Raw genomic sequence first — 57671 nt, 5'->3', positions numbered from 1 at the left:
CATTTTTCACTCATAGGTCCCGATGATAAGAAGGTTCCTGAGTTTGTACAGCAATACCCGTTCAACACAACTGACCAATTTGCCCATCTGGTCATTTAACTCCAAAAATCAAGGATTATCTTAATCAGACAATCCTTTAAAGATGTAAAATTCAAAGAGCCGGGCAATTTCTTCCTTATTAAGCTGCTTATGTTTTTTCTCCCAGTCAAAAACTAATGCAATGTAAAGCTTCATCATGATAAATGCTGTGATTTCCGGATCGCATTGTTTAATCTCGCCTTTTTGGACAGCCGTAATGACCTTCTCTTTAATGAAATTCAAAATGGCCGATTCTAGTCGTTCCATCACTTCAATCACTGCTGGTGTCCCAATATCCCGAGCTTCCTGGGAAAGCTTGATCGATAGCTGATGCTCTTTGCGGAACTCAAGCAGCCTGTATAATGAACGGTGGACATTTTCATAAAAGGAATCATCAGGACTGACAGATTCATCAGCAACTCTTTTCATTTCCTTGATCAGCCTGTTGATGATTTCATCAAATAACTCTTCTTTATTCCGGAAAAATGTATAAATTGTTCCTTTTCCGACATTCGCAAGCTTGGCAACCTGATCGATGGTAGTAGCCTTATAGCCATAAAGTGAAAATGAGTTTGTTGCTGCTTCAATGATCTGCTGTCTGCGATCTACCGCCATGACTTCACTCCTTTCATAAAAGTGACCAAATGAGAAAATCGGTCAATAAGTTCATTTGTACTTTAACATAGGTTTTGTAACTTTACAAGTTATAAATCTGAGTAAAAGAAAAAACCCTATAAAAGGGTTTTAAGATTTTAAATTCAGATAGCTCATGATTTTTTCTACAGCTGCTTCACCCTGGTCAATGCAATCCGGGAGGCCAATTCCTTCATAGGAACTTCCGCCAACGAACACTCCTGGGAGCTCATCCGCAAGATCCATCTTCAATTTTGCAACTCTTTCCTTGTGTCCGACAGTATATTGAGGCATTGCTTCCTTCCAGCGCGATACAACCGCAAATTCTGGCTTGGCCTCGATATCCATTGTTTTATTCAAATCTTCCAGTGCAATGTTAATAATCTCGTCATCCGGCAGGTCGACCACCGCTTCGTCCCCTGGCCGCCCAACGTACAGGCGGAGCAAAGCCTTCCCTTTCGGAGTTGTATGCGGCCATTTTTTATGAGTCCAGGTACATGCCGTGATTGAATAATCACTGTTTCTGGAAACAACAAATCCGGTCCCATCGATATCCTGTTTAACCGCACTCTCCGGAAAAGCCATTGCTACCGTTGCTACAGATGTGGAAGGGATATCACGGAACGGGTCAAAGATATGTTCGTGTTCTGTGAACATATGCAGGGCGGCTTCATGTGGAGCGGATACAAGGATGCTGTCTGCTTCCAGTGTCTCTCCGCTGCTCAGCCGCAATAGGTAGGCCTCAGCCTGTTTGCTGACTTTATCAACTCTGACCCCCTTGAGTACGGAGCCAGGCTCAAGCTTTGCTTCAATAGCATCCACAAAAGACTGCAGACCAGTCGTAACTGTCAGGAACATCCCTTTTTTCTTTTCCGGTCCGCTGCCAGCCGGCTTCTTTTTAGGCGCCGGGGTAGTTTTCTTCGTGCCCAGAATCAGGCTGCCATACTTCTGTTCAACTTGATAGAATTGCGGGAAGGTGGACTGCAGACTCATATTATCAATATCCCCAGCATAAATTCCCGAAAGCAATGGCTCGATCAGGTTCTCAACCACTTCATCCCCCAGCCTTCTTCGGAAAAATTCACCCAGTGACTGGTCCCCCTTCACCTTCGATGGCGGCATGAAAAAGTCTCCAGCTGCCCTGAACTTTCCTGGCCAAGAAAATAATCCGGTCGTAACGAATGGACCGATTTGGGTCGGGATTCCCATCACTGAGCCGCCAGGCATCGGATGAAGCTTTTCTTTAACAAGGACATAGGATTTTCCGGTGCTGTTGTTGACAAGCTTATCGCCCAATCCTACCTCGCGTGCAAGGCGGCCTGCGCTCTCCTTTCTTTCAAGGAAGGAATCCGGGCCTCTTTCAATGACAAAACCATCTTTCACATATGTCTGCATCTTCCCGCCGACACGATGGGATGCTTCAACAAGCTTTACTTCGAGTGGAAGATTGCTTTCCCTGGCATGTTTCTGCAGATAATAAGCTGCTGCCAGGCCGGTGATCCCACCGCCGACGATGACTGCCTTTTTTATTTTTGTCACGGTAAATCGCCTTCTTTTTATAGTTTTAACGTGAAATGGACAGCTTCTTTATAATTACGTCTGCCATTGCATCAATAAATTCCGGCTCAGCATTCGGCATTGGAGGCCTGTAATAGCTGGCTCCTACTTCATCCGTGACTTTCTTGCATTCGTAATCATTGTCATACAAGACTTCCAAATGATCTGAAACGAAACCGGCAGGAACATAGACAAATGCTTTATAGCCCTTTGCCTCGAAAAGGTCGCGGGTCAGATCCTGAACATCAGGACCAAGCCATGGCTCTGGGGTGTTTCCGGCACTTTGCCAGCCCACTTCATAATTCTTGATATTCGCCTTTTGGGCAATGAGCTTTGCCGTTTCCTTTAGCTGTTCTGGATATGGATCGCCCAGCTGGAGGATCTTTTCTGGAAGACTGTGTGCCGATACTATCAGTACAGCGTTTTCCTGCTCGTCAGCAGGCATATCAGCGAATGTTTTTTCGACTCTGTCTGTCCAATACTTGATGAACTTCGGCTCATCGTACCAGCTCTCAACGGACACGATTTCAGGACCGCCGAGCTTGGCTGCCTCCTCCTTCGCTCTCCCATTGTATGATTTCACGCTGAAAGTGGAGAAATGAGGCGCCAAAACAATGCTGACAGCTTCTTCGAGCCCATCGTCATGCATTTGTTGAACAGCGTCCTCGATAAATGGTTCGATATGCTTAAGACCAAGATACATCTTAAATTCAATCTCATCCTGAACGCTGTTTAAATGCTGTTCGAGCTTCTCGCCTTGTTCGAGTGTAATCTTTGCCAGAGGGGAGATACCGCCAATCGCTTCATAACGCTGCCTCAAATCCTCCAGCATTTCCGGGGATGGCGTCCTGCCGTGGCGGATATGTGTATAATAACGTTCAATATCTTCTTCTTTATAGGGTGTTCCGTATGCCATTACGAGGAGACCCATCTTTTTCTTTGCCATGATTGCACCTCTTTTTTCCTGTCTCTAAGCTTTTATTCTGCCAAAAGCGAGCCTATTTTACCAATTATAATGCTCTGGATCGGAAGGTCTCTTTTGCAGCCTTATTTGCCAAGCTTAGATGCAGAATATTCATGAATGAAAGCAGTCAATTTTTTCAGCGTTTCCGGGTTTACTGAAGGGAATACACCATGCCCAAGGTTGAAAATATACCCTGGCTGTGCCATTCCTTGATCAAGGATGGCTTTTGCCTTTTCTTCAATCACATCCCAAGGTGCAAGCAGAATTGCCGGGTCAAGATTGCCCATGACAGTTTTCTGGATTCCAAGCTCACGTGCTTCACTGATTTGTAGGCGCCAATCCAGTCCGACAACATCAAGCGGCAGGTCATTCCATTCCAATGCAAGATGGCTCGCCCCGACACCGAACATAATTAATGGTACATTTTCATTTTTCAGTTCAGAAAAGATCCTGTTCATGACTGGTTTAATGAAAGTACGGTAATCTTGTACATTAAGCGCCCCAACCCATGAATCAAAGATTTGGATCGCTTTTACCCCAGCTTTGATCTGGGATTTCACATATGTAATAACCATGTCGCCCAGCTTGTCCATTAGCGCAAACCACGCTTTCGGCTCCGCATACATGAACGCTTTTGTCTTGTTATAGTTCTTTGATGGGCCGCCTTCAATCATATAGCTTGCCAGTGTGAATGGCGCACCGGAAAATCCGATCAATGGCACTGACAGCTGTTCCTCGGTAAGGAGCTTGATTGTATCGAGCACATACGGAATATCCTGCTCTGGATTGATTTCACCAAGCTTCTCGACATCCGCAAGCGATCTTACCGGATTATCAATCACAGGCCCTATACCTGACTTAATCTCTACATCCACACCCAAAGCTGGAAGCGGTGTCATGATATCCTTATACAGGATAGCAGCGTCCACATCATATTGTTCAACAGGCAGCCTTGTTACATATGCGCAAAGCTCCGGCTGATGTGTAATTTCAAATAATGAATATTTTTCCTTGATTTCTCTATATTCAGGCTGAGACCTGCCAGCCTGTCTCATATACCAGACGGGAACATAATCTGTACGCTCTCCTCTGGCTGCTTTCAGGAATGTATCGTTGATCGTTTTGCTCATTAGGGGAAATCCACCTTTCAGTAGTTACTGTATTACATTGTAATATAAATGTTTTAAAATAAAAAACACCTATTTTGTGCTATATACACTATATCCTTTTTAAGGACCAATTTCATAGAAGACGCTCGAAAATGTCATAAATTTGACGAATTTTACACATGGAGCTAGTGAAAACATTAAAAACACATCAGGATTAGGTTTACCATGCCTTAATTAGTATAATTAAATGATGGGAAGGTATTATTTAATGAGGTGAAAAAGATGAAGGTATATTTAACATCCGGTACGCCAGATTATTTAATGAAAATGAAAGCGAAGCACCCAGGGGAAAATCTTGTGCTCATGAACAATCTGGATTCGGCCATCCTTGCCCATGAAACAAACGGGGAGAGCCTGTTCAATGAACCAAGAAGATATGAAGTTATTGATTCTGCAGGCACGCTGGGCCAGGAAGGCTTTGCAGTCCTGAACAATATTCCTGTCACAGATGAAGGACGGCCGCTGTTTGAAGACCGTTTCTTAAACCGTCCGCGCCTGATTGAAAATGAACCTGGCTTCCAGGCAATCCGTGTATTGCGCCCTCTCTCTTCAAACACTTATATCATCCTGACCGTTTGGAAAAATGAAGGGGCTTTCGAAAATTGGCAAAAATCAAAGGCATATGAACATGCCCATAAAAACCGCGGAACTGAAGCAGGCATAGACAGCGCGAAGCCTAATATTTTTGAAAGTGCTTCATATGTATCCAAGTATTATATTAGTGAATAACTGAATTAGAAGCTTCGAAACCGCAGGCAGCTTAAAAAGTGTTCGTTAAATACGGAGGCAAAAAAACACAAGATGCTGGACATGGCATTCTTGTGTTTTTTATATTCAGAATGAATTTATTATAAGATGGGCTTTTACTTCACCAGCCCGTTCCTGTTTGCATAAACCGCAGCCTGTGTCCTGTCTGCCAAGCCTAGTTTGCCAAGGATATTGGAAACATGAGTCTTTACTGTCTTGACTCCAATATATAATTCTTCGCTGATTTGCTGGTTGGTCATTCCGTCGCCAATGCACTTCAGCACATCCAGTTCACGCTCGGTCAAGTCATTGTGCGGTTTCCTTTCGGGCATCCTCAATCTGTTCATCATCTTGTTCGCAACCTTTGGTTCGATCACTGCTTCGCCTCTTGCTGCCTTTTCTATCGCCTGGATAATTTCAGCTGCGGCCGCGGTTTTCAGCATATAGCTGAATGCTCCAGCCTCTATAGCAGGAAAAATCTGTTCATCGTCGTAGAAGCTTGTAATGATGATAATCTTGCATTCAGGATAGAAACCCATGATTTCTTTTGTAGCTTCAATCCCTGTACCGTTTTCCATTAATAAGTCCATTAACACTACCTCCGGCTGCGTTTCCCGGACAAGTGCAACAGCCTTTTTGCCGCTATCTGCTTCACCAACAATTTCTATGCCTGGTTCAGTGGCCAAGTAAGACAGGATTCCCTTTCTCACCATTTCATGGTCATCGACAACCGCAACCTTAATTTTCCCCACTATCCTTCCCTCCTCATCGCCGGTATCCGAATTTCAATATATGTCCCTTCATTTTTCTTCGATCGTATATTATATGTACCGCCTATTTGCTCACAGCGTTCCCGCATCGTCTTTAAACCATATGAAGTGATTCTTTCCTTATGAATGTCAAAGCCCTTGCCATCATCCCCGATGAACAGCCGGATATAGTGATCATCATCCGTCAGGACAAGCTTAACCTTTGTCGCATCAGCATGGCGGATAATATTTGAAAGAGCTTCCTGTACGATTCTGAAGATATGCTCCTCTGCCGCTTTAGAGATGTCCTCAATTTCATCAATGCTTGCTTCAAAATGGAGATTTGTTTTTTGCTTCAGCTCCTGAACAAGCTTGATGATTCCCTCGCACAGGCTTTCGCCGCTCAATTGGACTGGACGCAAATGAAGAAGCAATGCCCTCATTTCCCCCTGAGCCTTGACGGCAATTTCAGAGATTTGCTCCAGCTGCTTCCTTGCCTTCTCCGGATCTTGTTCGAATACTTTCAAGGAGGCCGACGACATCATGCTTAATGCAAATAATTGCTGGCTGACGACATCATGCAGGTCTCTGGCCAGACGCTGTCTTTCCTCAATAATCGCTGCCGTCCTTGCGGTTTGTGAAAGCTCTGTTTTTTCCTCAGCGAGCTTCTGCAGGGAATGGACTTGTTCCTGAATATATTGTGACAGCTGATTCAGTTCTTCTGAAATCAACCCTACCTCATCCTTTTCATAGGTCCTGAGGTTTTCGCTGAATTTCCCTCTCCTCAATGCTGCTACGAAAAGCAAGATATCACCAAGCCTGCCCTTGATCAGCTGACTGCCTCTTAACCCAAAATATAAGCCGGCCGCAGACAGGACAATAAAACAATACAGGACAAACCAAAAGGCAAATATTGCAGTAAGGCTGCTATCCGGTTCTATATACAGGTAGATTTGCAGTCCAATAAAAACAAATGCTGAAGAAATGAACGCCATCATTAAGAATGTCTGGACAAACCAACTCCGGATACTGGAAATCTCCTTCATGCTCCTTCCCCCTAAACCCTGTCAATCCGAATGGAACCGACCTTCAGTTCAACTGTAATATTTAGTTTCCTGTTGGCCTCATCATAATCCTCTGTCATATATGTGATATTGTGGCGGATATGATCCGGAGCGTAATCAAACACTTTCACTTCCCCCACACTTACCGCAGCGTATATTTTAACCGGAACATCCTCCGGGATAATCATCCTGACCTCTCCGATCAAGCCCCTGACCTTTACCGGTGTTTCTTTATCGGGGATAAAGCCCTTGCTGAAATCAATGAAATAATCCCCGATCATATTGTATAGATCCATGGGCTCGACTGCCCAGTTCTGTGTTTTGAAATCGACATCTCCTATGGAAAGTCCTCTAATCCTCCTCAAGGAGCCTGATTCTTTTATCTCTGCAGGAAAATCCGTTTTAAAGCTTACGTTCATTTTTTTATTTTTGAAAATCATACCGACGCCAAAATAGACCAATAGAATCGGCCATAGTTTCCAGCCATCCTTGAAATGGAAGGTTAATATTCCTGATCTGTCCATGATCAACAACGAAGAAAAGATCAGGATGAAGATACTCCACCAAAAATGCTGTTTTTTCTTCAGCAAGGTGTTAACCAGCTCTCCAATACCATAAACCAATAACCCATATGGATAAAAAACGACAAATAGCTCTTTTATTTCCCAGGAAATGACACCGATATTAATCAACAACAAAATAATCCCTAAAGCTGACAAAAGAATCGCAACCACAATTTGGTTTATTGAAAGATCGCGCAACCGCTCCCCCTACTTTCTTCCTATCCTAAACTCTTATTCTTTTTTAAAAGTAAAAATCCCTTCTTATCTTCAATTTTAAAAAAACTTGCCCATTCTCTACCCCCACCTCAGGTCACTTTTTTTCTCCGTCTGGAGACTGAAAGAATATTTCCGCATGCCTCTCACAACTTTTCGCAATAAACATATTCTGTATTACTCATATAGGGAATTTGCCTAGTCAGCAGATTAACAGTCACAGAACTAATAACCTCTAGGGGGAAGGTGAAGTTTTTGGTTATAGAGTTAACAGCACTTCATTGGATATATGTTTCATTCATTGTTCTGATCATCGGCTTCATGATCAAGAAAAGGGATACTTCCTTAATCTCCATAGCCGGCATATTCTTGCTCGCTATTGTTGCAACAGGCTCCCTCAGCGGATCCGTCAGCGGCATTTTCAACAGTTTCATCTATGCGATTACCGAACTGCTTCCAACGATTCTGGTAATTTCCATCATTGTGGCGATGAGCAGGACATTGACGGTAACCGGAATTAACGATGCGATGATTTCACCGTTTGCCAGGCTGATTCGTACACCCGCTTTGGCCTACTGGACAATCGGGATTCTGATGATGGTCATTTCCTGGTTTTTCTGGCCATCGCCTGCTGTCGCCTTAATGGGAGCTGTGCTGCTTCCGGTTGCTGTCAGGGTGGGACTGCCCGCTTTAGGAGTGGCAGTAGCGATGAATCTTTTCGGCCATGGCATTGCGCTTTCAGGGGATTTCATTATCCAGGCTGCTCCTAAGCTGACTGCTGACGCAGCCGGAATACCGGTCGGTTCTGTCGTCCAGGCGAGCATCCCGCTTGTAATCGTAATGGGCGCTGTCACTACCATAACTGCTTTCTATCTATTAAAAAGAGATATGAAGAATGGCAAACTTAAAAGCGGGGAAGTTGCCGAAATTACTCCGGTCAAGACTGGTGAGCAAGCACTTTTATCTGACGGTGCGAAAAAGTTCTTTGCCATACTGATTCCGATTCTATTCGCTTTGGATGTTGGAGCAATGTCGATCCTTAATTTGCAGGGCGGGGACGCCACCGCGCTTGTAGGCGGCACCTCGGTTTTCATTCTTATGCTGATATCCCTCGCAGCCCATAAAAGCAAGGGCCTCGAGAAAACAACAAGCTATTTAATTGAAGGTTTTCAGTTCGGCTTCAAGGTCTTTGGACCAGTCATCCCTATTGCTGCTTTCTTCTATCTTGGTGATTCAGGCTTTACCAAAATCATCGGCGAGCATTTGCCTGAAACCTCTCAAGGAATCGTAAATGATCTCGGTGTTGCGCTCGCGTCCGTCGTGCCGCTGAATGCAGAAGTCGGTGCGGTCACTCTGACTGCAGTTGGAGCGATCACAGGCCTTGATGGATCAGGTTTCTCTGGAATTTCACTGGCAGGTTCAGTTGCAACAATTTTTTCAACCGCAATCGGTGCAGGGGCGGCAACCCTTACAGCACTTGGGCAAATCGCAGCCATTTGGGTTGGCGGCGGTACGCTTGTCCCATGGGCCTTGATTCCTGCGGCAGCAATCTGTAATGTTGATCCATTTGAACTGGCGAGAAGGAACCTTGTCCCGGTGACAGTCGGGCTTGTTGTCACCACAATTGTAGCCATGTTCCTGATTTAATGTTGAATCTCTTAAAATACTGGAGCCAAACCGGCTCTGTTTATATATGAAGCTTCCCTTTTCGGAAGCTTCTTTTTGCTGATTAAGAGTTTGTTATTATCATATGATGATATAAATGTTATAATTGTTTAAATTATCAAATTTTTTAAGGAGTTGAATTCTTTGCAGGATCAGCTATTTAGCAAAATTGAGAATCTGTATGCCGAAATGGTAGAAATTCGGCGTTTCTTGCACCAGCATCCAGAATTGTCTTTTCAAGAAGTAAACACGGCGAGTTACATCAAGGCTTATTATGAGAAGCTGGGAGTTGAAGTCCGGGGCAATGTTGGCGGCAATGGGGTTGTTGCAAAAATCCATGGCTCCAAGCCTGGAAAAACGGTGGCACTCAGAGCCGATTTCGACGCACTGCCAATCCAGGATGAAAAGGATGTCCCTTACAAATCCCTTGTCCCTGGTGTGATGCATGCTTGTGGCCACGACGGCCATACTGCCTCGCTGCTTGTGCTGGCAAAGGTTCTTTACGAGGCTCGCGAAAGCCTTCAGGGCACGTATGTCATGATTCATCAGCATGCCGAGGAATATGCTCCAGGCGGTGCAATTTCGATGATAGAGGACGGCTGCCTTGAAGGAGTGGATGTCATCTTCGGCACCCACTTATGGGCAACTGAAGACACAGGCACGATTCAATACCGCATCGGTCCGATCATGGCTGCAGCCGACAGATTTGAAATAGCGATCCAAGGCAAAGGCGGACACGGTGCCCAGCCTCATAAAACAAAGGACGCCATCGTGGCAGGGGCACAGCTAATAACGAATCTGCAGCATATTGTGAGCAGACGTGTGAATCCGGTCGATTCTGCTGTAGTATCAATAGGTTCATTTGTAGCTGATAATGCTTTTAACGTAATTGCAGACAAAGCCAAGCTGGTCGGTACAGTCCGGACATTTAATGAAAACACGAGGGATTTCATTGAATCAGAAATAGAAAAAATCACGAACGGTACATGCCTGGCACTGGATTGTTCCTATGAATATATTTTTGACAGAGGCTATCCGGCCGTCGTAAACCATGCGGCAGAAACAGAGTTCCTCATTGACTGTGCTACACGTGTACCTGAAGTGAAGAAAATCGAGGAAACAGAACCGCAAATGGGCGGCGAAGACTTTGCCTATTACCTGAAGCATGTAAAAGGGAGCTTCTTCTTTACTGGTGCGAAACCAGGTGCAGGAGACCCTTACCCACACCACCACCCTAAATTCGACTTCGATGAAAAAGCCATGGTGATTGCTGCTAAAACCCTTTGCTCAGCGGCCATCCATTATCAGACTAGGGAGAATGCCAGCAAGAAGGAACAAGAAACATTGGCATAATCAGAAAAACGTAAGCGCCTCGTGGGCTAGGCGCTAGAACTGGACAATAACGAAACACACCCCCTGAATTAATAAATAGGGGGTGTGTTTAATATCCTCAGCCTGTATGCGTTCATAGCTGTCTCGCCTAATTGGTCGAGAAGGTTGTAATTGGCATACGCTCCTACTACTGCACCAATTCCAGGCATTAGCTGCAGCATTTTTACAAAATCGATATAATCCCTGTATTCCTGCTGGAACTCCTGCCAATCCAGCTCGAGCAATGCTCCCTTTCTCTCCTCCCATTTCTCAATGATCTCAAGCGTTTCCTGCCTTTTTTCATCACTTGAAAAGGCAAGCTGGAAGACATATAAAATAAAGAGACGTTCTTCGTAGCTGGAAGGATCATACCCATATACGGAGGCAGCATCAAACAGGAACTTCATTTTTATCGAAAGCAGCAGCGGAAAATCTGCCAGCCCCAGCAAAAAGCCTCCAGCTCCTGTGCCAGCTCCCTCGACAGCTGCAGTTTTCCTGTAATTCGCCAGCTTCTCCTGGAGCAGCTTATCCTTTTCCAAAAGCGTCTTTCCTGCCCCCTGCTGTTTTTTCGTTGTCAAATTGGATCCTGCCAGGGTGGCCTTAACCATATTCTTAATGCTCTCCGTCAAAATTGCATGTACTTTTTCGGGTATTAATTGGTTCACCTTCGACTGGGCTTTCTTTGAGGCCCGCGCTAAAAGGCCAGACCGCTTGGTAATCTTCCTTTTCCATTCAAGTATTTCATCATAAACCTTCAGTTCGTATTGCATCACTGTTTTCACCTCTTGGATTAGTATTACGCGTTAATAACCATTAGGTTTCAAAAAAAATCCTTTCCATAAAAGCACGGGGCTAGTATGAAAAGGATTTTATTCTAATCTTTAAGCTTTGTCTTACTGTAGACATAAACAAAGAACAATGTGAAGATGATCCCGGCTCCCAATAAAGCTGTACCAAACAGCAGATCCCCCTTCAGCAGGACAATTCCCGCAAAAACAATGGATTGCAGCAGCAGGATTACCATTAGCAACCCGGAAAAGGATTTTTCCCTCTCTTTATTAGGAACAGGGTAAAGATTGATCCAGAGCTTGTTCTGATGATGATTCCATAACGGAAGGAGCTGAAAACCGGTCAAATAAATGAACAGGACAGCAATCAGGATTTGTCCGGGTCCATATGTCAAGAAATAAAGAGCTGCTCCGCCAATAAGCGTCAGCCTGATGAATAACCCGAAATAATCTCCTGCCCTGGCAAAGGTTCGCAGATAAAGATGGCTAAAGGTTTTATCCTGGCGATAAGGAATGCCGCTGAAAAGCCAATCCAGCCATTTCCGCCTTTTGGTACGGTCCCTGAGCTTCGGGACATCGGTAAAAAGGTTCGCTACACGATAAAAAGCATTCATCCGTTTCTCTTCGTCCTCGATCAGCTGCTCCCACTTTAACCCCTTATTGTCCGTCTGCTTCTGATAATAAACAAAGAGCAGCACCAGCAGGATTGCAGGTATTATAGTAAAAATAAGCTTTGCTCCCGAGAATAGGAAGTACAGCAAAACACCATTGATGAAAAAACGGATAAGGCTGTCCATCATTTTAACGCTTGCTTCTATAAAATACTGGACACGCCAGCGTACCAGCAGATTAATCCATTTTATGAATATGAGGGCAGCCAGCAGCAAGAAAAAGGACTGGAAACTCGCTCCATGGACTTTCACATGCATTGGCATCAGCACAGCCAGAATCAGCAGCAATACATATGACTGCAGGGTAAGGCTAAAGGTAATCGACTTTTTAAAATAATCCTTCAGGCGTGTCTCAAGCGGGAGGAGAAATATTTTATCTGCCTCCGTCAAAAATGTCTGTACTGGACTATAGGCCAGAAAGGCAGCCAGTATCAGCGCCATGATCCAGGCAGCTGGAAAATCCGGCTCAAGCGTCTTGATCCACTCTTGGTAATAAAAAGCTGCAGAACCTGCTAAAAACAGCAGGACAATTACAAGGTGGCCATTGAAAATATATTTTAAATACCTGCCCGTTTCCTTGGTGAAGGAACTGAACCTTTCCTTCCATAAAGTCTGCGGATTAAACATAGTCTTCTTCCTTCGTCAGCTGGATATACAAATCGTCCAGTGTCGCTCCAGGCATCGAGAACTGCTCCCGCAGCTCTTCAAGTGTTCCCATTGCCCTGACTTCACCATTATGGAGAATGACAAACCGATCGCAATATCGTTCAGCAGTGGCAAGGATATGTGTGGACATCAGGATGCCTGCCCCGCTCTCCTTCATTTTGTTCATCAGGTCCAGAAGCGATTGAATGCCCAGTGGATCAAGTCCGACAAAAGGTTCGTCTACAATATATAAAGAGGGCTGCACAAGGAAGGCGCACATGATCATCACTTTTTGCTTCATACCCTTTGAGAAATGGGCAGGAAACCATTTTAGCCTCTTGCTCATGCGGAATTCTTTCAACAAAGCCTCGATTCGCTGCTTGTACTCTTTTTCCTCAAGTCCGTATGCCATTGCAGTCATTCTGAGGTGCTCCTCAAGGGTCAGCTCATCATACAGGATCGGTGTTTCAGGCACGAATGTAAATTGCCGCCTGTATTCTTCCCTGTCTTCGATGAACGTCTTTCCATTGATTTTGATACTCCCTTGATGGGGCTCCATCAGCCCAATAACATGCTTGATTGTCGTGCTTTTGCCGGCACCATTAAGACCGATCAAACCGACGATTTCATTTGGTTTCACAGTAAAGCTGACATTTTTTAAAACCGGATTGCGTGTGTAGCCGCCGGTTACCTGGTTAATTTCCAATAATGACATCGCAAACGCCCTTCCAATACGTATTTCCTTACCGTTATTTTAACAAATCAAAATCATTTAGGAAAACCTGCAAACTTTTTGTGCATATTCTCTTCTGACCGGGGCATCATAATCTTTGAAGGGGCAACAAGCAATAATTCGAAATGAGGTGTCTGTAAAAGACGTATTATTCGATTTATAAAACACACTGATTTCAACGTTCAAACAAGGGGATGGTTGCATTGCGCTACGTAAATGTTAACCCAGCCGTTCAGTAACATCACTCCACATTTTGAAATGAGGTGTGTGTCGCAGATCACTTCTCCGCTTTATAAGTTGTGAAACTCATTAAAGCAGACAGGGGATGGTCCGATTGAACCAGGTATCGTATAACCCATCATTTATCTAAATTCAAATTGAATTTAAAATGAGGTGTTTATCAAAGGTATGCCTGCTGAAAGAACGTAAATGAACAGTAGTCAAGTTCCCCTTCAGGGACAGGATTCCAAGCGGATCCTGTCCTTCTTATTTCTTTATGTTTATTGGGAAAATATGATAAAATACCAGAAAAAGCGGAGTGCTGTATCACTTTGCTAATTTTACATAATGTTTATGATGGAAAGGGTGGATGAAAATGAGCGATTGTATTTTTTGCAAAATCATCAATGGAGATATTCCTTCAGCCAAAGTGTATGAGGATGAAAGTGTGCTGGCGTTCCTTGATATCAGCCAGGTAACAAAGGGGCATACGCTTGTCATCCCTAAAGAGCATAAGGAAAACGTGTTTGAATTAACCGATGAAATTGCAGCAAAGGTCTTCTCTGCCGTTCCAAAAATCGCAAACGCCATTAAAGCCGCTTACGATCCAATTGGCTTGAATGTATTGCAAAACAATGGTGAAGCAGCTGGACAATCTGTCTTCCATTTCCATATGCACCTGATCCCCCGCTACGGAAAAGGCGATGGTTTCGGCGCTGTCTGGAAGACACACCAGGAAGAATATACATCGGATGATTATAAGAAAATCGCTGCTGAAATTAACAGCAAAATCTAACCTCTGCTTATGCAGGGGTTTTTTATTGGTTCTTGCTGGATTCCTACTTGCGAATGGTTCTAATGGGGCCGCTCATGACAATTCAAACTCAATTTTCTCTTGCGGATGGTTCTAATGAGGCTGCTAATGACAATTCAAACTAAATTTTCTCTTGTGAATGGTTCTAATGGGTGCTCATGACCATTCAAACCGGTTTTTCTCTTCCTATTGGTTCTAATGAGTTCTTTCATAACAATTCATCTCCATTTACGAATTGTTATGGCACCTTTTAAAACCGATTTTTTCACATAAACAATGATAAGAATCACCCAAACAATGAACCCAGGCTTTCCTTATTTAATTTTTCTGAAAACAATAGAAAATCTCCTTCTTTTCTGTTAGCATGATAAATAACTTTAACTCTTTAGTGCAGTACCGTATTTTCTAATGGAGGGATTTGTGATGGAACGAGCATTCAACTTTAATGCAGGGCCTGCAGCGCTGCCTGAGAGCGTGCTGGCAAGGGCGCAAAAAGAGATGATGAATTATCAGGGCAGCGGAATGGCAGTTATGGAATTGAGCCACCGCAGTAAAGAATACGAGGAAATAAATGAACGGACTAAAGTTTTGCTGAGCAAGCTTCTGGGAATTCCAGATGATTATGAAATTCTCTTTTTACAAGGCGGAGCAAGTTTGCAATTTTCGATGATTCCGATGAATCTTCTTGAAAACGGCAAGACTGCTGGCTACGCTGTCACAGGCACCTGGTCTGAAAAAGCTCTTGAGGAAGCCAGGAAAATCGGTAATGCCATAGAAGTTGCTTCATCAAAATCAGCAAACTACAAGTCTATCCCAAAGTTGGAAGACATCAAAATCTCAGAAGATGCGGCCTATCTTCACATTACCACCAATAACACAATTTTCGGGACTCAATGGCATTCGATCCCTGAAGATCTTCCGGTCCCGCTGGTCGCCGATATGTCTAGTGATATATTAAGCAGGCCACTTAATATTGCTTCCTACGGGCTGATCTATGCAGGGGCTCAAAAAAACCTTGGCCCTTCCGGGGTCACAGTCGTCATCCTTAAAAAGGAATTACTGAAACGATCCGGGAAAAACCTGCCCTCCATGCTGAATTATCAAGTGCAGGCTGCTTCCAAATCACTGTATAACACACCGCCTACCCTGTCTGTCTATTTCCTGATGCTGGTGCTCGAATGGGTGGATTCCCTGGGTGGGGTGGAAGAGCTTGAAAGGATGAATCAGCAAAAAGCTGCTTTATTGTACGAAGCAATAGACATGAGCAGCGGCTTTTATAAGGGTCATGCTGAAAAAGACAGCAGGTCCAATATGAATGTTACTTTTACTCTGGAAAATGATGACCTAACAGCTTCCTTTCTTCAAGAAGCTGAGGAAGCTGGCTTTATTGGGCTGGCAGGGCACAGATCAGTTGGCGGCTGCCGGGCATCAATTTACAATGCTGTCCCTTTAGAACATGTAGAGAAATTGGCAGAATTCATGGGAAGTTTTAAACGAAGAAATAGCGGATATTAATTCTTTACTGCCGTTAAATATGTGTTATAATTGTACCAAGCTTTTCGCTGCAGGCATTGAGAGCACTGCAGGAGGAGTACTAGTTAGCTAGAATAGCAGAGGAGAGATGAGAAATGAATACGAAGAATCTTGTAGCCTTGTCACTATTAGTGGGAATGGGGGCAGTTCTGCACGCAGTTGTGCCTGGTTTTTTCCTTGGAATGAAGCCAGATATGATGCTGACCATGATGTTCCTGGGAATCATTTTATTCCCTGACAAGAAGAGTGTTTTTTTAGTTAGTGCTGTAACTGGGATTATTTCAGGTTTGACAACGACTTTTCCTGGCGGACTTGTTCCTAATATCATTGATAAACCTGTAACAGCGTTTGTCTTTTTCGGAATCCTGTTGATAATGAAACGTTATCAATCTTCCATTTATGCGGTAGCCGCCCTGACAGCAGTCGGTACGATTGTATCCGGAGCTGTTTTCCTTGGATCGGCTTTATACCTTGTCGGCCTGCCTGGACCTTTCGTTGCATTATTCACAGCGGTCGTCCTTCCTGCAGCAGCATTTAATACCGTATTTATGGCGATTCTTTATCCAGTGGCAACAGCAATTTTCAAGAGAGCCAAACTTGCAGAAGTTAATTAAACATCATTCAGCCCCTGCTCCTACAAGGACAGGGGCTTTACTTTTACCTTTTTATTGCTCACACTTTCAAGGCCGGCTATTGAAACGAATAAAAGATGACCCCTATCACCAGCAAAATCGCTCCCCCGCCGGCAAGTGATCCTGCTCTTTTGCGGAGAAGCGCCTTCGGCGGATACATTCCCGGTTTTTTCAATGCAAGGAGATTATGGACTGCCCCGGCAAAAAAGACAATGCTGATCAGAAAAACAATGCTAGTAAAAATCCCCACTCCCCTCCCCTCCTTCTTGAACACAACTCCTTAGTTATCTTTATGCCTGTTAATTTAAGGCTATGAGGCATAAACGGTTTAATTGCTGCAGATTAGGAAATTAAATAAAGATAGGAAGTAAAAAAGGATTTTATCCCGCTTTACCGAAGATAAACAGAAAGAATGATGAGGTGGTCACGGAATGAAGGCGAAATCTTTATTAATGGGATTTGTGGTTGGCGGAGTTGCGGCAGGCTTAGCTACTCTCTTTACTGCCCCGTATCCAGGTTACCAGACGAGAGGGATCCTTAAAGCAAATAAAAATGAATTCATTGGTTCCATCAAAGACGTTAAGGATGCCGCCATGGAGATGAAGGATTCAGTAGCGTTCGCATCTAAGGAAGGGAAAGCAGTCATCCAGTCGTTTGTTACAGATGTAAAGACAGCGATTTTTGAATGGAAGCTTCATACTGAAGCAAATAAAAAGGAGCTTCAGCAAGATATCAAGGAGTTGGAGGAATCGATTAAGGAGCTCGAAACAGAGCTTGCTTCAGCCAAAGCGAAAGATGAATAAGTGAGCAGTCACGAAAAGAGGCTCACTCCATGAATCCTTCCCATTCAGTTATTTTTTTTGAGCGGGAAGGATTTTCCTTTTTCTTGAAGAAAGATATATTATGCTAATGGCATCTTTCTTATGCCAGTAAACCAGAAATATAAAATCAACCCGACTTTAGATGGAATTTAACAAATTCAAAAAATTTTGTAAATTTATATCTTTATTAATTTTTGTTTTATTGGCATAATGAAAATAGAAACAATAAAGTAGGTGAATTTGAGAATGGGAGATAAAAACTATTCAATGAAAGAAGCAATGATGTTTAGCCAGAGAATAGCCCAATTAAGCAAAGCGCTTTGGAAGTCGGTTGAAAAGGACTGGCAGCAATGGATCAAGCCATTCGATTTAAATATTAATGAGCACCATATCTTATGGATTGCCTATCATTTAAATGGAGCTTCGATTTCCGATGTTGCCAAATTTGGAGTTATGCATGTTTCCACCGCTTTTAACTTTTCCAAAAAGCTGGAGGAACGAGGGTACTTGCAATTTTCCAAAAAGGAAAGTGACAAAAGGAATACATACATCCAGCTCACTGAGCAGGGTGAACGTGTATTGCTTTCGTTGATGGAAAACTATGAACCTGATAAAAATGCAGTGTTTTCCGGTGCCATGCCTTTGAAAGAGCTATATGGGAAGTTCCCTGATATCATCGAAATCATGGCAATCGTCCGTAATATATATGGAGATGACTTTATGGAGATTTTTGAAAAGTCCTTCTCGAATATAGACAATAAATTTACTGACGAAGATGGCACACTAAAGAAGATCGACCCTGCCGAAAAGGAGTATGCTTGATTATCCAATGTACACCATGAACTCCGTTATAAGAGGAAGGAAAAAACCTCAATGAGTTATCCATCCTGATTACTTCCTCTTTCTGCATTTTTTGCTGTCAAGCATTGCTAATATGATCGTAAAGCGGATGAAAAAATGGGTAACACTCCGCTTTTTGTTCTTCCTCTTGATTGCTCAATTAATCACACTCTTCTGACATACCCACTTATGATGGCAGACTTTTTCCTTTTTCATGACTATAAATCTGTCTTTTGGGATTAAATGGCGAATAGGCGCCTGACAAAAAACTATCTTTTTCTAAAATTTTTTGTTATTGTATTTAAGATAAAAAGATTGCTAGGGGAGGGATTCTTCGATGATCTCCATTTTATTCGTGTTTGTACTTTTTGCTGTTTTTATTCTTTTTTATATAAATAAGCTGACCGATTCCCTCTGTATCCAGAAGGAGATTCCAGAAGACAAACATGCTAAAATATTCAGGACGATCAACATCTTGATTACCATCTTGTTAATTTCGTCTTTCATCGAAATCTTGTATGCGTAACTACATAAATAAAGCGGTGAGACAGTCCTCACCGCTTTTTATTATAGATTAAACGACCTGATGCAGCCGTTGTGTATTCTTACCATTTTTGGCCCAGCCGCCCCAAATTGGGCTTACAGCCAAGATGCACCGATGATAATCAAAAGAATGAACAATACAACGACTAATGCAAAGCCGCTGCCAAAACCGCAGTGTCCTCCAGACATAGGGAATCCTCCTTCCTCTTACCTTTTTCTTTTTTTCCCTGGCTTTAGGAATACAGGGGGCCAATCCCCCCGTATTTAATTATTGATTACAGCCAAGCTGCACCCACAATGATTAACAGAATGAATAACACGACAATTAGCGCAAATCCGCTGCCGTACCCTGCACCCATATTAACACCTCCTTCCAAAGTGGCTAACCTATCTTATTCAATCAAGTTCATTTACGCATAGGCAGTTATCCTGCTTTTTCCCAATTTATTGTTCAGCAGAAGGAAGCTCCTACGATAATCAGTAAAATGAACAAGACAACGATTAATGCAAATCCTGAATGGTATTGGCCCATTTTCCATTACCTCCTTTTTTCTCTTCCCTACATACTATGCACAAGAGCGGAGATGGTCTGGATGTTTGCCCATCTTTGCGGACACGGAAAAAACCATGAGATAATTTTTGTAGAAAATTGAAATTATGTTATAGTAGACTTTGTGGATTGAAATTAGCCAACAATATTTACTGTTTAGGAGATGTTCACCATGAAAAAATTGATACTTTCCATTTCGGTTGCTGCCGGAGTGATTGGACTAAGCGCATGCAGCGGAGATAATGATAGCTCTTCAGAAGTAATCGTTGAATCAAAGGCCGGCAATATTACAAAGGAAGAACTTTATGAATCAATGAAGGATAAATACGGAGAACAGGCACTTCAAGAACTTCTTTATCAAAAAGTCCTTTCAAAAAATTACAAGGTAACAGATGCAGAAGTTGATAAAAAAGTAACGGAGCTCAAAGATGAATTAGGTGACAATTTTGAGTTAGTTCTTCAGCAGAACCAGCTTAAGGATGAAAACGAACTTAAGAAAATCCTGAAAGACCAGATGCTAATGGAAAAGGCTGCACTTAAGGATGTAAAGGTTTCTGAGGATGAAGTGAAGAAGCGTTACGAAGAGTACAAGCCTGAAATCAAGGCAAGCCACATTCTTGTAGAAGATGAAAAGACTGCACAGGAAGTCAAAAAGAAGCTTGATACAGGCGCGAAATTTGAAGATTTAGCTAAGGAATATTCAAAAGATCCTGGTTCTGCAGTACAGGGCGGAGACCTAGGTTTCTTTGGACCTGGTAAAATGGTTCCTGAATTCGAAGAAGCTGCTTATGCACTTGAAGTAAATGAAATCAGTGAGCCAGTCAAGTCACAGCACGGTTTCCACATCATCAAGGTAACAGAGAAGAAGAAAAAAGAATCTTATGAAAAAATGAAAGACGAATTGGAGTACGAGCTTAAGCTTGCACAGCTTGATGCTACTAAAATCCAGGAAGTCATGAAGCGTGAATTGAAAGCTGCTGATGTTGAAGTCAAAGACAAAGAACTTAAAGGCGCAGCTGAATTCCCTGAGACACAAACACAACAATAATTAAATCAGCGGTCTTCCGCTGATCAGCAAAAAACACTGGCCCGCATGATCGGGACCAGTGTTTTTTTAGGCTTCTAACGATTTTTGACGTTGTTCTTTTTCCTGCTCAAGCCTCTGCATATAAAGTTCGCCCTCACGTTCAATGGTTTCCAGTTCTTGTTCCCTTTCTTCTTTCCCTGTCTTCACTGCCATGATTGCACTGAATACGATACCTGCTGCGACCGCTATTACCCAAATTGGAATTGACATGATTTCGTAACCCTCCATTTAACTGGTTGTCCAAAATGCGACTTATATTGTATTCATATGAGCGGGATTAAGAAATATGCCAGCTAAAATAAAAATCAGGTCATTTTTTACTTCCATGCTGAGTTTAGCAGCAATTTTTTTTGCTGATGCCCTAATGGATGCGGCTTCTGGAAAATTAGTGTTACTGGTTAGACTAGAATCGTATACAGTTAAATGAGGCTTTACGGTTGTTATAGACGTGAATGTAGATATATCAACGGTTACCGGTGATATATTTGATTCTACTGTAGATATATTCGACGTTACTGGAGATAAACCGCCAGTTACAAGTATTAATCCATTTTTGGCAGGGAAACTGTTTACAAATATCTCCTAACTGAAACCAGATTGCCCCCATATGGTATTAAACTGCTGCCAACTGGAATTAATTCGGCTCCAACTGGCATTAAAATGCCCGCAACTGGCATTAACTTGCGTTCAACTGGCATTAAATCAAGGCTCTTTTCTCAAACTATGTTGCTATTGACTACAAAATAAGATTGAATTACTCAATTTTCTACCCAAACTTATCGCTTATGTTGAGAAAAGAGCTGGCTAACTTAGTACCGAAATACAAAATGGCTTTTATCGCGTTAAAATCGGCTTTTGGATTTTAACAACAATCTTTACGAAAACAGCCTAAATCAAAAATCCTCCAGAATTAAATCCACCACTCCACTATTCCAAAGCATAGAAAAAACAAGCCACCCAAAAAGGATGGCTTGTTGTGTATGTTTACTTATGGAACACCGGCTTGTAGAAAGAACGGTTATCAAGAGCAAAGATCCTTTCAGAGAACTCACCGGGTTTTACCCTCGCAAGCGCACGGTCAAGCATGTTCATCTTTGCGTCAAGATTATCTATATAATGCAGGATTTCTGCTTCCTTGATCATCGGCGGTTTGGGGCTGCCCCATTCTGCTTTTCCATGGTGGCTCAGGACCATATGCTGCAGGATGACGACTTCCTCTCCGCTAATGCCAAGTTCATCTGCTGCCTTGCCAATTTCATTGACCATTATGGATATATGTCCGAGAAGATTGCCTTCAACTGTATAAGCAGTTGAAATTGGGCCGGATAGCTCAATGACCTTGCCCAAATCGTGCAGGATGACTCCCGCATAAAGCAAATCCTTATCCAGGCTTGGGTACAGGGAGGCGATCGACTTCGCCAGGTCCAGCATCGAGACGACATGGTAAGCAAGTCCCGATACAAACTCATGATGGTTTTTGGTCGCTGCCGGGTACTCCATGAATGCCTGGTGATGCTTTTTCAGTAAGTGCCTTGTAATTCTCTGGATATTTGGATTTTTCATATCAAAAATATATTGTGTCAGCTTGCTTGACATTTCATCCTGGCTGACTGGGGCTGTTTCAAGAAAATCAGAAAGTTTAACAGAATCTGTACCTGTGGCAGGCCGGATTTGTCTGATTTTCAATTGATTTCGGCCCCGGTAATTATGGATGTCACCCAATACTTTAACGATATTTTCGGCACCGTAAATAGACTCATCACCTTCAGAAACATCCCAGAGCTTAGCCTCGATCTCCCCGCTCTGGTCCTGGAGAATCAGGGTCAAAAAAGGCTTGCCATTGCTGGCAATTCCTTTGGACGAGTGCTTGATCAGCAAAAATAATTCAACCTGATCCCCTGTCTCATGATTCAATATTCCTTTATTCATAATTAACCGACCTCTCCTCTCTGCAACAGTATATCATACAGAGTTATAGTCTCTAATACTCAAAACCTGCCACTTCTAAACTATATTAGTGCTTTTTTCTTCGAGATTAACTACTTCTTCCTTATTGAAAAACTCAAGAAGATGGCGATGGCATGTAAAGAACAAAATTTGGTTGCTTCCCATTTCCCTGAGCAATTGGATGATCCTTTCAGTTCTCAAATGATCGAAATTAACAAAACTGTCATCAATTATGATCGGGAACGGATAACGGTCGTAATGCACAAATGCAAGGGCAAGCCTGATCGCAGCATAGACTTGCTCTGCAGTCGCCTGGCTCAGCTCATTTGCCTCAAAAAGAACATGATCATTACGTTCAATCCAAAAGCCGCTTTCAGATTGATGAGGAATGATTCGTACATATCTTCCATCAGTCAACACAGACAAAATTTGTTCAGCCTTAGCGAGCATTTTTGGCATCCGTTCTTCTTTGTAGCGATTAATCGTCCTCGAAAGGAGGTCTTTGGCAATCGCATACTTCGCCCACTCCCTCGCATCTTCTTCAAATTCATGCTTCAGCTGCCTGTAACGATGAAGCAGTTCACTGTAAATGCCGCCTTCCTCCAGCATCAGCATACTATGTTTGACACTCGCCAGACGGTCGAATTGTGCGGTCAGCTCCTGCCTTGTCCGCTCTGCCTCCAACTTGTTTTCATTTAGCTTTCCTTCAAGGTCATGCTCTGCAAGAATGCGTTCCCTGTCCTCTGTGCCCAATCCGGAAACCTCCAGCTGAGAACGTATATCCCTTAGTCTTGAGGACCATATATTCATCTGTTCATGATTCCTGGCACGCAAGCGGAAGCCATCCTCATCCTTACATTCAGCCTGGGACAATAATTCTCCCCTTTCTTCAAAGAGTATTTGCTGCTCCTTCAATAGCGCAGCACCTTCCTCTTCTATTTCTTGAAGCTTCAGGGCTATTTCCGCTGATTTTGTTTTAAAATCAATCTCATCTCTAACCTTTTTTTTCAACAGGGCAGCCGCCTCGGCCGGAGGGAAGTTCCTGTGATCGAGAAAGCGTTCCGAAAGGTCGCTAATCCGGCCCACAAGCTCTTCGATCGTTCTGCTTACAGCCAAAAGCTTTTCATGCGCTCTTTTCCGTTCACGGAAGTACTGTTTGAGCTTCTCAATTATTTGATAAGCATCATAAATCCTAATATTGCTTTCTTTCTTAACCAAGCCCAGCTCACCCATCAGGGCTGCCTTCTTTTCTTTCAGCTCGGCCTCTTCCGATTCCCATTGTTCAAATTGTTTTAGTACCTTTTCATATCTTACTTGCTGCTGCTCGATTTGAACCAGCAATTCTCTGAGCTGAAGCTGAGCGTCCTCATCCCTGGAAAGGGTGCTCTTAATAGTAAATAGGCTTCCTTCAGGCTGTTTATCCAGCTTCTCCTTTAATTTGAGTTCTCTCTCCAGAAGGGCGGCCAGGATTTCATCCTTTGAATCAATATTCTTTACAGCAGCTGATTTAAAGTGGATGGCCAGCAGAAAGAAGATACCAATAAAGCCTGCACCCGCCAAAAGCCACTGGCTGTTAGCAACACCGAAAAATACAACGATGAGAAAAATGCTTCCGAGCAGCAGAAGCTGGTAAATATCTCTTTTTCTTTGATTCGATTTCCTGATTTCTTCGTTTTTGATTCTATCCTTGTGTACAAGGATCTGGTCCATCACCTGATTAAGCTCTGATTGAAGCTGCTGCTTATTTTCCAGAACGGAAAGTTCTTCAGATAATTGATTCCGCCGTTCCTGAGGAAGTATCCCTTTCCTTGTTTCTGCAGCTTTTGCCTCCAGCCCAGCAAGTGCAGATTTTTCTTCATCGAAGCTATCCTCAAGCTCCTGCCTTTTTTCGTTCAAGCGCTGCTCCCGATGCTGAAGGTTCTCAGCTTCTTCCTTCATAAACACACTTGTGTCCAATTTTTGGACTGAGAGCTCGTCAAAGTCCGCATGCAGCTGATCATTCAGCTGGCTGATTTCCTCCGTCAGCTCCTCAACTTTCAGTTCTAAAAGCCTTTGTTCCTGTTTCAGCTGGTCAAATAAAGGAAGTTTGCCTATTAGGGAGTCTATTTCTGTTTCTTTCTCCAGCAGATGTTCATCAGGCTTTGTCTGCTCAGCTTCCTTTGTTAGAGACATTCTTTTGTCCTGCAGCCAGGAAAGCCGTGCCTGGATGGGTTTAAGCTGCTCTCCAATTTTTTCGTAGCGGTGCATGCCATCCTCTGGGAAGGCTGATTCGCCTAATCCATCCAGTTTTTTTATGATGGAAGCTTCTTCGATTACCAGCTGTTCATTCCGGATGAATTCCTTCAGCCTTGCACCTTCCTGATCCAGCTGGCTGATGTTTGCCTTAAGCTGTACAATGTTTTCTTCGATAGATTCTTTTTCATGCAAAAGCTCTGTATACCGTTCATTCTGTTCTTCTGCATTTCTGAGTGATGTGTGGACTTCCTTCAATTCCTTTAGCTTTTCATTCAGTATCGGCTTTTTTCCGCTCGGTTTAAAACGAAGCTCCATTTCCTTTACCAGGGCTGTTTCAGCAGTAAAAAGCTTGTCTGTCCCCAATGTGCCTGCCGAGAATAAATACCTTCCCAGCTCCTCACCTTTCATCGACTGGATGTTTTGCAGCCCATGGACATTAAATGAAAATATTGCCTGGTAAATGCCTTTGTCCATGCCTTGAAGGAGCTCTTTCAGCAATTCTTCCCCGCCGATTTTCCCCTCATCCATCGATACGGTCACATCACCTGCCGATTTTCCTTTTACTCTTTCTATTACCGCTGTGCCTCTTCCGGGAAAAAACGCCTTTATTTTCCCGCCATATTTGGAATGGTTCTTAGGTTCATAGCGGAGCTCGGAGCTTTGTTTGGCAGGGAAGCCGAAAAGGATGCTGTGAATAAATGACATAATCGTAGACTTTCCAGCTTCATTTTCACCGTAGAAGACTTGAAGCTGATTGATCGAGGTAATCTGAAAGTTTTCCAGCTTTCCGTATCCATAAATATGTAATTCAACTATATTCATATCGCCACCCCCTTCCTTAGCTTTTTAGCAGCAGTTGCAGAAGTATTTTTTCTGCATCCCGTACAAGCTGCTCCTTGTCATTCTCATCCAGATTAGTTAGATGCCTTCTTGCCTGGCTATGAAGGAAGAGCGGCTCGATGGCCTCATTCAGCTCATCATATTGCTCAACCGCATCAAAAAGCTCCTCGTAAAAGTCGCTCTTCCTGATCAGCTCGGCCCGATTGACAGCCATAGTTTCTTTATAATCCAGCCTGTAAGTCCAGACAAACGAATCCTGCTCCTTTTCTCCCTCCTGAAGGAGTTCCAGAAGCTCGCCATTATCCACTTTTTCCTTCACTTCCATCAAGCCTGAGTCCAGATTTTCAATTCGTATGCCAAGAAGAATCCCCTTGCCTTCCCTTCTTTTTTCATCCAACGCCCTGAGGGTTAGATGGTATACATCATGAAAGCTCGCCGCCTGCGATCCATCAATCGTGATTCCTTCCCAGATGACATCGGCTGTTTCAATATAAGCAATTTCAGACCTTCTGTCTGTAAGAGTGACAATGTATGCTCCTTTGCTCCCCTGCTCTTTTCGATTTCGGCCCTGCGGATTTCCGGGGTATACAATATGAGGCTGTTCCGCAAGGACTGCTCTTTTGTGGATATGTCCTAAAGCCCAATAATCAAAGCCCTTATCCAACAAATCAGACAGCCTGAAAGGAGCGTATCTGCCGTGTTCACTAGAACCCTCATGATGGCCATGGAGCAGTCCGATATGAAAATCAGCTCCGGGAATTTTTTCATAACGATCGATCCATCTTTCCATCACATGCCGCTCTGGATAACTGAAGCCATAGAGATGAACCAGGGTCCCATCCTGTTTCCTGAACTCGGCCTTTTCAAGCTCATCTTTAAAAAAGAAAACATTTTCGGGAAATTCCATTGAAATCGATTTGCCGCCAAGATGGTCATGGTTCCCGTGAATGGCATACACCTTGATCCCTTTTTGCGCCAGCCTGTCCATTTCATTTCTCAGGATTGCCTGGGCCCGTATGCTTCGATCTTCGCCGTCATACAAGTCACCGGCAATCACAACGAAATCTACTCCATGGCTGATAGCTGAGTCCGTCAAATTTTTTAATGCCTTAAAAGTGCTTTCCTGAAGCCGATGGAAAATTGGTTTCGGCAAGTGCCTCAATCCAACCATTGGACTATCAAGATGAAGATCGGCCATATGTAAAAACTTCACCTGTTTCATGTCATATTCCTTTCCAGCCTAATAATTTGTAAATCATTCTTCCATCTATTTTATCATTCATGAAATGCGAATGCACGTTCTTATTATTGTCAAAAAAAATCTGTTTCAGACTGCAAACAAAAAGCTGCAGGATTTATGGTCCCCTGCAGCAAGCATTTATTTTTCACCCTAAATAATGAGTTTGCAAGGCTTCCTCTTGTAGAGCATCTTTGTTCAATTGGACCCTGTACCCCTTTGCTTCCGGCCTCGAACTAACTGCCTGATAGAGCTCTTCGTTAATGAAATGCAAAGCTGCACCGTCATCCGCTGCATAGCCGCCCGGGAGTATTTGAGAGGATACAAGCCTTTGGAATACGGGCCTTCGTTCAGCCTCGCCGTCGTAATGAGGACAGTTGCTGCCTTTTAAGAAGCCTAAACTATTTAATGGCTTCAGTTCACCTCCAAAAGAATCGGAAACACCAGCCTCGAACCAGCAGATGGAACCTGCACTGATTCCCGCCATGATCCTGCCTTGCTGCCAGGCCCTTTTCAGGATCCCATCCAGCCCCCATTCCTTCCAAAGGGCAAGCAGATTCTTTGTATTTCCTCCCCCAACATAAATAATATCCTTATCAAATACATAGTCTTCCAGGTCACTTGAGGGCGGTGCGAAGAGCGATAAATGGGAAGGAGTGCATTTATGTCCATTAAAGGACTTGTAAAACCTCGAAATATAATCCTCTGAATCTCCGCTTGCAGTCGGAATAAAACATACTTTCGGATTTTGCTTCTTCGATTGTTCCAAAATATATAAATCTAGCAGTGGATTCTCTGGCTCCATTGAAAACCCGCCTCCGCCAAGGGCAATAATCTGGCGCATCATGTTCTCACTCCTTTTGGTTTATAACATGTAGATTCATCATTGTTATATCCTGTACCTGCTTGGGTGCAAATTTCTTTAACAGCACGAGCTTTAAATCCTTCATTCATGCAAAATCTGCCTGTTTAATAGTTTCCTGGTTTCTTCGGTATAAACAACCTTAATTGTTTTGCATATTTAAAAAAATTATGCAAAAATAATAGTAATCATCTGAATTTTTTTACAAAGGGGTATTTGTTATGGAAACGTACAAGCTGACAGCCTTTGAACCAAATGGAGAAAAATTGATTGACGAAGCGTTCCAGGCAGGAAACGATGACGAAGCAAAGGAAATCGGCGCAAGGATGCTTGAAGAGAAAAACCTGAGTGACAAGACTCATCGCTGTACATCCCCAAGAGGGAAATTGATCTTGTTCCATCCTTAAAAGCTACAAGAAAAAGCAAAGAGGCCAACTCTTTGCTTTTTCTTATTACTGCAGGAGCCTGTATTTATTTTCCCCTGAATACCGGTTTCCTTTTTTCCAGAAAGGCCTTTATCCCTTCTTGATGATCCTCGGTTTGGCGCATTTTATATTGACCGTACTTTTCAAGTTCAAGAATTTTCAATAGAGCCGGCCTGTTTCTCTCGGCAAGAATCTTTTTCGTTCTGATCATGGCTTGAATCGGTTTGCCCAGCCATTCCTGTACCTTCGCATCTACTGCACCGCGAAAGTCCCCTTCAGGTACTTCATCTATCAATCTCAGACTTAGAGCCTCATCAGCGGAAAGCGTCTTTCCTTCCCAGATGACCTGTTTCGCCTTCGTTTCTCCGAGACGGCCCTCCATAAAAAAGTGGCCTCCGCCATCAGGAATCAATCCGATGCCAATGAAATTCATGGCAATCTTGCTTGAAGGTTCAGCTATTATGTAATCTGTTGCTAGTGCAAGGCTGAAACCAAGGCCTGCAGCAGCTCCTGTGACTGCACTGATTGTCACTTTCGGCATGCTGTAAAGAGTAACAATCATCTCATGAATATAGTCCATCACATGGTAGAAATCGTTTTCATTTGTGTTCGAAAGCATTGTCTTAATATCCCCGCCGGCTGAAAAGGCGCGGCCTGCCCCTCTTAAAACCACAAGATCAACGTCATCCGAATTGCAAATTTCCTTCAAACTAGCAGTAACCCCTTTGATCATTTCAACATCAAGCGCATTCAATGCCTCTGGCCTGTTAAGCTCCAGGACAGCGACCCGGCCATCAATTGACAGCCTGACAGTTTCTGTTGAAGACTCAATCGTCATTTGCATCCCCTCCTTATTGTATTGCTACCTTCATTATATATGGGTAAAGCTATATTTAAAAACTTTTTTCTAACTATTTTGATTTTTTCGTTTTACTTTTATTATTGGGGGGAGCCGTGCTTTTTACGGAATGGCTTTGTTAAACAAGGTTGTTGATTTCCGTTCCAGGCGCTTCGCTTTCCGCGGGGCTGGCGCTGAGCCTCCTCGTCGCTTTGCTCCTGCGGGGTCTCATCTGTCCAGCTTCGCCCGCAGGACTTTGAATAGGCTTCTTCGAGTTTGCCCACGCACGATGGAAATGCGTTAGCATTTTCGGAGGAGTCTTCGCGCCTTCCACTACAATCAACAGGTTTATAACAAAGTTGGGTTTGGAAAAATCCTTCATAAAAAGTCATGCATCTGTTTTTTTAGACCGAAAAAAAAAGCCCCCGACACAATATCGGGAGCAAATGATAGTATTTACAACACTGCTTTGTTGAACAAAGAGTCAAGGATTTCAATTTTTTTGTCTGCATATTCTTCAAAGCTATCGTTATACGATTTTGGATCCTTAGGATTGGAGAATTGGGTGATTACCCCAGTCTGCGGATCGATGAACTTGCTGGATGCGCCGCAGCCAAGGCCGATGATGGTCTGCTGCTCTTCCATGATGATGATATTGTACAGGCTTTCCTGTTCAGGCAGGGCATAGCCGACATTTTCAAGGTTGCCAAGGATATTCTTCTGGCGGTATAGATAGTAAGGCGCGTAATTGTGCTCTTTTGTCCAGGATTCAGCCATTCCCATCATCTTTTCAATTTCACTGCGGTCTGCTACTTTATACTTCTCTTTATTTTTCGTCATTTCGGATGCGCGCTTGAACGACAGTGTGTGGACCGTCAAGGATTCCGGCATCAGCTTTTCCGATTCAGCCAGTGTATGAGCAAATTCCTTCGTTCCTTCACCTGGGAGGCCGATGATCAGGTCCATGTTGATATTATTCATTCCCATCTCGCGGGCTAGGTGGAATTTGTCAATCGTCTCTTCCACTGTATGATGGCGCCCGATTGCCTTCAGTGTTTCCTGGATATATGACTGTGGATTAATGCTGATCCGGTCGATATTCCACTTTTTAAGAACTTCAAGCTTTTCCGGGGTAATCGTGTCCGGACGCCCCGCTTCCACAGTCACTTCCCTAATATTCTCGACATCCGGGAAGGAAGCCTGGACCTCTTCATACAGCATATCCATTTCTTCTGCCGTAATGGAAGTTGGGGTGCCGCCACCATAATAAACAGTCGTAATTTTGATGTCATTTTTCTTCAGCCAGTCACCGATTTTGCGAATTTCATAATGCAGGCCGCCTAAGAATGAATCAACCGATCCTTGCCTGCCATTTATTGCATAGGCCGGGAATGTACAATAAGCGCACTTTGTCGGGCAAAATGGAATTCCGATATAAATGCTGACCCCATTCTTTAAATCATACAAGTCCGGCAGCACGGACAGCTGGCGGTCGACAATCTCCTGCATAAGATCGATTTTTTCAGCAGTGATCAAGTATTCCTCTTTCAGCTGGCTATGGGCTGCCACTTTTGAAGTTCCTTCGCGGAGCTTCTTGTGTAGAAGCTTTGTCGGTCTCACTCCGGTAAGGATTCCCCACTTTTGCACCATTCCGGTCCATTCCTGGAGTACGGTCAGGTAAGCGCGCGATACCACATTTTTCAGCAGCTTGAACACTTCCTTCTCGCTAAGTCCTGCAGGGATTTCTTTCACCGTTTCAGCTGAAAACTCTTTCCCCTCGTTTGTTGTTAAAGACGCTTTAACATTGAAAAAACTTCCTGATTCAACCACAAAACAGATCACTGCATCTGCCTGTGCCGCTTCTCCGCCAATAACAACATCCGATTCCTCAAAGAATAAATTGGCGATGAGCTCCAGCGGGCGCTGGAACCTTTCGTCATCAATGCCTTTTATATGAAGTTTCATGAATTATCACCTTCTCATTTAAACATGCTTTACTTAGTGTAATAGAAGGTCGATTAAAAGGTCAAGACAGTGCAAAAGCTACCAGTTATTCTTCTCAGGTGCAAAAACGAAAAAGCATGCTAGGTAAAACCCGGCATGCTTCCAATCTTACATTTTAATATTCATCTTGCGCAGGAATTCGATTGGCTGCTGCTTGCGGAAGTGTTCCTTCACCATATAGCTGACTCCATGCTGGTTATTGGAGCGGGTGACCCAGTCTGCCGCCTTTTTCAACTCGACAGGCGCATTGCCCATTGCGACCCCAAGGCCGCATGCTTCAATCATTTCCATGTCATCCTCACTATCGCCAATTGCGACCATTTCCTTCAGCGGGATTCCCAGATGTTCTCCAAGCTGGATAAGCCCGCTTAGCTTTGAGACCCCTTCCGGCATTACATCGAGCCTGTAATCGTTCAGCTTCGATAGGGACACTTCGGAGAACATGCCCTTGATTGCCTGCTGGGCATCCGCCAGGTCCTCTTCATATTCAAAGTAAACTTCTATTTTTGGAGGTGCGATCGGGTCGGTCACCAATGCTTCACTGATGGAATCCGTAAATTGCTGTGAGTAAAAAATCGGATCACCCGAGGTGAACACAGTTTTGGCGAGCAGGTTATGGTTTAGCTTGTATTTGTTAGCCAGCGAGAATTTTTCATGGACGATGCGGATCTGGCAAGGAAAGCTTTCAAGGAACCGGACTAGCTGAAAGGTGACGTCCTCTGGAATCCGCTTTTCCAGCAGCGGTTCACTGCGGAGATCACTATTGATATACGATCCCAAATGTGTGACTAGAAGAGAATTTATTTTCAGCGCTTTAGCAACCTTTTTGGCAGATGGAAAACTCCTGGAAGTTACTAGAGTTACATATACCCCTTTTTGCTGAACATACTCGATTGCGTCTCTTGTTGTTTTATGAAGCCTGCCGTTTGATTGGAGTATCGTTCCATCTACATTTAGCGCGAGAAGACGGTATAACATGTTTATGCCCCCATTTCTTCGGTGTTTTTGTCCTTATTTAACTTGTATGATAGAAACCGGAAGAATAGAACAGGGGCAAGCTTTACCATGTCCAAAATAAAAAATCCCGGCAAAAATGCCGGGATTAAAAATTATTGTTGATTTGGATTGCCATAAAGATCTTCTAAAGGCTTCATGATGATTTGATTAAGCTCAGCAATCACCATGCTCATCCTTTGCTCCGCTTCCATCAAGCGCGAAATCGTAGGATGCTGCTGGACTAGTGCAACAGTTTTTTGAGCCTGTTCCACTTCCTCCTGGGTAATTTGCTGGCCCATCATCTGCTTTTCCTGCAGCTGCATCTGGATATTGCGGAAGTTCTCAAACATTCTTTTTGCAGATTCATCACTGTTTACTTCATCATAAAGTTTTTTTAGGTTTGTGTATTCATCACTGTTCCTGATCGCTTTTTCAAGTTCATAGGCTGGATCATAAAGATTGGTTGCCATTTAAATCACTCCTTCTACGTTAAACGCTCCACTACACTATAACAAACTATGCACCCAAATGCGAATCGTTCGAATGGGGCAGCTCCGCTCTGCAGGATTCAATATCACCAATATCTACTCCTATTCATAATATGCACTATGTGTGTTTGCCTATTTTAAAAGGAGGCTGTTTTTCACCTCAATGTACCGATAGAAAAAGAGCCTCATAGAAAATGAGGAGAATTTATGAAGCCAGCAAAATCGCACGGCCCCACATGCAGCCCTGTCATTGCTTTGCTGACTGAGATAAAAGAAGACAACGGACCAGATTTCGGCAAAGTCCATTCCTTCTGTGAAGAGCTCCATCAGGGGATTTCTGAGCTTGGCGGAACCTTCTATGTTTTTTCCTTAAGCGGCTTTTCTGAAGAAGGTGTTGAGGGCTATTACTTTGATGAAGAGGAATGGAAAAAAGCATCCCTGCCTCACCCAAATGTAGTCTACAATCGGATTTCCTTGAGGAGGACCGAATTCAGCAAGGGTTTTAAGGGATTTTTAAATAAATTGGATTGTTTAGGAATAAAAATATTTAATCACCGCTTTCTATCCAAATGGGAAATCCATGAATTTTTAATGAAGGAAGAGCATTTACACCCCTATATACCTGAAACAGAACTCTTTTCTGAACAATCGCTTGTGAAAATGCTCGATAATCATGAGGAGCTTTATATTAAGCCGGTGCACGGCAGCCAGGGAAGGCATATTGTCAGGCTGGTCCGGTCTGTAGAGCATTTGCATGTGTCCTATTCATCCGGGCCGGCTAAAGATGTTCCTTCTTTCAAAAGCATCCATGAACTGACACGTTATCTGTCTCCGCTAATCGCAAAAAAGCACCATATTATCCAGCAGGGAATTCAGCTGTCAGAGCTGAATGGAAGGAAACTGGACTTCCGTGTGCTTTGCCATAAAAATGACCAGGATTTTTGGAAGGTGACCTCGATTGTAGCCAGGGTTTCAGCAGAGCAGTACTTCGTTTCGAATATTGCCCGCGGCGGAGAAATCATGAAGCCGGGTTACATCCTTTCGATGATTTTTGGCAAGGAGCAAGCCAGGCAGCAGCTGGCGTTAATGAAGGAATTGGCACTTGAGACAGCAGAGGCGATCAGCCAGCATGCCGAAGGACTCACGGCCGAACTTGGGATAGACATCGGCATCGACATTAAAGGAAATCTATGGCTGATTGAAGCAAATTCCAAGCCTTCAAAAAACTTTGAAGAACGTGGCGCAAAAATACGTCCTTCGACGAAAGCAATCATTGAACATTGTTATGGCCTGTCCACGCTGTAATGCAAAAGGAGAAATGCAAATATGATTTCATTTGGAATGATGTCACTGAATTATTTGGCTGAGGATTCATATTTTACAGGGATAGCCCGGCATGCAGATCCTGTGGAAGTCACCTGCTTCAGGTTCTCGCCGGCAAAAATCCATCCAATCACCCAGCTGGTCACGGGAGAGAGATTTGACCATGGACTTGATCGCTGGGTTAAAGATGAATTTCCACTGCCTGAATTTTTATATGATCGGTGTTTTTACGGTGATGACCTTGTTTCCAAACAGTCGATGAGTATCGTTAAATGGCTGAAAAACAGGCCGGACGTTACCTTCATTGGGAGCGGGCTCCCAAATAAATGGGCCATTTACGAAGCATTGGCGGCTTCCAGCCTTTCCCCCTATATTCCAAAAACGCTTCAGGCTGCATCGGGAAAGCTGGTCATGAACGAATTGCGCAAAATGGGTAAATCCATTCTCAAGCCAGCATTCGGAGCAGGAGGAGCAGGAATTTTCAGTCTCGAACACGCTGGACCGGAAATTGTTCTTTCCGCTGATTCCGGGGCCGCCATGAACAGAAAAGCCTTTTCCTCGAAAAAGGAAGCCGAAGACTGGCTGGACCAGCTTTGCAAGAAAAAAGCATACTTGCTTCAGCCATACCTGCAGCTGACAGATGCTGATGAGCGTCCCTTTGATATCCGTGTCCTCCTGCAAAAGGATCTGACAGGAGCCTGGAAAATCCGGGGCAAAGGCATCCGCCGCGGGAAGGCTGGCGGGATCCTGTCAAACTTAACAGCAGGCGGGGAAATCCTTTCATATGAGGAATATGCAGATGGCCTAAACGATAAAACAAGGAAATTCCTGCACCATGAGCTCGAGGAAATTTTATCAAAACTCCCAGTCCTTTTGGAGGATTCGTTTCCTAAGCTGTTTGAGCTTGGTGTCGATATAGGTGTTGCCCGCGATCAGTCCCTTTGGGTGCTTGATACTAACTCCAAGCCAGGGAGAAAGGTTATAACCCGCACGGATCCTGAATTAAAGGAAATCCTTTATCGGGCACCAGTGGAATATGCACTTTATCTTCATAAAAATATGTCAGAAAGAGAGGAACTGCATTCATGAGAAAACGATACCCCATCGAAATCATCCATCATTCCAAGCAGATTGTCTTAATCCCTGAAGACCTTCCCAATGGAAAAAACATCAATAAAATAGCATTTGGGAACAAGGTCCTCGATGTTACGTGCGCTCCCCACCCAAGAGGCAGGGATGTAATTGTCTTGAGCAATGATGTTCAAAATGAATTATCGATGCCGGACCTGGCCATTCCTCTCCATGCTTTTATTGACCAGCAAACATTGTTCATCGGGCCATTAATCGGAATTTTGACATCAGGTTTTACATCCTATCCGCTAAGGCCAATTGGAGACCGCTCGATGTTTTTTTCAAAACTGTTATCGGTAAATAAATTGGTCGGGGCCCTTCCATTTGTCTTTGGCGAAGAACATATCGACTGGGATCAAGGCCTGATCAATGGATACTTTTTCGTTGATGATGGCTGGAAGAGAATGAAAGTTCCATTCCCTAACGTTGTGTATGATCGTCTCCCGAATCGCAGGACGGAAAGGAAATCTGAACTGCGGAGCCTGAAGGCAAGAATGCAGACAGATTATTTGATCCCCTGGTATAACCCGGGGTTTTTCAGCAAGCTTGATGTCTTTGAACGGCTGCAGCAGGATGACCGCGCATCCGAATATCTGCCTGAAACCCACCAATTTTCCTCTTTTTCGGTCATTGAGCGGATGCTCTCAAGCTATGGCAATGTGTATGTCAAGCCAGCAAACGGCAGTCTTGGTATCGGGATTCACCAAATTCTCTTTGATAAGCATACCGGTGATTATTATTGCCGTTACCGTGATCAAGAAGGCACCAATAAGCTGACCAAGTTCGACAGCCTGGAAAAACTGATGAGGAAGGTTTTCCATAAACGGAACCTGGCACATATGATCGTCCAGCAGGGCATAAGCCTGATTAGATCAGATAAACGACTGATCGATTTCCGGGTACACACGAATAAAGATGAATACGGCGAGTGGCAGGTGGCAGCCATCGCAGCAAAAATTGCCGGACAGGGAAGCGTGACTACGCATGTAAATAATGGCGGTGTAGTAAAATCACTTGATGAAATTTTCGACAACAAAGAGGAACGGTTGCTGTACGAAGAAAAGCTTTCCGAAGCCGCTCTCCTGCTCAGTTCGATTTTAGAAAAAAACATGGAGGGTATCATCGGGGAAATCGGTTTTGACCTTGGTATAGATAAAGCCGGGAAGGTATGGCTGTTCGAGGCAAATTCCAAGCCGGGACGGTCAATTTTCAAACATCCTAAGCTGAAGAACTTCGATTTGCTTACTCGAAAGCTATCGCTTTCGTTTGGCATTTTCCTGGCGGAAAAAGCGATTACTGCACCTGAGGATATTTTCAAATGATCCTCCGCTACGATTCTGTTTCGAAAGTATGGACACATGAGGCCAGAGCTGAAGACAATATCAGCTTTGGCTTTAATAACATCAGCCTTTCCGCTGCCTCCCCCACCGCTTCTCTTCCGGAAAACTGCCACCGTTTTCCGCTGTGCAATAAAAACGGCCATGCTGGCCCCATTATTGGCATCATGACCTCGATGAGCAAGCAGCTTTCATTAACAGGAAACGGTCCGCTTTTTAGGTCATTGCAGACAGAAGTCTTAAAGCGAAATGGCTTGATTGTCATTTTCCCGCCAGAAACACTCCTGAAGGATTCAATTACTGGCGTAACCTTCCTGCCTGACGAGAAGAGGTGGATCCAGATCAAAACGCCGCTTCCTCACCTTGTATTCAATCGTGTTCCTTTCCGCAAGGCTGAGCAGCTTCCGGCGTTCAAAGATGCTGCTGATTACCTGGCCGCGCTGGGGATTCCATTTTTCAACCCATCCTTCATTAATAAAAATCAATTATATTCCTTATTTTCCCGGCACCCCATACTGAGGGAGCTGATGCCGGAAAGCATTAAAGTAAAATCAATGATTCAGCTTGCCGCGTTCCTTGAGAGCCATCGGGGAATTTATCTTAAACCCGCTTCTTCTTCGAAGGGAATTGGCATATTCCGCCTGAGGGAGAGCAATGGCAAAATCGAATATCTCAGCCATTCACATTATCACCTTTATCCTGGCATGAAGGATTTCTGGAAGGTAAAGGCCCGCCAGCTGCTTAAGCATGAATATATTGCCCAGAAAGAGATCAGGGCCGCCGCGGCTGACGGCAAGAGATTTGATTTCAGGGTCCATGCCCACGATGGTCCTGATGGTTATGAAGTGACCGGAATCGGCATACGCCAGTCCCAGAAGCAGGATTTGACCACCCACCTGCCTAATGGAGGAATCATGCTGCCATACGTGAAATTCAGGAACGACAGGCATGACCGTTTCTTTGCCGAAACCGTTAAGGAAATCGGTGACCTGCTGTCAAAGGAGCTTGGATATTTTGGCGAATTCTCACTAGATGCCGGCATTTCCGAAAGCGGAGAATACGTCATATACGAAGTAAATTCAAAGCCAATGAGCTTCGACGAGCCCCAAATAGAAGAAAAGCGCATCACCGCCCTCGCCGACCTCTTCTTCCGAAAATCAGGATTTTAACACATTAACGCATCGGGGGTCTGACCCCCACCGCTTCACCGCATCACCGCGCCGGGGGTCAGACCCCCGGCGCGGTGATGCGGCAGTGCGGTCTATCATGCTGTCTAGCTGGTGGTATATAATAGAGATAAACAGAATATTTAACAGGGGGATTTTCTTTTGATTACTCATTTCCAGTACAAGCCTTTGTTCGAAAATAGGGATATGCCAGGGTGGCATATATCGTTCTACCATCAGAAGCAGAAATTTACTGCGATTTACCATCAGAATGGTTCGATTGAATGGACTTCGATTCAGCCAGCGGAGGACATAGAGGAGAACATTAAAGCCCAGATTCACGAGCTCATGCTTTTTCATGTGTATGATAAATAACATGTTTTGTTAATGTATTTTTTCTTACCCTATCCGGAATTCTAAGCGTAAAGCCTTGGAAGGAGGATTTTCATGAAGGACAAACGTGATCATGATAAGCAATTCGCCGAGGACCTTCAAAACAAAGGCCGGGATAAGGCATATGTTGATGTGGACCGGATGATTAATGAAGGCATGGCAGGCGGTCATGTATTCAGGCTTGATAGTACGCCGAATATCGAGGAAAGCCGGGACCTGTATCCTGAAGATCCACCGAATGAATAAAGGATAATAAACCGATAGCAAGTACAAAAAAAAGACACCGCATCCTTCAGGATGCCGGTGTCTTATCTGCTTTTAACGATCATGTTTACTGCTTCTTTTATCGCTTCATCAGCATTTTTGCCTTCATTGGCTGCCTCTGTAATGCAGGATTCAAGATTCTTCGCTACGATAAAACCTATTGCACGGTCTACTGCCGAGCGTACAGCTGATAGCTGAGTAACAACGTCCTTGCAATGGTTTTCTTCTTCCATCATCCGGATCACACCGCGAACCTGGCCTTCCAATCGTTTTAAACGATTTTTCATTTCTGCTGTGTATTCCATAAATGAACACCTCTTCCTCTTACGGTACCCCGTATTGTATCTATTATACCAGCATATTTCCCTTTTTTCTACCACCGGCAAACTATCGCCATTTAACATTTAAAAGCTTCACCTGTTATAATAAAAGAAATGTCAGCTTTTATCAATTTAAATCTGAGGATACTTATATGATTAATAAAATACTATCCCATTTCCCTAATTCTGTCACGCAGGATTATTATCCAAATGAATCAGCATCTGCCTATTATTGGTTTAAAGAAAATGAAGAGGACAGATTGTGGATCGGCATTCCCAGAAACGAGCTTGCCGACAGCCAGCTGGAGCTCTTAAAGGTCCTTTTCCATTCCTTTGAAGATGGAGAACTCTCCAGGACAACTGGTGCTGCCCTTTCCTGGCATGATTTCCTCTTCAAAAATGGCAGCATTCCTTTAGGATACAGTGACTCTGTTCGATTAATCCAGTTCCAAATTCATGCAAAAGGCACCGATCTTGAAGAAATCTCAGAGGCAATCCATGGATTCTTCCCTGACCATACCATTGTTTGGCAGAATTCTGCATATGGGCTGCTGGTTGAAGAGAAAAAAGAGGTTCTGCAGAATGCGGAGGAATTGGAATCAATCTCCTCTACCTTTGAAAGTGATTTCTTTGTAAAACTATCCTTCTATATCGGAAAATTTCAAAGCCTGACAACCAGGCTCCCTGAGTTCTTTCAATGGGAAAAAAATATATTCATGCAGTCATTCAATCTCTCTACAAAGAATAACGTCTATACCTTTGAGAAAACCTTCCCTTTTTTGCTGGCTTCTAATATGCCGGACTGCTTAAAAGGGGTTTTGGAGGCATCGGTGCTCGAGGCGTTTTCAGAAGATAAGGAATTGATGTCGACAATAAAAGTTTTCCTCGAAAGCAATTCAAATGCTTCTATGGCTGCAAAAAAACTGTATGTACACAGAAATACACTGCAGTATCGCATGGATAAATTCATGGAAAAGACAGGGGTCCAGTTAAAAGATTTCGATACAGCCGTAATGGTCTATTTAGCCTGCTTGTATGAAGAGATGCGCTAGGTTTTGAACAAGTTGCATAAAAGGGCTTACATTATTTTGTGCACCCTGCCGATGTTTTACAGCAGGCTATCCGCTAAACTGTAAATGTAGACAAACATACAGGGAGGCTTTCATAATGGCCGAGTTAAAATTAGACAATATTTATAAAATTTATGATAACAAAGTTACTGCTGTAGAAGATTTCAACCTTCATATCCAGGATAAAGAATTCATCGTTTTCGTCGGTCCTTCAGGCTGCGGTAAATCTACGACTCTTCGTATGATCGCAGGACTTGAAGAAATTTCAAAAGGCGACTTTTACATCGATGGTAAGCGCGTGAACGATGTCCCTCCAAAAGACCGTGACATCGCGATGGTCTTCCAGAACTATGCGTTATACCCGCATATGACTGTATATGATAACATGGCATTCGGCTTGAAGCTTCGCAAATTCGCTAAGGATGAAATTGACCGCCGCGTTAAAGAAGCTGCGAAGATCCTTGGTCTTGAACCATATCTGGACAGAAAGCCAAAGGCACTTTCTGGCGGTCAGCGCCAGCGTGTTGCATTAGGGCGTGCAATCGTCCGTGATGCTAAGGTATTCTTGATGGACGAACCTTTATCAAACCTTGATGCAAAGCTTCGTGTACAGATGCGTGCTGAAATCGCCAAGCTTCACCGCCGCCTGAACACAACAACAATTTATGTGACACACGACCAGACTGAAGCGATGACAATGGCAACACGACTTGTCGTCATGAAGGATGGCGTCATCCAGCAGGTTGGTGCTCCTAAAGAGGTTTACGAAAATCCAGAAAACGTCTTCGTTGGCGGTTTCATCGGATCTCCATCCATGAACTTCTTTACTGGAAAGCTTGAAGAAGGCAAATTCACAATCAATAATTCTTCCATCGCTATTCCGGAAGGAAAAATGAAAGTTCTTCGCTCTAAAGGATATGTCGGCAAGAACATCATCCTTGGCGTAAGACCGGAAGATCTGCACGATGAGCCAGTTTTCATCGATGCTTCTCAAGGATCGACTGTAAAAGCAACTGTTGAAGTATCCGAGCTTACTGGTGCTGAAACAATGATCTACTCACAGTTCGAAGGCCAGGAATTCGTTGCACGAGTTGATTCTCGTACTGATGTGACTCCAGGACAAGTGATTGAACTTGCATTTGACATGAACAAAGTTCACTTCTTCGACGCTGATAATGAAGTCAGAATCCGACCTTAATCTTCATTATAAAAAATTGAAGCCATCCCATCTTACTAAGTGGGGTGGCTTTTCCAATCCTTATTCTTTTATCAGAAAGACTTTCCCGCTCCCGCACCCTGGGCATTTGAAAAAATGCGGGCATTCCTCTTCCTGAAAATCCTTTGGGTACCCATCCTCCAGCTTCATCTGATCAATTGGCATATATGGGCTGTAATCATCATAATAGTCTGCTTCCCGTCCCTTATTCTCCATGCCGCCGCCACATTCGGGACATGCTGGCGAAAATGAGCGAAATCCATTGCAAAGCGGGCACATTCCCATATTGTTCATTCCTTTCTGCCTATTGCTAATGATAGTTTATGCCGTTTTGACTCTACATAAACAGTAAGGAAAACTGCAGATTAGCTCCGCTTCTTTTTTGGTATTAATTACCTGCTTTTTACGCTGAATAAACTTTCTCAAACAAAACATACTAGTTATTAATAAAGCAGCAACAAACACAGCGCAGCAAAAACAAGCAAGCAAAAAACATTGGGTTAAGCCTTAGAAGGCAGCTAATACGCGCGCCGGTGCAATCCCGGCTAGCCCAGCCAAATCCTCAACATGGGTTACCCCAGGCGGCATGGCAAAGGCCATGAATGGTTCGATTCCATATTAACCCAAAATACAACTTTGAAAAACACAAAGGAGGAAATATTAATGGCTAGCAGTAACAACTCTAATCAATTATTAGTTCCTGGTGTTCAACAAGCTCTTGATCAAATGAAGTACGAAATCGCAACAGAATTTGGCGTACAGCTTGGCGGCGAAACTACTTCTCGTGCTAACGGTTCAGTTGGTGGAGAAATCACTAAGCGCCTTGTACAAATGGCTGAGCAACAACTTGGCGGTTTCCAACGCTAAATTGCAGTAAACAATAAAATAGAATGGCTTAGGCCCCCTGCATAAGGGGGCCTTTTAATTTTACATGTTAGTTTCAGGCGCTTAGCTTTCCGCTGCAGCGGCTTAAAAAAGGCTAAAACATTTTTATTTATTGTACCTGCTGCTTGCTAGATCATTTTTTCCGGACGCACCCACTCATCATACTGCTCTGCTGTCAAAAATCCGCTCCTGATGGCCGCTTCCTTCAAAGTGGAATTTTCATTGAAGGCTGTTTTGGCGATTTGTGCTGCTTTTTCATACCCGATATGCGGATTCAAAGCTGTCACCAGCATGAGGGACCGTTCTACATGTCCGGATATTATTTCAAGATTCGCTTCTATGCCGGCTGCACAATTATCATTGAACGATCTCATGCCATCTGCCAGAAGCCTCGCACTCTGGAGGAAATTATAAATAATGACTGGCTTGAATACATTCAATTCAAAATTGCCCTGGCTTGCAGCAAATCCTATGGCGGCATCATTGCCGAATACCTGTGTCGCCACCATCGTCAAAGCCTCACTTTGTGTAGGGTTGACCTTTCCAGGCATGATTGAGCTTCCGGGTTCGTTTGCTGGAATCGACAGCTCACCAATACCGCTTCGTGGACCGCTTGCCAGCCAGCGGACATCGTTGGCTATCTTCATCAAATCAGCTGCTAAGGCTTTTAATGCGCCATGCAGGAAGACAATTTCATCATGGGAAGTCAGTGACTGGAATTTGTTAGGCGCTGAGTGGAAGGCTTCGCCTGTCTGCTCTGAAATCTGTTTGGCCACTTGGACGCCAAACTCCTTGGATGCATTGATCCCCGTTCCAACAGCTGTCCCGCCAATCGCTAAATCCCGGACATATTTCAGGCCGTCGGTAATCATCCGTTCATTTTTCTCAAGCATCGCGCGCCAGCCGCTGATCTCCTGTCCCAATGTCAATGGAGTCGCGTCCTGAAGATGAGTACGGCCAATTTTAATCACATCATTGAATTTTTGTTCTTTTTCCTTCAAAGTATTTTTGAACTGCTGCAGTGCCGGGATAACTTCAGCGGATACTTGTTTTACAGCAGCGATATGCATGGCGGTTGGAAAGGTATCATTTGAGCTCTGTGACATGTTCACATCATCGTTCGGATGGATTTTTTCCTGAGAGCCTTGATCAGAAAGCAATTCATTTGCTCTTCTGGCCACTACTTCATTCACATTCATATTCGATTGAGTTCCGCTACCTGTCTGCCAGACGGCCAGCGGGAAATGATCGTCAAACCGACCATCAAGGATTTCTTGACATGCAGCCTCGATAACTTTTGCCTTTGCTTCAGGGAGCTTCCCTTCATGGAAGTTCACTCTGGCAGCAGCTTTTTTGACCTCTGCAAATGCATAGATGACCTCAAGCGGCATTTTTTCGGTACCGATCTTGAAATTCTGTTTGCTTCGCTGGGTTTGTGCTCCCCAGTACTTATCCGACGGAACCTTGATTTCACCAATGGTATCTTTTTCAATTCGATAATCTGACAAAATAATCCCTCCTCAACCTCATTATTATACTAATCAAAACTTTTGAAACATTTCCGTTTCCAGGATACCGTTTTTCCCTGTCTTTTCCCAGAAAAGTGCATAAAAAAAAGCGGATGCAGCGAGTGGCTGCTTCCGCCTTTCAGTTTGTGTTAATTGATTGAATGCTATGCCTTATGATAGATAGCGTAACCTATATAATAGCCCAGGATCATTATGCTAGCGATGCTTAAAGTGACAGTCAACTCAGCCATGTGATAACCTCCTCAACAGGATTGATCTTTTCCTTTAACTTACCACATTGCATTTGGGCTATAATGGCTGAATTCGCAACTTTCTGTGACGAAAATAGCAGTGAGAAAACTCATAGTGTTTGCCAACTTCTATCAGGTTACCCGGCCTTCACCTTGTTCCCAAGCTGAAGCTGGTACATTTGATAATACTTTCCTTTTAGCTCCATAAGCTGGTCGTGATTTCCTTTTTCGACGATTCGGCCTCTGTCCAGGACCAGGATCTGGTCGGCATTGCGGATTGTCGACAGCCTGTGGGCAATGATAAAGGTAGTCCTTCCTTCTTTCAGGACATCCATTGCCTCCTGGATGATCGTCTCTGTTTCGGTGTCGATGCTGGACGTCGCTTCATCGAGAATGAGGATCGCTGGATCAAATGCCAGGGCCCTTGCAAAAGAAATGAGCTGACGCTGGCCGCTTGATAAGGTGCTGCCCTTTTCGATCACAGGCTCATCAAATCCTTTTTCAAGATGCTTCAGCACTCGATCTGCCCCCACACTGGCAAGTGCCTTCTCGACTGTTTCCCTGGTAATGCCCGGATGGTCGAGACTGACATTGGATGCAATCGTGCCAGTAAATAAGAACGGATCCTGAAGAACGATGCCCATATGCTTTCGCAATGTCTGTCTCGGAATCTCGGCAATATCCATGCCATCGATGATGATTTTGCCTTCCTGAGGATCATAGAAACGGAACAGCAGATTCATGATCGAGCTTTTTCCGGAGCCGGTATGGCCAACGAGTGCAACTGTCTCTCCTTGTTTCGCTTCAAAGCAGAGGTCCTTCAGGACATACTCCCCCTCTTTATAGCCGAAAGACACATGGTCAAATACAACATTCCCTTTATAGCGGGGGATTTCCTTCTCGCTTACGTCAATTCCGGCTTCATCCATCAGCCTGAACACTCTTTCCCCCGCTACCAGCGCCTGCTCCAGATTAGCAAGCTGATTGACGATTCCCTGGACGGGCTGGAAAAGACGGTTGATGTAATCAACAAAAGCGTATAGCATACCTAATGAAATGACAGAAGATGGCTGAAGGGCCTGCCCGCCAAAGTACCAGATGAAGGCTACAAATACCAGGTTCCTCAACACCTGGACAAGGTTATGGGAAGTGGTAGAGTTAAGGTTCAGCATTTTATTTTGGAACGTAAAATGCTCCTTGTTCAGTTTTTCAAAGTCATTTTCTGTTTCTTTCTCGCGCGCGAACGCCTGGATAATGCTCATGCCCTGGATCGACTCATTGATCATCCCATTAATGTCACTGACACGCGAGCGGATGACATGGTTATATTTCGAAGCATATTTCCGGTAGATTTTTGCCCAGACATACAGCATTGGCAGCAGCAGCAGGCAGATTGCTGCAAGCTTTGCATTCAGAATGAACAAAGCAATATAAATTCCGGTAATATAAATTACACTCGTGAAGAAAGTCGCCAGTACGGTTACATAAAGTTCACGGATTGCTTCCGTGTCATTCGTGATCCTCGCTACGACCTTCCCCGCAGGCAAATTATCGAAATACTGGATGGGAAGCCTTTGGATCTGGCGGAACACATCCTCCCGAAGCTTTTGGATAATCCGATTGGCTGACTTTTGCAGATAGAATTTCTGTCCAAACTGGAAAATGGACGCTACGACCAGCAAGCCAAAATAAATTGCCAGGAGTGAAATCATGCCTGGGACTTCAGGCTTGTAAAAACTCATCAATTGATCCCCGGATAAAAGCTCAGCCTCATACTGGGCTGCCTGGGAGCCTTTATTGATGGTCAATAAACCATCCTTATACTTTCTTTCCCCGTCGAAGGCGATCCCGCCCTCGACGAATACAAAGTTCCTGCCTGCCTGCAGGATCTGTGCCGAATCGCCAGAAGCAACACCAATCCCGCCTGGATCCTTAGCATAAAAGCTGCCTTCATATTCCACTGTCCCTGGTCCCTGCTCTGTTTTATGCCAGACAGTTTCGATTCCCAGGATATGATTATCTATCAGCCGTTTTGCGATAAAAGGACCTGCGAGATCCGCGACAACAGCGATAGTCAGCATCGCAAGTGCCACGAGGATGATTTTTTTATAGTTTAAAGCATATTGGTACAATCGTTTTCCGGTACTCATACAGAGTGCACCTCCTCTTCAACAGATTCGGCCTGCTGCCTGATATACTGCTCACTGTACCAGCCTTTAAGATCCATTAATTGCTGGTGCGTTCCTTCTTCAATGACCCTTCCATCCTCAAGCACGACGATATGGTCGGCATGTTCGACAGCAGACATTCTGTGCGTAGTAATGATCGTTGTTTTGGCATTCCGCTCACGGCGGATATTATCGATGATTTTTTTCTCGGTCTTCGCGTCGACAGCTGAAAGGGAATCATCGAGAATCAAAATTTCAGGGTCCTTAATCAAAGCTCTGGCAATTGAGATCCGCTGTTTCTGTCCTCCTGATAAAGCAACACCCTTTTCCCCTACCATCGTTTCCAGCCCTTCAGGCAGCAGCTCCAAATCCTTGCGGAATGCTGCAAGATCAATGATATCCTGAAGGTCTTTTTCCGATGCCAATGGGTTTCCGAACAAAATATTCTCTTTGACTGTCCGTGAGAAGAGGATGTTCTCCTGAGGAACATAACCCATCCAGTTCCTTGTCTCCCTCAGGCTGTGCTCATGAAGAGGCACTCCTGTGACAAGGAGATTTCCGCTGCCTTCAGGATATTCCCTTAGCAGCTGCTTGATCAATGTTGTCTTCCCGCTTCCTGTCTTGCCGACCACCCCAAGCGTTTCACCGCGGTTGAGGTGCAGCTTGATTTTCTCAAGATTGTTTACTGTTGATGAAGGGTATTTAAATGTCAGCTCAGACATCTCGATGTATTCAGGTGCATTTCCTTCAACCGGCTTTTCTGGATCAGCAACATCTTCTTTATAGGACAATGTTTCTGTCAAACGGTCCAGTGATGCGTTGCCCCGCTGCATGACATTGATCAGTTCACCAATGGCGATCATCGGCCAGATGAGCATCCCTAAATACACATTGAAGCTCACAAGCTCGCCAAGCGTCAGTTTTTGCTGGAACACCAGGTAAGCGCCGTATCCAAGCCCAATCAAATAGCTGATTCCCACCAGGACTTTGATGATCGGCTCAAACAATGAGTCGATTCTGGCCACTTCAACATTCTTGTGGTACACATCCTCAGTCAGCTCATGGAATCTGTCCTGGTCTGCTTTCTCCTGGACATATGCCCGAATGACCCTTACACCAGATACGGATTCAAGTACGCGGTCATTCAATTCCCCGAAAGCATCCTGGGCGGAGGTGAATTTATCATGAATTTTCTTTCCGAATATATTGATCAGCACTGCCATGAGCGGCAGCGGAATGATCGAAACGATTGTAAGCTCCCAGCTGATGAAAAATCCCATGGTAAACAGGATGGTCAGCATGAAAAAGCTCGAATCCACAAGGGTCAGGACGCCGAACCCGGCTGTAACAGATATAGCCTTCAAATCATTAGTGGCCCTGGCCATTAAGTCCCCTGTCCGGTTCTTTTCAAAAAATCCCGGAGTCATTTTCAATAAATGTTTCATAAATCGGGACCTTAGCTTTCGTTCGATCAGGAAGGCCCCGCCGAATAACTGATACATCCAGACATACGTAATTCCATAGGAAACAACTGTAACAAGCAGAAGACTTCCTAAAAATTTGAAGATTGCTCCCTGGTCCATCGCGCCTGTCTGAATTGAATCGATCGCCATCCCAACGATTTTGGGCGGCAATACATCCAGTACGCCAGCAATGATCAACAGGGTGATCGCAACACTATATCGTTTCCAGTTCTCTTTAAAAAACCAGCTTAATTTTGATAAAACCGATAACATAAAAAAATTCCTCCCTTCAATTGGTCAATACGAACTAACCGCTTTCCAGCGTTTCACCCTTCATCAATTTCTTCACCATTTCGTACATCATAGCGTTTCCTCCTCATATTTTTTTCGGGATGGATTCAGTCTAAAGAAACAAAAAAGACATACCGCGGCATGCGATATGTCTTCAGCATCGATAAAGACAGAAAAAGGCACACGTCACGCAAGATACGCAACCCATGCCTTTAGCAAACAGTTCATTGAATATAAAATATCAACAGTCTCTATAGGACAGGTTACGTGTATGAAGTTGAACGTTTCTTGCCATTTTTACAATGTTCATATCGGTAACCCTCCTTTTAGTTTATTTTTCCAATCCCTTGTGTAAGGTTATCATCGGACAAGCAGCAATGTCAATTCTAATTTTTCTAAAACTTCGATTTTCTCTGGAAAATCCTCCGCGCAAAAACCAAATAAATAAGCAGGGGCATTGGAGCCTGAATCAGCCCAAGAATACCCCAGAGCCAGTAATTGTGGCCGTTTTTACGTGCATTTGTGAAGAGAAATATACTTTGAGACAGCAGGATGACAGCAACCAAACTTAGGAGCAGGGCATTTTCCATCGGTGTCAAATCAGGATTCATCTGCATTCACCTGCTTTTGGATTCCCTTATAGCTATAGATCGCTGCGACTGCCACTGCACTAACCTGGAGCAGTATGAATATTTGAGGGATTTCCATCAAGGTGAAAATAACCACACTCAAGATCAGCACTGCACTTAGCAGGAACCAGCCCAGTTCCCTGCGGTATTTCTTCTTAAGCTGCTCTTGCTGGCCAAGTACCATCTGCTCAAACCATTTTTCATTTGGTGTATACGTATCCATTGTATCCAGTTTTTCCAATCCATCATGGAGTTTGCTGATTGTCTCGAATAGTTCGATGTCCAATTGGTCATCGCCTGGCGACATCCCTTTGTGCTTTGTCATCCAATTTCAGCTCCCTTCTTACTGCCAAAAGACCATGATGGACTCTTGACTTCACAGTACCGGCGGCAATATTCAGGATTTCCCCAATTTCTTCATAAGAATAGCCATAATAATGCTTTAAAATAAGGGGAATCCTCATCTCATCTGTCAATTTCGCAAGAGCAGCCAGCGCATCGGTCCACTCCTCATTGCGCGATTCCATATGCCATTGCAGCTTTCTTCCCGCTTCTCCCTCATTCCATTCCCGTTCCCTTTTTTTCTTGCGATGCTGATCAATATATAAATTCGTCGCGATGCTGATCAGCCATGAGGAAAACTTTGATTTCCCTTTGAACAGATGGATTTTCTCCACACATTTGGCCATCGCAGCCTGTGCGAATTCCTCGGCAAGATCCGGATCCATCGTAATCTTCATCAAGTATTTTACCAGCAGGGGATAATGGTCACGAAACAGGATGGCAAATGCATGGTGGTCCCCTTTTTTCGCACTAGTGATTAATTCTTTCTCTTCCATCAAGCAAGCCTCTCTTTCCCCGCCACCCTAAAAAACTCTCTCTATAAGTTTAACTGTACATAAGACGGCCGAGTTAAATATTCGTTCAAAAATCAATAAAAAAATTTTTCCCGCAACAGGAAAAAGGAAAGCCGCTAAGGACTTCCCTGTTAATACTATAGAGCTCCCTGCTGGGCTGCAGTCTCCTGAACGCTCTTTTGGTCCTCGGCAAGCCTCGGAAGAACAATCATGTAAAACACCCCTACGAAAGCCAGGCAGCCGCCGACAATCCAATAAAGCATTTCAATTGAAAGCAGCGCCGGAAAGCTGTAAGCAATGAACGCCAGAGTGAGGGAGTGTGACAGCATGTTGAGCGGACTGATCAGCCCTTGGACCCTCCCCATCATCTTCGGGTCAATGATGCTTGGGAGCCAGCCGCCAAGCCCAACATTGATAAGCGGAAGCGCCAGCGCTGATACAAATAAAATTGCCAGGAACATGGGGATATTGTTCGGGATCGAAGCAAATGCAGTAAAGCTGCCTGATACGATCAGCCCCAATGAAATTAAATGGTAAAGCTTCATTTTCTGAGCGAGCGAGGATGCGGCAATGCTGCCGATCAAAACGCCAATCCCAAATACAAGGCCAATCACGATTGAATACTCTTCATATGTCTGCGGCGCAAGCTTATATTTCAAAATAAAGATTGGCATGACCGAGAATCCGCCATTGACAATCCCAAAGATGAAAAAGCCGATGATAAGAGTGAACAGAAGCTTGCTGCTAAGTACATAACGGAACCCAAGCTGGAAATCCTTAAAGACCATCCGGATATTCAAGTCCTTCAATTTATGCGGGCCATTTGGCAAACGCGCCTCCAACGGAACCGCGGCTGCCCGGATCAGCAGTGCACTGACAATGAACGACAGTGCATCCACGATGATCGCACCATAAATACCGACTGACCAATAAGTAAGTACGCCCAGGCCATTTCCAAAAAGCATGAAAACACTCATCACCAGCTGGTTGAGGCCAGCGGCAGTGGTATAATCGTCCTTTTGCAAAATTCCCTGCACCATTCCATGCTCGGCTGGAAAAAAGAATTTTTGGATTGCGCTCCTCAAGAACAGGACTGCAAAAACGAACGGCATCCAGCCAATATAGATTGCCCCCATCAGCAGCAGCGATAAGCCCGCGCTGATCCAGTCACAGTATACCGCAATTTTCTGCCGGTCCATCCGGTCTGCGAAAACTCCGATTAAAAAGAATACAGCAAGCATAGGCAGAGAATACATCAGCTCTGTGATGGTCGCATACACAGGCTGAGAGCTAAAACGGTCAAGCAGGAAAAACATAAAAGCAGTCAATCCGATTGTACTTCCCATATGGGAAGTAAAGTTGGCCAGGAATAGTTTAGTGAAATTCCTGTTTTTGAAAATCGCTGCAAATTTTTTCATCGCGAATACCCCTTGTTTTTCATTTGATATCTCCATGATAGAAAATAAGGCTGGAAAAAATAAGCATCTCCTGACCGTTTTAGTCTCAGTCCCCAGACGGAGCATGATGCTAGCTAAAGGCTTAGCAGTTAATCCTCAAAGGTTCCTTTCACCACTGGAACACCATCGGCAACCATCATCCTGCCCATGGCGAATACTGTGTCTATTGACAAGTCGGATTTATTCAGCAAAACCAGGTCGGCATCTTTTCCAGCCTCGACTTTCCCTTTATGATGCAGCTTGAGGATAGCAGCAGGATTTTGCGTGATGACTTTTAACGCCATGCTGATATCAATTCCTTCCTGCTGGATGGCATCCTTCACTTCCTGGTAAAGGGTTGAAACCCGGCCAATTTTCAGGCCAACCAAATCTCCCTGTTCATTAAAATCAGGAAGGCTTGCCTGGCCGTCAGAGGTAAATGTAATCTGGGAGATATCCACACCCTGTTCTAGCATTCTCCGCAAACCAACGCTGCACTTTACCTCTCCCTCCTCGAAAAATTTCGGGATGGAGCTCGTTGTAAAATCTACGTAACCGCCCTTCTTGGCGTATTCAATTCCACTTTCAAATAAGTGCGGGTTGCGGTTGATATGTGTAGGATGGAATTGCCGGATTGGTATATCCGTCTTTTCGACGACTTCTTCGATTACCTTTAGATGATCATAGCTGTCACCGACGTGCACATTCACAACACCGGCCTTTCCGGAAAGCATCCCGCCGATCCTTGCTGCTGAAGCAATTTTAGCCATTTCCTCATATGTAGGCTGTGAAGAACGATGATCCGCAATCGCAATTTCCCCCACGCCGATAATATTATCAATCAGGATGAGGTCGTCTTCAATTTTTCCAGTCAGCGTCTTGACTGGAACCTGATAGGAACCTGTGTGGACATAACAGGAAATCCCCTCTTCTTCAAGGGCACGTGCCTTCGCAATCAGGGCTGGCATTGTCCTTGTCGTGCCATCAGTGCCAATGACCCCGACTAATGTTGTGATTCCGGATAAAGTAGCATCGGTGAGCTGGAGCTCCGGGGTCCTCGTCCGGTAACTTCCTTCTCCTCCCCCGCCCATGATATGCACGTGGGAATCAATGAAACCTGGCACAACATATTTGCCGCTTGCATCAATCACCTTAATACCGACAAAGCCGGCAGGTTCGTTAATTTCACTCTCGATATAGCCGATTTTATTGTTGACGATCAACAGATCCATTTTCCCCAGGTAATCAGGAGCGAAAATCTCGCCATTTTTAATAAGTGTCAGCATGTCTTTCACACCTCTTCTGCAATTGATGAGTTCTCTTCCTTCATCATAATACAGATGGGAGATTCTGCAAATTAGTTATATAATATTTGCCTATTTAGCTGCCAAGTTAGCCCAATTTGCCTTCAACAGGTTTTCCTTTTTGGAACAAGGGGTACTATTCAAGTACTACTCAAAAAACAATATTCGGTATTAAAAGGAGTTTATATAAAATGAAAGAAATCATGTCATCCAATGTTATGGTACAAAAGCGTTTCACAATGAAAAAGATGCTGGAAATCTATCAAACTGCAAAAAAATTAAACGGCACTACCTATTTATACAGCCGTCAAAAAGCAGTTGAAGCGACTTCCTTGTCAAAGCTTGTATCGTTCCTTTTGACAGTAGAGCCTAATACAACTTTAAAGATTATTATGGAAGGCACAAATGTAGAACCTCAATTGGAGCAATTGACAAAATTGCTTACAAATCAAGCTTCAGTGTTAAGAGTGAACCGCAAGCAGCTGCTTGATTCATCTGAGTCATTTCAGATTTAATCATATACTTACAGAATGATAGAGATAGAGGTGAAGTTTCGTGGTAAGAACTATTCTAATGGTCATCGGTGCCATCGTTGTGATTGGTTTCTTGATGAGAATGCTGTAATAATCATGCTATTTTAGTAACCTGCTTGAAAAAGCAGGTTTTTTATTGTTTGCTTTTTTGCCGGGTATTCCGAATATTTTTGTTTTATTCCGGAAAAACCTCAATATATTCCGAAAAAATTTAAATTAATTCCGGAAAGACAAAATATATTCCGGAAACCAAGAAAGCAGTAATTTCTTCTGTTTTTCCGTTAAATCAAAAGAAAGTGCAGGGGAAATCTCCTGCACTTTCTTTTAATCTATTTTTAGTTATTGCCACCGTCTTCCGGATCTCCTGTACCACCATCATCGCCACCAGTGTCCCCGCCTGTTCCTCCAGTGTCACCGCCGCCGTCGTCACCGCCCGTGTCTCCTGTTCCACCGGTTCCTCCGGTATCTCCAGTGCCTCCGGTATCACCGGTTCCACCAGTATCTCCGGTTCCGCCAGTATCTCCGGTTCCGCCAGTACCTCCGGTTCCGCCAGTATCACCGGTTCCTCCGGTATCACCGGTTCCGCCAGTGTCTCCGCCTGTTCCGGAAGTTCCGCCGGTATTACCACTGTCACTTCCACTGCCCCCGTTCGTATTTCCAGTCTGGGATGTATCAGCAGCGGAGTCAGTGTTAGTATCCTTTTTATCATCTTTTGGCTTGTCTTCCTTCTTGCCTTTGATGTTTTCCTTCGATTTTTCCCATTGCTTCTTCAGCTTTTCTGCTTCTTTTTTCATTCTGTTTTCAAGCTCTTTAACTGTTTTTGCCCGTTTGGCCTTCTTTTCTTCCTCAATATATTTCGAAATATGAGGGACATTGAATGACTCTGCCTTTGTATTCTTTAATGCTTCTGACATGAAGTCCTTAAAGACGAGCGCAGCTCCCTCACTGCTGGTCGTTGTAAGGAAATGATTTTTATCGGTTTTGTCATACCCTACCCATACGGCACCTGCAAGCTCTGGTGTGTAGCCGACGAACCACTGATCTTTTGTCCCATTGATACCCTCGATCGGAACCTGAGTGGAGCCTGTTTTTCCTGCCAGCTCACGGCCAGGGATTTGAGCACCCTTACCGGTACCCTCCTGGACTACTCCAAGCAGCATGGTCGTCATTTTTTCTGCAGTTTCCTTAGAGATTGCCCTGCTCTTTTTTCCTTTCCATTCGGCAATGGTGTTACCCTCTTTATCTTCGATTTTTGTAATCGCATGGGACTCATTTCGCTCGCCTGCATTCGCAAAAGCTGAATAGGCTTCCGCCATATCAACAGGAGAGACTCCTCGATTCAGGCCGCCAAGAGCCAGACCAAGTGTCCGGTCTTTTTGCGGATCCAGTTCAATCCCAAAGTTCTTAACAGATTCCATGCCCTTTACAATGCCTATTTCATTCAGCAGCCAGACTGCCGGAACATTCAATGAATCTTTTAATGCCTCATACATTGGCACTTCGCCTTTGTATTCGCCATTATAGTTTTCAGGTTTATAATCTTTTAGGTCAAGCTCCTCATCCTTAAGGATGTCCGTTACTTCCCAGCCATCTTCAAGTGCCGGCGCGTAAACTGCCAGCGGCTTCATCGTTGAACCAGGCTGAGCTTTCAATTGTGTCGCCCGGTTGTAACCGCGGAATACGTGTTCACCTCGGCCTCCAACAAGTGCGCGGATGCCGCCATTTTCAGGGTCAAGCAAAGCAGCCCCGCTTTGGACAATTTGATCATCGGTTCCCTTAGGGAAAATCTCATCTTTTGCATATGTGGCCTCTACAGCTTTTTGCATTGTTACATCAAGTTCAGTATAAATTTGAAGGCCGCCCGTCAAAATCTCTTCCTGTGTCAGCCCATATTTCTTTATCGCTTCATCGATAACATGGTCTACATAATATGGATACTGGCCGCGTAACGGATCGCCGCCATTTTCATTAAGGACGATTTTCTCTGCTTCTGCCGTTTTATATTCTTCCTCTGAAATGAACCCATTTGTCTTCATCATTTGGAGGACTACAGCTCGTCTTTCCATAGCTTTATCCAGGTTCTTATATGGATCCAGTGTGGATGGTGCTTTTATCAAGCCAGCAATCATGGCTGCCTCACCAATTGTCAGGTCTTTTACATCCTTGCCAAAGTACCCCATCGCGGCACGCTTTATTCCCCATGAGCCATTCCCAAAGTAAATCCGGTTCAGGTACATTTGCAGGATTTCATCCTTGGAATATTGTTTTTCAATTTCCCGGGCCAGGAAAAACTCCTCAAGCTTCCTTTTATACGTCTTCTCCGTCGACAATAACGCATTTTTTGTCAGCTGCTGAGTGATCGTACTGCCGCCTTCAACAACACTCCCTGCTTTTACATTTTTCACAAAAGCTCTTGAAATGCCGATTAGGTCCACACCGTCATGCTCGTAAAAGCGATGGTCTTCTATTGCTACGACAGCATTTTTCACATGATCAGGAACCTCATCTATCTTGATTCCTTCATTTTTCAGTGCAGAAATCTTGCTGGCCACCTCGCCATTCGCATCGTATATTATCGTCGGCTGAGCGAGGTCATCATTTAGCGCGCTGATATCAGCACCTTCAGAATAAACATGGAAAAAGCTTAAGAATGCCAATACAGCTGTTGAAACAGATAATACAAGCACCTGGTTCATATGCAGCCTTTTCCAGCCCCTAAAAAAACTTGTCACTATTGAATTCTTGCTCACTGAGCACCCCAACCTTTTAAAAATAGTTTAGAAATAAGACATTTTCTTATACCCAATTTAAAAGGGATTAACACATTTTGCCTGTTAACAAGGAAAAAAGACTTAAAGAACTATTTTCGTATATCTTGTTTTCTATATATTACGGCAACTCGTGAGGGCATCTGGTTCAAGCAGAGGTCTCTAAAACTAGGGGGATCTGTAATGAGGCCTCGTTCTGACAGCTTTGAACTCGTACCCATGGTTCTTGTCCAAATCCTGGCTCCATTCTGACAGCTTTGAGCTCGTACCCTTCTTTCTTTGCCAAATCCAGGCTTCATTCTGACAGCTTTTGGTGAGCTTCCCCCTTTTCTGTCCAAATGATGGCCTCATTCTGACAGTTTTGCTAATGCATAACTAAGACTTATCTAAATCATCTCGGCTATCTGCTAGCCTTCAAAATTCATAATCTTTTCGAATACAAAATAAAAAACCAACCGATTCAATTCCTCGGTTGGTTTCACTGTGGATTCCTGGGTTCAAGTTCTCTTGCAGTTGTATGCCCCATCGCGAAGGTTAAATCCTTTTCACGCAAGAGTGTTTCCATATACATATAGACAATCTGCTTTGTTTTATCATCCGCTTTTATAATATCGAGATGCTGAAGACATTTCCGGATTGTCGGATGAATGGGCTTTTGAGCGTCAAAAACCATTCCGGCCACTTCCATTCTGCTTTTAATATTTATTACAAATTTCGCCAGCAATAGATATTTTTTGAGGGTATTTCTGCTAAGAATTTTTTTTATGAAAAAGGGTATTTAACACTTAAACGTCTTTTTAATGGAAGGATGAGTTAAAGATGCCAGAAATCAAAAATGTTGTTCTAGCCTATGATGATTCTGAGGGTGGGAAAAAAGCCTTGAATGTAGCAAAGGAAATGACTGGAAATCTGGAGGGTGTGAGATTGTTCGTGGCCCATGTATTCGAGGAAAAGATGCGCACAGAAACAGTTGAGAGCTCTGAACGCCCGGTGGAACCGCTGCCGATCAATAATTTTCCTGCAGATGGCATCCAGGTTCCCCCTCTTGCTTTTGAACAGGGGGCAATCGATAAATCGGAACATGCAATCATTACACACAGCTCTGAACAGGCACTTGAGCAGGCCAAATCAGAACTGGGCCCGTTGGGAGGTAAGATAGAATATACTGTCCTGGACGGAAATCCTGCAGAATGCATTGTAGATTATGCCAGGGATGTTCGTGCTGACTTGCTCATCATCGGCCAGTCCGGCAATGCTGGAATCAAGCGGAAGCTGCTGGGCGGTGTCAGCCAAAAGGTGGCAAATAACGCACCATGCCATGTGCTGATTGCAAAATAAATGATAAAAGCCGGGTTGTGATGTGACCCCCGAAAGTTAGAGTTTAATATTATGCAGCGAATTGGCTGGTATGAAGACGGAATTGAACCGGACTCATGCCAGCCAATTTTTGTTTAATCCTTTTGTGGTTGTAATAATGGATGTATGATTCGATATCTCTCTTGAGCTCTTCATAGGTGCGAAGCGGTACGCCATAATACATCTCTTGTTTCAAAAGCCCGAAGAAGTTCTCCATCGGTGAATTATCCAGACAATTGCCTTTGCGTGACATACTCTGGAACACCTTTTTCCCTTTTAGGGTATTGACCCATTTTCTATGCTGATAGTGCCATCCTTGATCAGAGTGTATGGTTGTCCGGTACCTTGCATCTTTTACGATCTCCAGAGCGTCCTCCAACGGCTTCATCACAAGGTCTAACGTTGGATGCATGCCGACGCCGTAGGAAAGAATCTCGCTGTTATGCAGGTCCATGATGGGGCTGAGATAGAGTTTCCGGCCGTCCAAGCACTTGAATTCCGTGATGTCCGTCGTGAGTTTCTGATGGGCAACAGTGGTGTTGAAACGGCGGCTTAACCGATTCTTTGCCACTTTACCAATCGTCCCTTTGTAGGATTTGTAGCTGCGTGACTTCCGCATGAACTTTTGACCCTTCAAGCCAAGTTTTCTCATGATGCGCTGGACTTTCTTATGGTTCACCCGAATACTCTGGTTCTTCAGTTCCAGCTGAATACGGCGATACCCATAGTTGCCATCGTTCTCATCGAAGATGATTTGAATCTTCTTTTCTAGCTCCAGGTCAGGATTGTCTGCCTGCATTCTTTTAATGTGATAGTGGTAAGAGGACTCCGGGATTCCAACGATCTGAAGGACGTCCTTCAATCGGAATTCTTCTTTGAGTTCGAATGATAACGCTGCCTGTGCTTTTCGAGATAGCCGCTCGGATCCATCTGAAAAGCCCGCAACTTTTTTAGGTACGCTACCTCCAGGCGAAGGAGTTCGTTTTCTCGTTCTAATTTCTGTTCATGTGTCATTTCGTCCTGTTGGATGGGTTTCTTGCCTTTCTTGACATCCTTCTTTTTTTCCGACATAGCTGGCCGTCCTTTCGGTTTCCCAAGATATTCAGCCCCGCCTTCAAGGAATTTCTTCCTCCATGAAGCAATTATCGGTGGGTTTTTTAACCCAAAATGAAGAGCTGTTTCTGATAGGGAAGCACCTGTCCTTTTCATAAAGCTTAGTACATCCAGTTTGAATTGAATAGTATAAACTTCATTTTTCTTTTTTCTACTGAGGCCAGTCGCGCCGAATTGTTTGAATGCATTTACCCAGTACAAAACCTGTCTATGTGATTTTACTCCATGTTTACGTGCTAGAAGTTCAATTCCAAGTGGACCACTCAGATACTCCTGCACCACCATTACTTTAAAACTTTCACTATATTTAGCCATAATAAAACACCCCAGAAGTTAGAATTTCACTCTAACTTCTGGGGTGCACATTA

At 44.0% G+C, this 57671-nt stretch carries 59 protein-coding genes; 22 read left to right on the top strand and 37 right to left on the bottom strand.

Translation table 11 applies throughout. The annotated features are described in order from the left end of the window. Positions 1–120 precede the first annotated feature (120 nt). The 4 genes from AC3EBE_RS15050 to hemE all read right to left on the bottom strand — a co-directional run bounded on the left by AC3EBE_RS15050 (position 121) and on the right by hemE (position 4362). Complete coding sequence (locus AC3EBE_RS15050; RefSeq protein WP_488595858.1) at positions 121–693, bottom strand: TetR/AcrR family transcriptional regulator; 573 nt, start codon at positions 691–693, stop codon at positions 121–123. Between the two features lie 129 nt (positions 694–822). Then, a complete protein-coding gene (hemY, locus tag AC3EBE_RS15045) occupies positions 823–2250 on the bottom strand; it encodes a protoporphyrinogen oxidase (RefSeq protein ID WP_488595857.1) in 1428 nt (475 codons plus the stop codon). Positions 2251–2275: 25 nt separating this feature from the next. Continuing rightward, entirely contained in the window at positions 2276–3214 is a 939-nt protein-coding gene (hemH, locus tag AC3EBE_RS15040; RefSeq protein WP_488595856.1) for a ferrochelatase, read from the bottom strand. A 101-nt stretch (positions 3215–3315) separates the two neighbouring features. After that, on the bottom strand, positions 3316–4362 hold the full coding sequence (gene hemE / locus AC3EBE_RS15035) for a uroporphyrinogen decarboxylase (RefSeq protein WP_488595855.1): 1047 nt from the start codon (positions 4360–4362) through the stop codon (positions 3316–3318). 261 nt (positions 4363–4623) lie between these two features. On the opposite strand from hemE, the gene AC3EBE_RS15030 reads away from it, so the two are divergent. After that, on the top strand, positions 4624–5130 hold the full coding sequence (locus AC3EBE_RS15030) for an antibiotic biosynthesis monooxygenase family protein (RefSeq protein WP_488595854.1): 507 nt from the start codon (positions 4624–4626) through the stop codon (positions 5128–5130). A gap of 134 nt (positions 5131–5264) precedes the next feature. Here the strand turns inward: AC3EBE_RS15030 and AC3EBE_RS15025 are convergent, their stop codons facing one another. The 3 genes from AC3EBE_RS15025 to liaF are packed head-to-tail and all read right to left on the bottom strand — an operon-like array spanning position 5265 to position 7722. Further along, positions 5265–5900, bottom strand: a complete 636-nt coding sequence (locus tag AC3EBE_RS15025; RefSeq protein WP_488595853.1) for a response regulator transcription factor — start codon at positions 5898–5900, stop codon at positions 5265–5267. Further along, positions 5900–6943 carry a sensor histidine kinase gene (locus AC3EBE_RS15020; RefSeq protein WP_488595852.1) on the bottom strand — a complete coding sequence of 348 codons (1044 nt, stop codon included), beginning with the start codon at positions 6941–6943 and terminating at the stop codon, positions 5900–5902. The genes AC3EBE_RS15025 and AC3EBE_RS15020 overlap by 1 nt, the downstream gene beginning before the upstream one ends. Before the next feature lie 11 nt (positions 6944–6954). After that, positions 6955–7722, bottom strand: coding sequence for a cell wall-active antibiotics response protein LiaF (liaF, locus tag AC3EBE_RS15015; protein WP_488595851.1), 768 nt, complete (start codon positions 7720–7722; stop codon positions 6955–6957). 270 nt (positions 7723–7992) lie between these two features. Here liaF and AC3EBE_RS15010 point away from each other — a divergent pair, with 270 nt between their 5' ends. Both AC3EBE_RS15010 and AC3EBE_RS15005 read left to right on the top strand, forming a co-directional pair. Then, positions 7993–9384, top strand: a complete 1392-nt coding sequence (locus AC3EBE_RS15010; RefSeq protein ID WP_488595883.1) for a hypothetical protein — start codon at positions 7993–7995, stop codon at positions 9382–9384. A 162-nt stretch (positions 9385–9546) separates the two neighbouring features. Further along, a complete protein-coding gene (locus AC3EBE_RS15005) occupies positions 9547–10755 on the top strand; it encodes a M20 family metallopeptidase (protein WP_488595850.1) in 1209 nt (402 codons plus the stop codon). 68 nt (positions 10756–10823) lie between these two features. Here the strand turns inward: AC3EBE_RS15005 and AC3EBE_RS15000 are convergent, their stop codons facing one another. From AC3EBE_RS15000 to AC3EBE_RS14990, 3 genes are all read right to left on the bottom strand, one after another. Further along, positions 10824–11546, bottom strand: a complete 723-nt coding sequence (locus AC3EBE_RS15000; RefSeq protein WP_488595849.1) for an EcsC family protein — start codon at positions 11544–11546, stop codon at positions 10824–10826. 101 nt (positions 11547–11647) lie between these two features. Continuing rightward, positions 11648–12859, bottom strand: a complete 1212-nt coding sequence (locus tag AC3EBE_RS14995) for an ABC transporter permease (RefSeq protein WP_488595848.1) — start codon at positions 12857–12859, stop codon at positions 11648–11650. Next, a complete protein-coding gene (locus AC3EBE_RS14990) occupies positions 12852–13592 on the bottom strand; it encodes an ABC transporter ATP-binding protein (protein WP_488595847.1) in 741 nt (246 codons plus the stop codon). Before AC3EBE_RS14990 ends, AC3EBE_RS14995 begins: the two co-directional genes overlap by 8 nt. Positions 13593–14205: 613 nt before the next feature. Here AC3EBE_RS14990 and AC3EBE_RS14985 point away from each other — a divergent pair. The 3 genes from AC3EBE_RS14985 (at position 14206) to AC3EBE_RS14975 (ending at position 16790) form a co-directional block, all read left to right on the top strand. Continuing rightward, complete coding sequence (locus AC3EBE_RS14985; RefSeq protein ID WP_488595846.1) at positions 14206–14625, top strand: HIT family protein; 420 nt, start codon at positions 14206–14208, stop codon at positions 14623–14625. 441 nt (positions 14626–15066) lie between these two features. Next, positions 15067–16158, top strand: a complete 1092-nt coding sequence (gene serC, locus AC3EBE_RS14980) for a 3-phosphoserine/phosphohydroxythreonine transaminase (protein ID WP_488595845.1) — start codon at positions 15067–15069, stop codon at positions 16156–16158. Between the two features lie 113 nt (positions 16159–16271). After that, complete coding sequence (locus AC3EBE_RS14975) at positions 16272–16790, top strand: tryptophan transporter (protein ID WP_488595844.1); 519 nt, start codon at positions 16272–16274, stop codon at positions 16788–16790. Between the two features lie 76 nt (positions 16791–16866). Here AC3EBE_RS14975 and yhzF read toward each other — a convergent pair whose 3' ends face one another. Continuing rightward, on the bottom strand, positions 16867–17058 hold the full coding sequence (gene yhzF, locus AC3EBE_RS14970; RefSeq protein ID WP_488595843.1) for a membrane protein YhzF: 192 nt from the start codon (positions 17056–17058) through the stop codon (positions 16867–16869). Positions 17059–17239: 181 nt separating this feature from the next. Here yhzF and AC3EBE_RS14965 point away from each other — a divergent pair, with 181 nt between their 5' ends. The 3 genes from AC3EBE_RS14965 (at position 17240) to AC3EBE_RS14955 (ending at position 18995) form a co-directional block, all read left to right on the top strand. After that, the gene (locus tag AC3EBE_RS14965; RefSeq protein WP_488595842.1) at positions 17240–17611 is read left to right on the top strand and encodes a YtxH domain-containing protein; all 372 of its coding nucleotides are present in this window, start codon (positions 17240–17242) and stop codon (positions 17609–17611) included. Between the two features lie 264 nt (positions 17612–17875). After that, a complete protein-coding gene (locus AC3EBE_RS14960; RefSeq protein ID WP_488595841.1) occupies positions 17876–18451 on the top strand; it encodes an HTH-type transcriptional regulator Hpr in 576 nt (191 codons plus the stop codon). 355 nt (positions 18452–18806) lie between these two features. Continuing rightward, positions 18807–18995, top strand: a complete 189-nt coding sequence (locus AC3EBE_RS14955; protein WP_488595840.1) for a hypothetical protein — start codon at positions 18807–18809, stop codon at positions 18993–18995. Positions 18996–19108: 113 nt separating this feature from the next. On the opposite strand, the gene AC3EBE_RS14950 is transcribed toward AC3EBE_RS14955, so the two are convergent. From AC3EBE_RS14950 to AC3EBE_RS14940, 3 genes are all read right to left on the bottom strand, one after another. Further along, positions 19109–19201, bottom strand: a complete 93-nt coding sequence (locus AC3EBE_RS14950) for a YjcZ family sporulation protein (RefSeq protein WP_488595839.1) — start codon at positions 19199–19201, stop codon at positions 19109–19111. Between the two features lie 86 nt (positions 19202–19287). Continuing rightward, positions 19288–19371, bottom strand: a complete 84-nt coding sequence (locus AC3EBE_RS14945) for a YjcZ family sporulation protein (protein WP_110943592.1) — start codon at positions 19369–19371, stop codon at positions 19288–19290. A 92-nt stretch (positions 19372–19463) separates the two neighbouring features. Next, the gene (locus tag AC3EBE_RS14940) at positions 19464–19544 is read right to left on the bottom strand and encodes a YjcZ family sporulation protein (protein ID WP_488595882.1); all 81 of its coding nucleotides are present in this window, start codon (positions 19542–19544) and stop codon (positions 19464–19466) included. A gap of 190 nt (positions 19545–19734) precedes the next feature. Between AC3EBE_RS14940 and AC3EBE_RS14935 the strand changes: the two genes are divergently transcribed. Next, entirely contained in the window at positions 19735–20610 is an 876-nt protein-coding gene (locus AC3EBE_RS14935; RefSeq protein ID WP_488595838.1) for a peptidylprolyl isomerase, read from the top strand. Between the two features lie 66 nt (positions 20611–20676). Here AC3EBE_RS14935 and AC3EBE_RS14930 read toward each other — a convergent pair whose 3' ends face one another. From AC3EBE_RS14930 to AC3EBE_RS14910, 5 genes are all read right to left on the bottom strand, one after another. Continuing rightward, a complete protein-coding gene (locus tag AC3EBE_RS14930; RefSeq protein ID WP_488595837.1) occupies positions 20677–20859 on the bottom strand; it encodes a sporulation YhaL family protein in 183 nt (60 codons plus the stop codon). Positions 20860–21633: 774 nt separating this feature from the next. Then, the gene (yhaM, locus tag AC3EBE_RS14925; protein ID WP_488595836.1) at positions 21634–22578 is read right to left on the bottom strand and encodes a 3'-5' exoribonuclease YhaM; all 945 of its coding nucleotides are present in this window, start codon (positions 22576–22578) and stop codon (positions 21634–21636) included. Between the two features lie 75 nt (positions 22579–22653). Then, entirely contained in the window at positions 22654–25653 is a 3000-nt protein-coding gene (locus tag AC3EBE_RS14920) for an ATP-binding protein (RefSeq protein ID WP_488595835.1), read from the bottom strand. Positions 25654–25669: 16 nt separating this feature from the next. Then, positions 25670–26893: a metallophosphoesterase family protein gene (locus AC3EBE_RS14915; protein WP_488595834.1), complete on the bottom strand. Its 1224-nt coding sequence runs from the start codon at positions 26891–26893 to the stop codon at positions 25670–25672. Between the two features lie 163 nt (positions 26894–27056). Then, positions 27057–27752 (bottom strand): Type 1 glutamine amidotransferase-like domain-containing protein, encoded by a 696-nt coding sequence (locus AC3EBE_RS14910; protein ID WP_488595881.1) that lies wholly within the window; start codon positions 27750–27752, stop codon positions 27057–27059. A 239-nt stretch (positions 27753–27991) separates the two neighbouring features. Between AC3EBE_RS14910 and AC3EBE_RS14905 the strand changes: the two genes are divergently transcribed. Then, complete coding sequence (locus AC3EBE_RS14905) at positions 27992–28177, top strand: YhzD family protein (protein WP_488595833.1); 186 nt, start codon at positions 27992–27994, stop codon at positions 28175–28177. Between the two features lie 64 nt (positions 28178–28241). Here AC3EBE_RS14905 and AC3EBE_RS14900 read toward each other — a convergent pair whose 3' ends face one another. The 4 genes from AC3EBE_RS14900 to AC3EBE_RS14885 all read right to left on the bottom strand — a co-directional run bounded on the left by AC3EBE_RS14900 (position 28242) and on the right by AC3EBE_RS14885 (position 32503). Beyond that, the gene (locus AC3EBE_RS14900) at positions 28242–29033 is read right to left on the bottom strand and encodes an enoyl-CoA hydratase (RefSeq protein WP_488595832.1); all 792 of its coding nucleotides are present in this window, start codon (positions 29031–29033) and stop codon (positions 28242–28244) included. A 456-nt stretch (positions 29034–29489) separates the two neighbouring features. Then, positions 29490–30998, bottom strand: a complete 1509-nt coding sequence (locus tag AC3EBE_RS14895; protein WP_488595831.1) for a coproporphyrinogen III oxidase — start codon at positions 30996–30998, stop codon at positions 29490–29492. 147 nt (positions 30999–31145) lie between these two features. Continuing rightward, positions 31146–32015, bottom strand: coding sequence for a Cof-type HAD-IIB family hydrolase (locus tag AC3EBE_RS14890; RefSeq protein ID WP_488595830.1), 870 nt, complete (start codon positions 32013–32015; stop codon positions 31146–31148). Between the two features lie 131 nt (positions 32016–32146). Beyond that, entirely contained in the window at positions 32147–32503 is a 357-nt protein-coding gene (locus tag AC3EBE_RS14885; RefSeq protein ID WP_488595829.1) for a YlbF/YmcA family competence regulator, read from the bottom strand. Positions 32504–32728: 225 nt separating this feature from the next. Between AC3EBE_RS14885 and AC3EBE_RS14880 the strand changes: the two genes are divergently transcribed. The 6 genes from AC3EBE_RS14880 (at position 32729) to AC3EBE_RS14855 (ending at position 38117) form a co-directional block, all read left to right on the top strand. Then, positions 32729–33826 carry a YheC/YheD family endospore coat-associated protein gene (locus AC3EBE_RS14880; protein ID WP_488595828.1) on the top strand — a complete coding sequence of 366 codons (1098 nt, stop codon included), beginning with the start codon at positions 32729–32731 and terminating at the stop codon, positions 33824–33826. 21 nt (positions 33827–33847) lie between these two features. Beyond that, on the top strand, positions 33848–34933 hold the full coding sequence (locus AC3EBE_RS14875; protein ID WP_488595827.1) for a YheC/YheD family endospore coat-associated protein: 1086 nt from the start codon (positions 33848–33850) through the stop codon (positions 34931–34933). Beyond that, the gene (locus AC3EBE_RS14870; RefSeq protein ID WP_488595826.1) at positions 34930–36297 is read left to right on the top strand and encodes a YheC/YheD family endospore coat-associated protein; all 1368 of its coding nucleotides are present in this window, start codon (positions 34930–34932) and stop codon (positions 36295–36297) included. Before AC3EBE_RS14875 ends, AC3EBE_RS14870 begins: the two co-directional genes overlap by 4 nt. Further along, positions 36294–37481: a YheC/YheD family endospore coat-associated protein gene (locus AC3EBE_RS14865; protein ID WP_488595825.1), complete on the top strand. Its 1188-nt coding sequence runs from the start codon at positions 36294–36296 to the stop codon at positions 37479–37481. The genes AC3EBE_RS14870 and AC3EBE_RS14865 overlap by 4 nt, the downstream gene beginning before the upstream one ends. A gap of 159 nt (positions 37482–37640) precedes the next feature. Beyond that, the gene (locus AC3EBE_RS14860) at positions 37641–37853 is read left to right on the top strand and encodes a YheE family protein (RefSeq protein WP_488595824.1); all 213 of its coding nucleotides are present in this window, start codon (positions 37641–37643) and stop codon (positions 37851–37853) included. Between the two features lie 72 nt (positions 37854–37925). Further along, positions 37926–38117, top strand: a complete 192-nt coding sequence (locus tag AC3EBE_RS14855) for a hypothetical protein (RefSeq protein WP_488595823.1) — start codon at positions 37926–37928, stop codon at positions 38115–38117. A 62-nt stretch (positions 38118–38179) separates the two neighbouring features. Here the strand turns inward: AC3EBE_RS14855 and AC3EBE_RS14850 are convergent, their stop codons facing one another. After that, complete coding sequence (locus AC3EBE_RS14850) at positions 38180–38440, bottom strand: metal-sensitive transcriptional regulator (protein ID WP_207499028.1); 261 nt, start codon at positions 38438–38440, stop codon at positions 38180–38182. Positions 38441–38607: 167 nt separating this feature from the next. Here AC3EBE_RS14850 and AC3EBE_RS14845 point away from each other — a divergent pair, with 167 nt between their 5' ends. Together AC3EBE_RS14845 and AC3EBE_RS14840 are read left to right on the top strand one after the other, a co-directional pair. After that, the gene (locus AC3EBE_RS14845; protein WP_488595822.1) at positions 38608–39507 is read left to right on the top strand and encodes a PucR family transcriptional regulator; all 900 of its coding nucleotides are present in this window, start codon (positions 38608–38610) and stop codon (positions 39505–39507) included. 115 nt (positions 39508–39622) lie between these two features. Further along, positions 39623–40723 (top strand): ABC transporter ATP-binding protein, encoded by a 1101-nt coding sequence (locus AC3EBE_RS14840; RefSeq protein ID WP_488595821.1) that lies wholly within the window; start codon positions 39623–39625, stop codon positions 40721–40723. 60 nt (positions 40724–40783) lie between these two features. Here AC3EBE_RS14840 and AC3EBE_RS14835 read toward each other — a convergent pair whose 3' ends face one another. Next, a complete protein-coding gene (locus AC3EBE_RS14835; protein WP_488595820.1) occupies positions 40784–40957 on the bottom strand; it encodes a hypothetical protein in 174 nt (57 codons plus the stop codon). Between the two features lie 447 nt (positions 40958–41404). Between AC3EBE_RS14835 and AC3EBE_RS14830 the strand changes: the two genes are divergently transcribed. After that, positions 41405–41608 carry an alpha/beta-type small acid-soluble spore protein gene (locus AC3EBE_RS14830; protein WP_251477040.1) on the top strand — a complete coding sequence of 68 codons (204 nt, stop codon included), beginning with the start codon at positions 41405–41407 and terminating at the stop codon, positions 41606–41608. Between the two features lie 146 nt (positions 41609–41754). Here the strand turns inward: AC3EBE_RS14830 and fumC are convergent, their stop codons facing one another. The 8 genes from fumC to iadA form a co-directional block, all read right to left on the bottom strand. After that, a complete protein-coding gene (gene fumC, locus AC3EBE_RS14825) occupies positions 41755–43134 on the bottom strand; it encodes a class II fumarate hydratase (protein WP_488595819.1) in 1380 nt (459 codons plus the stop codon). Positions 43135–43522: 388 nt separating this feature from the next. After that, a complete protein-coding gene (locus tag AC3EBE_RS14820) occupies positions 43523–45535 on the bottom strand; it encodes an ABC transporter ATP-binding protein (RefSeq protein ID WP_488595818.1) in 2013 nt (670 codons plus the stop codon). Next, the gene (locus tag AC3EBE_RS14815) at positions 45532–47289 is read right to left on the bottom strand and encodes an ABC transporter ATP-binding protein (protein WP_488595817.1); all 1758 of its coding nucleotides are present in this window, start codon (positions 47287–47289) and stop codon (positions 45532–45534) included. Before AC3EBE_RS14815 ends, AC3EBE_RS14820 begins: the two co-directional genes overlap by 4 nt. 413 nt (positions 47290–47702) lie before the next feature. After that, the gene (locus AC3EBE_RS14810; protein ID WP_488595816.1) at positions 47703–47918 is read right to left on the bottom strand and encodes a sigma-Y antisigma factor component; all 216 of its coding nucleotides are present in this window, start codon (positions 47916–47918) and stop codon (positions 47703–47705) included. Then, positions 47908–48261, bottom strand: coding sequence for a YxlC family protein (locus AC3EBE_RS14805; RefSeq protein ID WP_488595815.1), 354 nt, complete (start codon positions 48259–48261; stop codon positions 47908–47910). The genes AC3EBE_RS14810 and AC3EBE_RS14805 overlap by 11 nt, the downstream gene beginning before the upstream one ends. Beyond that, complete coding sequence (gene sigY / locus AC3EBE_RS14800) at positions 48227–48775, bottom strand: RNA polymerase sigma factor SigY (RefSeq protein WP_488595814.1); 549 nt, start codon at positions 48773–48775, stop codon at positions 48227–48229. The genes AC3EBE_RS14805 and sigY overlap by 35 nt, the downstream gene beginning before the upstream one ends. A 155-nt stretch (positions 48776–48930) precedes the next feature. Continuing rightward, the gene (locus AC3EBE_RS14795) at positions 48931–50211 is read right to left on the bottom strand and encodes an MFS transporter (RefSeq protein ID WP_488595813.1); all 1281 of its coding nucleotides are present in this window, start codon (positions 50209–50211) and stop codon (positions 48931–48933) included. 128 nt (positions 50212–50339) lie between these two features. Then, positions 50340–51515, bottom strand: a complete 1176-nt coding sequence (gene iadA, locus AC3EBE_RS14790; protein WP_488595812.1) for a beta-aspartyl-peptidase — start codon at positions 51513–51515, stop codon at positions 50340–50342. Between the two features lie 209 nt (positions 51516–51724). On the opposite strand from iadA, the gene AC3EBE_RS14785 reads away from it, so the two are divergent. Then, a complete protein-coding gene (locus AC3EBE_RS14785) occupies positions 51725–52048 on the top strand; it encodes an HPr family phosphocarrier protein (protein WP_488595811.1) in 324 nt (107 codons plus the stop codon). 353 nt (positions 52049–52401) lie between these two features. Here AC3EBE_RS14785 and AC3EBE_RS14780 read toward each other — a convergent pair whose 3' ends face one another. Together AC3EBE_RS14780 and AC3EBE_RS14775 are read right to left on the bottom strand one after the other, a co-directional pair. Then, entirely contained in the window at positions 52402–54762 is a 2361-nt protein-coding gene (locus AC3EBE_RS14780; protein ID WP_488595880.1) for a transglycosylase domain-containing protein, read from the bottom strand. A gap of 550 nt (positions 54763–55312) precedes the next feature. Further along, positions 55313–55516, bottom strand: a complete 204-nt coding sequence (locus AC3EBE_RS14775; protein ID WP_488595810.1) for a hypothetical protein — start codon at positions 55514–55516, stop codon at positions 55313–55315. A 137-nt stretch (positions 55517–55653) separates the two neighbouring features. Here AC3EBE_RS14775 and AC3EBE_RS14770 point away from each other — a divergent pair, with 137 nt between their 5' ends. Continuing rightward, on the top strand, positions 55654–56172 hold the full coding sequence (locus tag AC3EBE_RS14770) for a universal stress protein (protein WP_488595809.1): 519 nt from the start codon (positions 55654–55656) through the stop codon (positions 56170–56172). Between the two features lie 49 nt (positions 56173–56221). On the opposite strand, the gene AC3EBE_RS14765 is transcribed toward AC3EBE_RS14770, so the two are convergent. Together AC3EBE_RS14765 and AC3EBE_RS14760 are read right to left on the bottom strand one after the other, a co-directional pair. Then, on the bottom strand, positions 56222–57052 hold the full coding sequence (locus tag AC3EBE_RS14765; RefSeq protein WP_488595808.1) for an IS3 family transposase: 831 nt from the start codon (positions 57050–57052) through the stop codon (positions 56222–56224). Beyond that, positions 57049–57618: a transposase gene (locus AC3EBE_RS14760; RefSeq protein WP_488595807.1), complete on the bottom strand. Its 570-nt coding sequence runs from the start codon at positions 57616–57618 to the stop codon at positions 57049–57051. Before AC3EBE_RS14760 ends, AC3EBE_RS14765 begins: the two co-directional genes overlap by 4 nt. Between the last annotated feature and the right edge of the window lie 53 nt (positions 57619–57671).

This window comes from Mesobacillus sp., assembly GCF_057785455.1.
The sequence above is the reverse complement of the archived record's forward strand: the minus strand, read 5'-3'. Positions and strand labels throughout refer to the sequence as shown.

Bases quoted from the DNA above. Each gene is read 5' to 3' on its own strand.
- AC3EBE_RS14975 (WP_488595844.1), top strand. From the start codon at position 16,272: ATGAATACGAAGAATCTTGTAGCCTTGTCACTATTAGTGGGAATGGGG.
- AC3EBE_RS14785 (WP_488595811.1), top strand. From the start codon at position 51,725: ATGAAAGAAATCATGTCATCCAATGTTATGGTACAAAAGCGTTTCACA.
- AC3EBE_RS14890 (WP_488595830.1), bottom strand. From the start codon at position 32,015: ATGTTATACCGTCTTCTCGCGCTAAATGTAGATGGAACGATACTCCAA.
- AC3EBE_RS14760 (WP_488595807.1), bottom strand. From the start codon at position 57,618: ATGGCTAAATATAGTGAAAGTTTTAAAGTAATGGTGGTGCAGGAGTAT.
- AC3EBE_RS15030 (WP_488595854.1), top strand. From the start codon at position 4,624: ATGAAGGTATATTTAACATCCGGTACGCCAGATTATTTAATGAAAATG.
- AC3EBE_RS14845 (WP_488595822.1), top strand. From the start codon at position 38,608: ATGATTAATAAAATACTATCCCATTTCCCTAATTCTGTCACGCAGGAT.
- AC3EBE_RS14995 (WP_488595848.1), bottom strand. From the start codon at position 12,859: ATGTTTAATCCGCAGACTTTATGGAAGGAAAGGTTCAGTTCCTTCACC.
- AC3EBE_RS14945 (WP_110943592.1), bottom strand. From the start codon at position 19,371: ATGGGTGCAGGGTACGGCAGCGGATTTGCGCTAATTGTCGTGTTATTC.
- AC3EBE_RS14950 (WP_488595839.1), bottom strand. From the start codon at position 19,201: ATGTCTGGAGGACACTGCGGTTTTGGCAGCGGCTTTGCATTAGTCGTT.
- hemE (WP_488595855.1), bottom strand. From the start codon at position 4,362: ATGAGCAAAACGATCAACGATACATTCCTGAAAGCAGCCAGAGGAGAG.
- AC3EBE_RS14885 (WP_488595829.1), bottom strand. From the start codon at position 32,503: ATGGCAACCAATCTTTATGATCCAGCCTATGAACTTGAAAAAGCGATC.
- AC3EBE_RS14930 (WP_488595837.1), bottom strand. From the start codon at position 20,859: ATGTCAATTCCAATTTGGGTAATAGCGGTCGCAGCAGGTATCGTATTC.
- AC3EBE_RS14940 (WP_488595882.1), bottom strand. From the start codon at position 19,544: ATGGGCCAATACCATTCAGGATTTGCATTAATCGTTGTCTTGTTCATT.
- AC3EBE_RS14895 (WP_488595831.1), bottom strand. From the start codon at position 30,998: ATGAAACTTCATATAAAAGGCATTGATGACGAAAGGTTCCAGCGCCCG.
- AC3EBE_RS14955 (WP_488595840.1), top strand. From the start codon at position 18,807: ATGATCTCCATTTTATTCGTGTTTGTACTTTTTGCTGTTTTTATTCTT.
- AC3EBE_RS14985 (WP_488595846.1), top strand. From the start codon at position 14,206: ATGAGCGATTGTATTTTTTGCAAAATCATCAATGGAGATATTCCTTCA.
- iadA (WP_488595812.1), bottom strand. From the start codon at position 51,515: ATGCTGACACTTATTAAAAATGGCGAGATTTTCGCTCCTGATTACCTG.
- AC3EBE_RS14905 (WP_488595833.1), top strand. From the start codon at position 27,992: ATGGAAACGTACAAGCTGACAGCCTTTGAACCAAATGGAGAAAAATTG.
- AC3EBE_RS14935 (WP_488595838.1), top strand. From the start codon at position 19,735: ATGAAAAAATTGATACTTTCCATTTCGGTTGCTGCCGGAGTGATTGGA.
- AC3EBE_RS14875 (WP_488595827.1), top strand. From the start codon at position 33,848: ATGATTTCATTTGGAATGATGTCACTGAATTATTTGGCTGAGGATTCA.
- AC3EBE_RS14840 (WP_488595821.1), top strand. From the start codon at position 39,623: ATGGCCGAGTTAAAATTAGACAATATTTATAAAATTTATGATAACAAA.
- AC3EBE_RS14865 (WP_488595825.1), top strand. From the start codon at position 36,294: ATGATCCTCCGCTACGATTCTGTTTCGAAAGTATGGACACATGAGGCC.
- AC3EBE_RS15020 (WP_488595852.1), bottom strand. From the start codon at position 6,943: ATGAAGGAGATTTCCAGTATCCGGAGTTGGTTTGTCCAGACATTCTTA.
- AC3EBE_RS14920 (WP_488595835.1), bottom strand. From the start codon at position 25,653: ATGAATATAGTTGAATTACATATTTATGGATACGGAAAGCTGGAAAAC.
- AC3EBE_RS14835 (WP_488595820.1), bottom strand. From the start codon at position 40,957: ATGGAGAATAAGGGACGGGAAGCAGACTATTATGATGATTACAGCCCA.
- yhaM (WP_488595836.1), bottom strand. From the start codon at position 22,578: ATGAATAAAGGAATATTGAATCATGAGACAGGGGATCAGGTTGAATTA.
- AC3EBE_RS14870 (WP_488595826.1), top strand. From the start codon at position 34,930: ATGAGAAAACGATACCCCATCGAAATCATCCATCATTCCAAGCAGATT.
- AC3EBE_RS14850 (WP_207499028.1), bottom strand. From the start codon at position 38,440: ATGGAATACACAGCAGAAATGAAAAATCGTTTAAAACGATTGGAAGGC.
- AC3EBE_RS14815 (WP_488595817.1), bottom strand. From the start codon at position 47,289: ATGTTATCGGTTTTATCAAAATTAAGCTGGTTTTTTAAAGAGAACTGG.
- AC3EBE_RS14900 (WP_488595832.1), bottom strand. From the start codon at position 29,033: ATGACGATTGAGTCTTCAACAGAAACTGTCAGGCTGTCAATTGATGGC.
- AC3EBE_RS14820 (WP_488595818.1), bottom strand. From the start codon at position 45,535: ATGAGTACCGGAAAACGATTGTACCAATATGCTTTAAACTATAAAAAA.
- AC3EBE_RS14830 (WP_251477040.1), top strand. From the start codon at position 41,405: ATGGCTAGCAGTAACAACTCTAATCAATTATTAGTTCCTGGTGTTCAA.
- AC3EBE_RS14780 (WP_488595880.1), bottom strand. From the start codon at position 54,762: ATGAACCAGGTGCTTGTATTATCTGTTTCAACAGCTGTATTGGCATTC.
- AC3EBE_RS14795 (WP_488595813.1), bottom strand. From the start codon at position 50,211: ATGAAAAAATTTGCAGCGATTTTCAAAAACAGGAATTTCACTAAACTA.
- serC (WP_488595845.1), top strand. From the start codon at position 15,067: ATGGAACGAGCATTCAACTTTAATGCAGGGCCTGCAGCGCTGCCTGAG.
- AC3EBE_RS14880 (WP_488595828.1), top strand. From the start codon at position 32,729: ATGAAGCCAGCAAAATCGCACGGCCCCACATGCAGCCCTGTCATTGCT.
- AC3EBE_RS15050 (WP_488595858.1), bottom strand. From the start codon at position 693: ATGGCGGTAGATCGCAGACAGCAGATCATTGAAGCAGCAACAAACTCA.
- hemH (WP_488595856.1), bottom strand. From the start codon at position 3,214: ATGGCAAAGAAAAAGATGGGTCTCCTCGTAATGGCATACGGAACACCC.
- AC3EBE_RS14910 (WP_488595881.1), bottom strand. From the start codon at position 27,752: ATGCGCCAGATTATTGCCCTTGGCGGAGGCGGGTTTTCAATGGAGCCA.
- AC3EBE_RS14810 (WP_488595816.1), bottom strand. From the start codon at position 47,918: ATGAATCCTGATTTGACACCGATGGAAAATGCCCTGCTCCTAAGTTTG.
- AC3EBE_RS14990 (WP_488595847.1), bottom strand. From the start codon at position 13,592: ATGTCATTATTGGAAATTAACCAGGTAACCGGCGGCTACACACGCAAT.
- AC3EBE_RS14855 (WP_488595823.1), top strand. From the start codon at position 37,926: ATGAAGGACAAACGTGATCATGATAAGCAATTCGCCGAGGACCTTCAA.
- AC3EBE_RS14965 (WP_488595842.1), top strand. From the start codon at position 17,240: ATGAAGGCGAAATCTTTATTAATGGGATTTGTGGTTGGCGGAGTTGCG.
- AC3EBE_RS14770 (WP_488595809.1), top strand. From the start codon at position 55,654: ATGCCAGAAATCAAAAATGTTGTTCTAGCCTATGATGATTCTGAGGGT.
- sigY (WP_488595814.1), bottom strand. From the start codon at position 48,775: ATGGAAGAGAAAGAATTAATCACTAGTGCGAAAAAAGGGGACCACCAT.
- AC3EBE_RS14915 (WP_488595834.1), bottom strand. From the start codon at position 26,893: ATGAAACAGGTGAAGTTTTTACATATGGCCGATCTTCATCTTGATAGT.
- AC3EBE_RS14805 (WP_488595815.1), bottom strand. From the start codon at position 48,261: ATGACAAAGCACAAAGGGATGTCGCCAGGCGATGACCAATTGGACATC.
- AC3EBE_RS14960 (WP_488595841.1), top strand. From the start codon at position 17,876: ATGGGAGATAAAAACTATTCAATGAAAGAAGCAATGATGTTTAGCCAG.